This window comes from Streptomyces sp. NPDC005925 (genome assembly GCF_040638805.1).
GTDB lineage: Bacteria > Actinomycetota > Actinomycetes > Streptomycetales > Streptomycetaceae > Streptomyces.
This window is the reverse complement of sequence record NZ_JBEXVL010000003.1, coordinates 115,343-172,896: the sequence shown is the minus strand read 5'-3', so window position 1 is coordinate 172,896 and position 57,554 is coordinate 115,343. Positions and strand designations below refer to the sequence as shown.

Here is a 57,554-nt window from a genome sequence, read left to right as displayed (position 1 = left end):
TCTTCGGCGTGGACGAGGTCAAGCGCTACATCGACCAGCTGGCGCTCTACAAGATCAACAAGCTGCATCTGCACCTCAGCGACGACCAGGGCTGGCGTATCGCCGTCGACTCCTGGCCGAACCTGGCGGCGCACGGCGGCTCGACCGAGGTCGGCGGCGGGCCCGGCGGCCACTACACCAAGGACCAGTACAAGGAGATCGTCCGGTACGCCTCCTCCCGGTTCCTGGAGGTCGTCCCGGAGATAGACATGCCGGGGCACACCAACGCGGCGCTCGCCTCGTACGCCGAACTGAACTGCGACGGCGTGGCGCCCCCGCTCTACACCGGCACCCGGGTCGGCTTCAGCTCGCTGTGCGTCGGCAAGGACGTCACGTACGACTTCGTGGACGACGTGGTGCGCGAGATCGCCGCGCTCACGCCCGGCAAGTACCTCCACATCGGCGGCGACGAGGCGCACTCCACGTCGCACGACGACTACGTGGCGTTCATGGACCGGGTGCAGCCGGTCGTCGCCAAGTACGGCAAGACGGTCATCGGCTGGCACCAGCTGACCGGCGCCCACCCGGCCGAGGGCGCCATCGCCCAGTACTGGGGTGTGGACGCCAGCAGCGCCGCCGAGAAGGCACGGGTGGCCGCGGCCGCGCGGAACGGCACGGGGCTGATCCTCTCCCCGGCCGACCGGGTCTACCTCGACATGAAGTACGACGCGAACACCCCGCTCGGCCTGTCCTGGGCGGGCTACGTCGAGGTGCAGCGGTCCTACGACTGGGACCCGGGCGCCTATCTGCCGGGCGCCCCCGCCTCGGCGATCCGCGGTGTCGAGGCGCCGCTGTGGACGGAGACCATCCAGAACTCCGGCCACATCGACTTCATGGCCTTCCCCCGGCTGCCCGGCGTCGCCGAACTGGGCTGGTCCCCGGCCGCCACGCACGACTGGGGGGACTACCGGGAGCGGCTGGCGGCGCAGGGGCCGCGGTGGGACGCGCTGGGCATCGGCTTCTACCGGTCGCCGCAGGTGCCCTGGCCGGCGGCCTGACGCCCGTGACACGGTGACGTGCTGACGTGCTGACGTGCCGGCGGGCGCCCCGGAGGACCGTCTCCGGGGCGCCCGCCCGTCCGTGCGGGCGGTCACAGCCCCGCGACGGGGTTCTGCAGCGTGCCGGCGATCCGGAGTGCGCCGGACGGGTCCGCGAGGTCCACCATCTGCTGGTTGTCGCGCAGCTGGAGGCGGTTGAGGCAGGAGCGGGGGAACTCCTCGGCGAACAGGTCGAACCGCCGGAACTTCTCCGCGAGCTCCGGCACCGACGCCTGGTACGCGCGTATGACCTCCGCGACCGTGCGCCAGAAGCCGTCCTCCTCCAGCACGCCCTCGCTCGCGAGGTTCGTGGCGAGGAAGCGGAAGAAGCAGTCGAAGACGTCGGTGAAGACCGACAGGAGCTTCAGGTCGTCGGGGACCTCCACGCGGATGCGGGCGACCTCGGGCGGCAGTACCGCGTCCGGGTCCATGACCGCGATCTCCTCGGCGATGTCCTTGTAGACCGCGCGCCGGACGACGCCGTCCTCGAGGACGAGGATGACGTTCTCGCCGTGCGGCATGTACACGAGGTCGTAGGCGTAGAAGCTGTGCAGCAGCGGGGTGAAGTAGGCGCGCAGGTAGTGCCGCAGCCAGTCCGTGGGCGTCAGGCCGGAGCGCTCGATCAGGGCGGCCGCGAAGGACGCGCCCTCGTGGTCGACGTGCAGCAGGGAGGCCATGGTGGCGAGCGTCTCGCCGTCCCGCAGTGACGGCACCGGGCTCTCCCGCCACAGGGCGGCGAGCATCTTGCGGTACGGGGAGTAGCGGTCGGTGGCCTGCTCGTACTCCAGGTGCCGGTAGCCGACGGCGGCCCGCTCCCGGATGATCGTCAGGCCCGTCGACTTCAGCACCGGGTCGCTCTCGACGAGCTGGGCGAGCCAGTCGTTGATGGCCGGGGTGGCCTCCATGTAGGCGGCCGACAGTCCGCGCATGAAGCCCATGTTGATGACGGACAGGGCCGTCTTCACGTAGTGCTTCCCGGGGTGCGAGGTGTTGAAGAAGGTCCGGATGGACTGCTGGGCCAGGTACTCGTCCTCGCCCTCGCCGAGGCACACCAGGTGCCCGCGGGCCACCTCGGCGGCGAAGGTGACGGTCAGCTTGTTCCACCACTGCCAGGGGTGGACCGGGATGAACAGGTAGTCGGCGGGGTCGAGGCCCCTGTCGCGCAGCAGGCCGTGGAAGCGCTCCGCGGTCGTCTCGCCGAGCTCCTGCCGTACGAACGGCTCGTACTCGATGCCGGCGCCCGCCGTGAACGCGGCGCGGGAGCGGTGCGCGGCCAGCCACACCAGCCGGACCGGGCTCGCGGTCTCGGGCGCGTACGACAGGTACTCGTGGATGCCGAAGCCGAGCCGGCCGTTGTTCGCGACGAAGCAGGGGTGGCCCTCGGTCATGCCCGTCTCGATGGCCTGGAAGTCGCTTCTCGCCAGTTCGGCGGACGTGACCTGCGGTTTTGTGAGCTTGTAGCAGGTGCTGGAGAGAGTGGAGGAGATCTCCTCCAGGTAGACGGGCAGGATGGCGTCGCTCAGGCCGAGGGCGTCCTTGAACTCGATGAGGAAGTCCGCGGTGGCGAGGGGGAGTGCGGCACCGCCTCGGTGGCGGGTGATCGATCCGGCGTCGACCTGCCAGTGGTCGAGGGCGCGGCGGACGGCGGTGAAGCGGTACTCGGTCGCGCCGTCGTCGCTGCGGACCGTGTACGTGCCGGCCCCCGTCTCCTCGGGGGTGATCAGTCGTTCGTGCGCGAACTCGGCGAGGGCCTTGCGGATCAGCAGGCGGTTGGCGCGGGCCCAGCTCTCGGGGGAGAGGTGGGCGACGGCGTCGGCGAGGCTCATGCGGTCACTCCCGTGGCGGCGGCGAACTGGTCCCGGGTGCAGAAGCTCAGCAGCGCCTTCTTCTCCGGCTTCTGGATCTCCCGCTCGGGCACGAACCCGACGGCGGCGTTCAGGGCGTGTACGGCCTGGTTGGCGACGTCCGGTTCGACGACCACGCGGGCCGTGGCCGGGCTCTCGAAGAGGCGGGCCATGACGGCGGTGATGACGGACCGGGTGAAGCCGTGCACGGGCCTGTCGGCCGGGGGAGTGAGGAAGTGCATGCCGACGTCTCCGGGCCGCGCCTCGTACAGGCCGGCCAGTTCGCGGTGGGCGGGGTCGTAGCGCTCCATGAGGAAGACCGGTGCGCCGTCGTGGAGGCCGAGTTCGGCGTGGTGGTGCTCGTCGGCGTCGATCTCGGCGTAGGCACGCTCGACGTCCTTCAGGCTCGCGTCCCGCATCATCCAGAACGCGGCCTTCGGGTGGGTGACCCAGCCGTGCAGCAGCCCGGCGTCCTTCCGGGGGTCGACGGGGCGGAACGTGAACGTCATACGGCGAACTCCTGGAACGCGATCGTCTTCTCCACCGGGTAGTGCTCGACGCCGAGCAGCTCCCGGATGATGCAGCTGTTCCGGTAGGCGCCCATGCCCAGGTCGGGGCTGGTGACGCTGTGCGTGTGGACACCGGCGTTCTGGAGGAAGATCCCCCGGCCGGTGACGTCGACGGCGTAGTTGCGGGCGACGTCGAAGTTGCCGTGCGCGTCGTGGACCAGCCGGTCTCCGACGGGCTTGAGGAACTCCGGCTCGACGTACCGGTAGCCGGTGGCGAGGATCAGCCCGTCGGAGGTCAGCCGGAAGTCCTTCTCCTGCTCCTCCTGGCGGAAGGTCAGCTCGTAGGTGCCGTCCCGGTGACGGGCGCCGGTGAGGGCCGAATTGGTGAGCAGGCGGGTGGGGACGGGACCGGCGAGGTTCTTCTGGTAGAGCAGGTCGAAGATCTCGTTGATCAGGTCGCCGTCGATGCCCTTGAACAGGCCCTTCTGCTGGGCCGTGAGCCGGTAGCGGGTCCGCTCCGGCAGCGCGCGGAAGTAGTCGATGTACTCCGGGGAGGTCATCTCCAGCGTGAGTTTGGTGTACTCCAGCGGGAAGAAGCGCGGGGAGCGCGTGACCCAGTTCAGCCGGTAGCCGTGGACGTCGATCTCACTGAGCAGGTCGTAGTAGATCTCGGCGGCGGACTGGCCGCTGCCGACGAGCGTGATCGACTCCTTCTTCTGGAGCTCCGCCTTGTGCTGCACATAGCGCGAGTTGTGGATGAAGTCCCCGGCCAGGCCCCGGCAGGCCGCCGGGACGTACGGCGGGGTGCCGGTGCCGAGGACCAGGTGCCGGGCGCGGTACGTCTCGTCGTCCCGGGTGCGTACGACGTACAGCGCGTCCGTCTCGTCGTACGTGACCTCGGTGACCGTGCTGCCGAAGCGGATACTGGTCAGCTTGTTCGCGGCCCAGCGGCAGTAGTCGTCGTACTCGACGCGCAGTGGGTAGAAGTTCTCCCGGATGTAGAACGAGTAGAGCCGCCCCCTCTCCTTCAGATAGTTCAGGAAGGAGTACGGCGAGGTCGGGTCGGCGAGGGTGACCAGGTCCGACAGGAACGGTGTCTGGAGGTGGGCGCCGTCCAGGAACATGCCCGCGTGCCACGCGAAGTCGGGCTTCGACTCCAGGAACACGCCGTCGAGTTCGGCGATGGGCTCGGTGAGGCAGGCCAGGCCGAGGTTGAAGGGGCCCAGGCCGATTCCGACGAAGTCGTAGGTCGTGGCGGTGGACGCGGCGGCTTCAGGAAGCGCGGTCAAGGGACTCTCCCAGGTACTGCTCGGCGTGGCCGGCGATCAGGTCGAGGACGGCGGCGATGTCGGACGCCGTCGTCTCGGGGTTGAGCAGGGTGAACTTCAGGTAGTGGCGGCCGGCGACCTTGGTGCCGGCGACCACCGCGTCGCCGGAGGCGAACAGGGCCTTGCGGGCGTAAAGGTTGGCGCGGTCGGCCTCGGCCGGGTCGGTGTTCGCTGCGGGGAGGTGGCGGAAGACGAGGGTGGACAGCGCGGGCTCGACCGCGACGTCGAAGCGCGGGTCGGCCGCGAGCATCCGCCAGCCCTCCCGGGCCAGGTCCACGACCTCGTCGAAGAGCTGTCCGATGCCGTCGGCGCCCATCACGCGCAGCGTCATCCACAGCTTGAGCGCGTCGAAGCGGCGGGTGGTCTGGAGGGACTTGTCGACCTGGTTGGGGATTCGTTCCTGCAGCATGCGGCGCGGGTTGAGGTACTCCGCGTGGTAGGTGGCGTGCCGCAGGGTGGCGGCGTCGCGGACCAGTACGGCCGACGAACTCACCGGCTGGAAGAAGGACTTGTGGTAGTCGACGGTCACCGAGTCGGCGTGCTCGATGCCGGTCAGGCGGTCCCGGTGCTTCAGGGAGGTGAGCAGCCCGCAGCCGTACGCCGCGTCGACGTGCAGCCAGGTGCCGAACCGTTCGCACAGCGCGGCGATCTCGGGCAGCGGGTCGATGGAGCCGAAGTCGGTGGTGCCGGCGGTGGCGACGACCGCCATCGGGACGAGGCCGTCGGCGACGCAGCGCTCCAGTTCGTGGGCGAGTGCCACCGTCCGCATCCGCTTGTCCTGGTCGACGGGGACGACGACCACGGCGTCGGGACCGAGGCCCAGCAGCTTCGCCGACTTCTTCACGCTGAAGTGACTGGCCTCGGAGGCGAAGACGCGCAGCCTGCCGAGGTCGCGGGACTTGGCCTCCTCGCGGGCCAGCAGCAGTGCCTGGAGGTTGGACTGCGTGCCGCCGGAGGTGAACACGCCGTCGGCGGCGGGGCCCAGGCCGATGCGCGCGGTCGTCCAGTCGATCAGCTTGCGCTCGATGAGGGTGCCGCCGGCCGACTGGTCCCAGGTGTCCAGTGAGGAGTTGACGGCGGACAGGACGGCCTCGCCGAGCACGGCCGGTATGACGACCGGGCAGTTGAGGTGGGCCAGGTAGCGGGGGTGGTGGAAGTAGACCGCGTCCCGGAGGTAGACCTCCTCCAGTTCGTCCAGCGCGGCGGTGGTGTCGTGCAGCGGCCGGTCGAGGTCGATCCCGTCGATGCGGGGGGCGAGGGTGTCGACCGTGATGCCGGTGAACGGCCGGTCGGTGGTGGCGAGTCTGGCGGCCACCCGCTCGACGCCTTCGGTCACGGAGCGGCGGTAGTGCTCCGCGGTGGTGTCGTTGAGCAGGTGCGAGCGCATGGAAGAGTCCTCCGGTGGGGACGGTCCGTGAGGGACGGGAGAGTCAGAACCGCGGCTGTGAGTTAGGTTAGCCTAACCTAAACGTTCGTGGTATCCCGGCGCCGCCGTGACCACCTCACACCCGGTTCGGACCGGCGGTCGTCACCGCCGGACGGCGGCGCCCGCCGCCCGCACGGGAGTTGGTCCCCGACGGACGGGGCGACCGCTCGGACCCGGGCGTGGGTCAGTCCTCCCGCTCGCGCAGCTGCTCCTCGGTGAGCCCCTGGCGCCAGTAGCCCACGAACGTGACCCGGCGACGGTCGACGCCCCGCTCGCGCACGAAGTGCCGGCGCAGCTCCTTCACGCGACCGGACTCGCCGGCGAGCCACACGTACGGCCGCCCGGCGGGCGGCAGCGGGGCGGCGCGCAACGCGGACAGGGCCAGGGGGAGGCCCCGTTCGCCGGTCCCTCCACGGGGCTCGGCGCGCACCAGCCAGGTGATCTCCGCGTCGGCCCCGGTCGTGACGTCCTGGATGTCACCGGCGTGCGGCACCTCCAGCCACACCCGGGCGCGGGTGCCGGCCGGCAGTGACTCCAGGCCGGCCAGCGCCGCCGGTACGGCCGTCTCGTCGCCCCACATCACCACCAGGTCGGTGTCCCGGGGCGGGCGGAACCTGATCGCCCGGTTGTCCGCGACGGCCGGGCCGAGCAGCAGCACCCGGTCACCGGCGGCGGCCCGCGCGGCCCACCGGGCGGCGGGACCGGCCAGCGCCGACGTGCCCGGCCCGACGCCGTGCAGCACGAAGTCGATGTCGATCTCGCTGGTCTGACCGTCGGCGTCCGTGCGCAGCGCCCGCAGCGTGTAGGAGCGCATCACCGCCCGTACGTCCTCGGGGAGGTCGCGCCAGCCCCGCCACCAGTCCTCGCCGAGCTCGACCGGCACCGCCGGTTCGCGCTGGCCGGGGTGCGGCAGGAACAGCGACAGGGACTGGTCGCGTCCGTCGGAGCGGAACGCGTGCAGATCGGCCCCGGCGAAGGTGACCCGGACCAGGGACGGACCGAGCCGCTCCGTCCGTACGACCTGGAGAGAGAAGAAACGGAACGGGGCGGCTACGGCGGTGGGCATGGGTGCTCCTGGGTCCGTCGTCGGTCTGGGGCCTGTCGTCCGGACCGGTCCGGCCGTGAGGTGCTGCGCCTCCTGGCCGGACCGGGTGGCGTCAGGCGGTCTTCTTCGCCTTCTCGATGGCCTCGGCGAGGTTTTCCAGCAGCGGCACGCACTTGTCGTACGACAGGATCGGTTCCGGGGAGCGCGGGATGACCTGGCCGGCCCTGACGGCGGGCAGCTTCTTCCAGGTGCCCTCGGTGATGTCGGCGGGCTGGATGGCCGAGGAGCGGTCGTCCATCATGATGATGTCGGCCGGGTACGTGTCGGCGTTCTCCCAGCTCAGGCTCTCGAACCAGCCGCCGCCCTCGGCCTTGGCCTTCTCCGGCGGCTCCACGAGGTTCACGCCGAGCGCCTTGAAGTACTCCAGGTCCAGGGAGAGGTTGGTGCCGGAGACGTAGAACAGGTCCTGGCTCGCGGAGCCCGCCATCACCGTGATGCCGGGGTGGGCCTTCGCCGCGGCGCGCAGCCGGGCGGCGGCCCTGTCGAAGCGTTCCTTCGCCGCGGTGATCCTGCTCGACCTCACGTCCGCGCCGAGGGACTTCGCGAGCTCCAGCATGCGGCCGAGGGCCACGTCGAGCTTGCGGTCGTAGGCGGAGACGGCCACGCTCGGGGCCAGCTTGGCGATCGTGCCCCGGGACTCCTCCGGCACGTACCAGAGGGTGCCGTCGGCGTCGAAGGTGGTGGTGATGAGGACGTCCGGGTCGAGGGCGGCGTACTTCTCCACGTTGAAGGAGCCCCAGACGTTGCCGAGGACCGTCACCTCGGAGATGTCCATGTCGCCGGCCTGCACGTCCGGCTTGCCGTCGGAGGTCCTGGTCGGGCCGAAGACGCCCTTGACCCGGATGCCGTAGTCGTACAGGGCGGCGCCGACGCCGGTGAAGGCGACGATGTTCGCGGGCACCGTGTCGAGTTCGACGGTCCTCTCGCGGTCGTCCGTGAACTTCCAGGGCCCGGACCCGGCCGCCGTCGTCCCGTCGCCGGAGCCACCGTTTTTCGCGTCTTCGTCACCGCAGGCGGCGAGCACGGCCCCGAGTCCGAGGGCGCCACCGGCGGCCAGGATGCCGCGGCGGGTGGGGTGTGGGGCTCTGGCGTGGGACATGATGGCGGCTGCTTTCGAGCGGGGCGGAACGCCCGTCGGACACGTTGAAGGTAGGTTAGCCTAACCTCACATGATGTCCAGTGGGGAGTGTGCCGCGGTGCGCCCGGGCGTGACCTCGTGACGTGGCGGACCCGCCCCGCGAGGGCTCCTCGCCCCGCGCCGCGGGCCAGGGGCCCGGGGGTGTGACTCCGGTGCTCCGCAGGCGGGCCGGGACGGCGTACGGCCGGCCCGCGCCCCGAGGCGCCGGCCGGCCGTTGCCGGGGTGTCGCGGGGTCAGCTCGTCAGGCCCAGTTCCCGCGCGATCAGCATGCGCTGGACCTCGCTCGTGCCCTCGCCGATCTCGAGGATCTTCGAGTCGCGCCACATGCGGGCCACCGGGTACTCGTTCATGAAGCCGTAGCCGCCGTGGATCTGGGTCGCCTCACGGGCGTTGTCGACGGCGACCGTGGAGGAGTAGAGCTTGGCCATGGCCGCCTCCTTCTTGAAGGGCTCCCCGGCGACCAGACGGCACGCCGCGTCCCGCCAGGCCAGCCGGGAGGTGTGGGCCTTCATCTCCATGTCGGCGATCTTGAACTGGATCGCCTGGTTGGTGCCGATCGCCCGGCCGAAGGCATGCCGCTCCTTCGCGTACTTCACCGACTCGTCCACGCAACCCTGCGCCAGGCCCGTGCCCAGCGCGGCGATGGCGATGCGGCCCTCGTCCAGGATGCGCAGGAACTGCGCGTAGCCGCGGCCCTCCTCGCCCAGCAGGTTGGCGGCCGGGACGCGGACGTCGGAGAAGGACAGCTCACGCGTGTCCGAGGCGTTCCAGCCGACCTTCGAGTAGGGCGCGGCGACCGTGAAGCCCGGGGTGCCCGACGGGACGATGATGGCCGAGATCCGCGGCCTGCCGTCCGGCTTGCGGCCCGTGACCGCCGTGACCGTGACCAGGCCGGTGATGTCGGTGCCCGAGTTGGTGATGAAGCACTTCGTGCCGTTGATGACCCACTCGTTCGTCGTCTCGTCCAGCCGGGCCGTCGTACGCGTCGCGCCCGCGTCCGAGCCGCCGTCCGGCTCCGTCAGGCCGAACGCGCCCAGGATCTCGCCGGAGCACAGCCGCGGCAGCCACTCGCGCTTCTGCTCCTCGGTGCCGAACAGGTGCAGCGGCATCGCGCCCAGGGAGACGCCGGCCTCCAGGGTGATGGCCACCGACGAGTCCACCCGGGCGAGCTCCTCCAGGGCCACGCCCAGCGCGAAGTAGTCACCGCCCATGCCGCCGTACTCCTCGGGGAACGGCAGGCCGAACAGGCCCATGCGGCCCATCTCCCGCACGATCTCGTACGGGAACTCGTGCCGCTCGTAGAAGTCGCCGATCTTCGGCGCCACGACGTCGTGTGCGAACGCCTCGACCGTGCGGCGGAGTTCTTCCAGTTCGGGGGAGAGCTTGTGGTCCATCGGTCTTCACTGCTCCTGGTGGGAGAGGGCACGGACTGTGCGGGACGGGCTGGGTCGGCCCACGCGGGCGGCCATCCAGGCGCTCGTGGCGACGAGACGGCCGAGGTCGACACCGGTGTCGATGCCGAGGCCCCGCAGCATCCACACGAGGTCCTCGGTGGCGAGATTGCCGGTCGCCGACTTGGCGTACGGGCAGCCGCCCAGGCCGCCCGCCGAGGCGTCGACGGTCGTGACACCGTGCTGGAGCGCCGCGAGGGTGTTGGCGAGCGCCTGGCCGTAGGTGTCGTGGAAGTGCACGCCGAGGACGTCGGTGGGGACCTCCGCCTCGGTCAGCGCGGTGAGGAGCGCGGTGACGTGGCCCGGGGTGGCCACGCCGATCGTGTCGCCGAGGCTCAGCTCGTCGCAGCCCATGCCGAGCAGCGTCCGGCAGACCCGCACGACCTGCGGGACGGGCACCGGGCCCTCCCACGGGTCGCCGAAGCACATCGACAGATAGCCGCGGACGTGCAGGCCCTCCGCCTTGGCGCGGGCGAGCACCGGCTCGAACATGGCGATCGCCTCGTCCACCGTGCGGTTCAGATTGGCCCGCGCGAAGGACTCGGTGGCGCTGGCGAACACCGCGACCCGGCGGGCGCCGAGGGCCAGCGCCCGGTCCAGGCCGCGCTCGTTGGGCACCAGCACCGGCAGGTCCACGGGCAGGTCGGCGACGAGCGGGTACAGCCGCTCCGCGTCCGACAGCTGGGGCACCCACTTGGGGTGGACGAAGCTGGTCGCCTCGACCGTGGTCAGCCCGGCGTCGGCGAGGCGGCGGATGAACTCCGCCTTGACCTCGGTCGGGACGGTCTCCTTCTCGTTCTGCAGGCCGTCGCGCGGGCCCACCTCGTGGATCCGGACGCGTGCGGGCAGACCGTCCGCCCGCACGGTCATCGGCAGGCCGAGGTCGGGCGTGCTCATGGCGTCTCCTCCGGTACCGGTGCGGCGTCCTGCGCCAGTGCGGCGTCGTCCGCCGGTGTGATCACCGCGAGCACCTGGTCCATGGCGACCGTCGTGCCCGGCGTGACGTCCAGCTCGGCGACCGTGCCCGCGTGCGGGGCGGAGATGACGTGCTCCATCTTCATCGCCTCCACCACCAGCAGGCTCTGACCGGCCGCCACCTCGTCGCCGACGGCGACCTTCACGACCGTGACCGTGCCCGGCATCGGCGCCGTGAGGGAGTCGGCGCCGCCGTGCGCGGCCCGGGTCAGGGACGCGGCGACCGGATCGTGGTCGCGCACCTGCCAGGCGTCGCCCTCGCGGCCCAGCCAGTCGCCGGCGCGGTGGAAGGTGTGCCGGACGCCGTCCAGCGTGACGGACACCCGGTCGTCGGTGACGGTGTGCGTGCCGCGCGGGGTGTGCGTGACCGGCTCCCCGGAAGCGGGCCGCAGCGGGAAGGACACCGGTTTGGTCTGTCCGCCCAGCCGCCAGCCGCCGGGCACCGAGAACGGGTCCGTCCAGCCGTCGCCGCGCGGGCGCAGCGCGTCCAGCCGGATCGCCGCCGCGGCCTCGTAGACCTCGTCGGGGACGTCCCCGCCGACGAGCGTGTCCACCTCCCGCTCCACCAGGCCCGTGTCCAGCTCGCCCGCCACGACCGCCGGATGCGCCAGCAGCCGCCGCAGGAACCCGGCGTTGGTCTGCACGCCCAGCGTGACCGTCTCGGCGAGGGCCGCCCGCAGCCTGCGCAGCGCGGTCGCGCGGTCGGGGCCGTACGCGATGACCTTGGACAGCATCGGGTCGTACAGGCTGCCGACCTCCGTGCCCTCGCTGAGGCCCGAGTCGGTGCGGACGCCGTCGCCCTGCGGCTCGCGCAGCCGCAGCACCGTGCCGCCGGAGGGGAGGAAGCCGCGCGCCGGGTCCTCGGCGCAGATGCGGGCCTCCACCGCGTGCCCGGTGAGGCGGACGTCGTCCTGCCCGAAGGCCAGCCGCTCGCCCGCCGCGACCCGCAGCTGCCACTCCACCAGGTCCAGGCCCGTGACGAGCTCGGTGACCGGGTGCTCCACCTGCAGGCGGGTGTTCATCTCCATGAAGTAGTACGACGACGGGTCGCCGCCCGGCACGATGAACTCGACCGTGCCCGCGCCCCGGTAGCCGCAGGAGCGGGCCGCCTGGACGGCCGCCTCGCCCATCGCGGCGCGTGTCGCCTCGTCGAGGAGCACGCTGGGCGCCTCTTCGATGATCTTCTGGTGGCGGCGCTGGAGGGAGCACTCGCGCTCGCCCAGGTGCACCACGGTGCCGTGGCCGTCGGCCAGGACCTGGATCTCGATGTGCCGGGGCCGGTCGACCCACCGCTCCACCAGGAGCGTGTCGTCGCCGAAGGAGGCGCGGGCCTCGCGGCGCGCGGCGGCGATCTCGTCCGCCAGCAGCGCCTTGTCCCGCACCAGCCGCATGCCCTTGCCGCCGCCGCCGGCCGAGGGCTTCAGCAGTACGGGCATGCCGATCTCGCGGGCCGCGTCCGCCAGTTCGCCGTCACTGAGCCCGCTGCCGCTGGAGCCCGGCACGACCGGCACCCCGGCCGCCTTCACGGTCTCCTTGGCGCGGATCTTGTCGCCCATGAGGGAGATGGCGTCGGCGGGCGGCCCGATGAACACCAGGCCCGCCTCGGCGCACGCGCGCGCGAAGCCGGCGTTCTCCGCGAGGAAGCCGTACCCCGGGTGCACCGCCCGGGCGCCCGTGCGGGCCGCCGCCTCCAGCAGCCGCTCGACGGACAGATAGCTCTCGGCGGCGGGCGCGGGCCCGATCCGTACGGCCGTGTCGGCCTCGCGGACGTGCCGGGCGTCGGCGTCCGCGTCGGAGTACACCGCCACGGAGCGCACGCCCAGGGCGCGCAGCGTACGGATGACCCGGACGGCGATCTCGCCGCGGTTGGCCACCAGGACTGTTTCGAACATCTCGTCAGCTCCCCGTCACATCCGGAAGACGCCGAACTGGGGGTCACCCAGCGGCGCGTTCCCACAGGCCGTCAGTGCCAGGCCCAGGACCTGACGCGTGTCCATCGGATCGATCACGCCGTCGTCCCACAGGCGGGCCGTCGCGTAATAGGCGTTGCCCTGCCGCTCGTACTGCGCGCGGACCGGCGCCTTGAAGGCCTCTTCCTCCTCCGCGGGCCAGTCCTCCCCGCGACCCTCCAGCTGGTCCCGCTTGACCGTCGCGAGGACCGAGGCGGCCTGCTCGCCGCCCATCACCGAGATCTTCGCGTTGGGCCACATCCACATGAAACGGGGCGAGTACGCCCGGCCGCACATCGAGTAGTTGCCCGCGCCGTACGATCCGCCGACCACGACCGTCAGCTTCGGCACGCGCGTGCACGCCACGGCCGTGACCATCTTGGCGCCGTGCTTGGCGATGCCGCCCGCCTCGTAGTCCTTGCCGACCATGAACCCGGAGATGTTCTGCAGGAACACCAGGGGGATGCCGCGCTGGTCGCACAGCTCGATGAAGTGGGCGCCCTTCTGGGCGGACTCGGAGAACAGGATGCCGTTGTTGGCGACGATGCCCACCGGGTGGCCGTGGATCCGGGCGAACCCGGTGATCAGGGTCTGCCCGAACTCCGACTTGAACTCGGCGAACCGCGAGCCGTCCACCACGCGCGCGATGATCTCCCGCACGTCGTAGGGCGTACGCGAGTCCACCGGCACCGCGCCGTACAGCCCGGCCGGGTCCACCTTCGGCTCGATCGCCGGGCGCACCTCCCAGGGCAGCGCCCCGCGCGCGGGCAGCGTGGAGACGATGGTGCGCACGATCCGCAGCGCGTGCGCGTCGTCCTCCGCGAGGTGGTCCGTCACGCCCGACACCCGCGCGTGCACCTCGCCGCCGCCCAGCTGCTCGGCGGTGACGACCTCGCCGGTGGCGGCCTTCACCAGCGGCGGGCCGCCCAGGAAGATCGTGCCCTGATTGCGGACGATCACCGCCTCGTCGCTCATCGCGGGCACATAGGCGCCGCCGGCCGTGCAGGAGCCGAGCACGGCCGCGATCTGCGGGATGCCGGCGCCGGACATGCGGGCCTGGTTGTAGAAGATCCGCCCGAAGTGCTCGCGGTCGGGGAACACCTCGTCCTGCATCGGCAGGAACGCGCCCCCGGAGTCCACCAGGTACACGCACGGCAGCCGGTTCTCCAGGGCCACCTCCTGCGCGCGCAGGTGCTTCTTGACCGTCATCGGGTAGTACGTACCGCCCTTGACCGTCGCGTCGTTCGCCACGACCACGCACTCGCGCCCCGCGACCCGGCCGATCCCGGCGATCACCCCGGCGGCCGGGGCCTGCCCGTCGTACAGCCCGTCGGCGGCCAGCGGCGCCAGCTCCAGGAACGGCGAGCCGGGGTCCAGCAGTGTGTCCACCCGGTCGCGCGGCAGCAGCTTGCCGCGCGCGGTGTGCCGGGCGCGGGCCCGCTCGCCGCCGCCCAGCCGCGCCGCGGCCAGCTTGGCGCGCAACTCCTCCACGAGGGCGCGGTGCGCCTCCTCGTTGGCCCGAAAGGCCTCCGACGCGGGGTCGGCCGCGCTGTGAAGCTCCGGTGCCTCGTGCATCCTTGCGGGTCCCCTCACCTTGTTAATGAGCGTTAACGCATTTCCTACAGGTTAACGAGCGCTAACCCGCCTGTCTAGAATTGTGGACATGGCCACGAGAACCGACGCCCCCACCCGACGCGAACAGATTCTCAAGGAGGCCGCCCGGCTGTTCGCCGAGCGCGGCTTCCACGGCGTCGGCGTGGACGAGATAGGCGCCGCGGTCGGCATTAGCGGACCGGGGCTGTACCGCCACTTCCCCGGCAAGGACGCGATGCTCGCCGAGTTGCTGGTCGGCATCAGCGGATCACTGCTGACGGGCGGCAAGCGGCGGGTGGCCGAGTCGGGGGACGATCCGCAGGCGCTCCTCGACTCGCTCATCGAGGGGCACATCGACTTCGCGCTCGACGACCGCCCGCTCATCACCCTGCACGACCGGGAGCTGGACCGCCTGCGGGACACCGACCGCAAGCTGGTCAGGCAGCTCCAGCGGCAGTACGTCGAGTTGTGGGTGGAGGTTGTCCGGGAGGTGTATCCCGGCCTGGCCGAACCGGCCGCGCGCTCGGCCGTCCACTCCGTCTTCGGGCTGCTGAACTCCACCCCCCACCTCGGCCGCTCGGGCACGCTGCCCGGCCGCGGCACCACGGCGGAGCTGCTGCACCGGATGGCGCGGGGCGCGTTCGCCGCGGCGGAGGGCGGCGACGGCGACGGCAGGGCGTGACGCGGGGCGGTGCGGGAGGCGCGTACGGCGACGGCCGCGGCGGGGCGTGACGCGCGAGGGAGCGGAGGGTTCGCGGCGACGGCCAGGGTGGGGGAGGCGCGGTGACGGCCGCGGCCGGGGTGACGCGGGAGCCGCGGGGCGCGGTCGCGCCGGCTCGGCGGGCGTGACCGCGGCCGGGGTGACGCGGGAGGTGCGGGGCGCTCGCGGCGACGGTCGGGTGCGGTGGCATCCCGGCTCCGCGGGCGTGACGAGGGTTACGCCGGTCCCGCCCGTCCCGGTCTGGACGACCTTGACTACCCGCCGGTACCTTGAGGTCTGAGCAAGCGCTTAGACATGGCCGAGTCACGTGGAGGTGGGCGCGGTGCGCCGTACGGTGTTCAACGAGGATCACGAGGCGTTCCGGGAGACCCTCCGCGCCTTCATCCAGGCCGAGGTCGTCCCGGTCTACGACGAGTGGTTGCAGGCCGGCCAGGCGCCGCGCGAGTTCTACCACCAGCTCGGCGAGCTGGGCGTCTTCGGCATCAACGTGCCCGAGGAGTTCGGCGGCGCCGGCATGGACAGCCACAAGTTCGAGGCCGTCCTCTACGAGGAGACCGCCCGCGCGGGCGTCCAGTTCGGCGGTTCCGGTGTGCACGTGCTGCTCGCCCTGCCGTACATCAAGATGCTGGCCACGGACGAGCAGAAGAAGCGCTACCTGCCGAAGTTCACCACCGGCGAGGAGATGTGGGCCATCGCGATGACCGAGCCGGGCACCGGCTCCGACCTCGCGGGCATGAAGACCACCGCCAAGCTCTCCGAGGACGGCACGCACTACGTCCTCAACGGCGCCAAGACCTTCATCACCGGCGGCGTCCACGCCGACAGGGTCATCGTCTGCGCCCGCACCTCCGCGCCGACCGCCGAGGACCGCCGCCACGGCATCTCCCTCCTCGCCGTCGACACCACGTCCGAGGGCTACTCCGTCGGCCGCAAGCTGGACAAGCTGGGCCTGCGCACCTCCGACACGGCCGAGCTGGCCTTCGTCGACGTGAAGGTGCCCGTCGAGGACCTCCTCGGCGAGGAGAACAAGGGCTTCTCCTACCTGGGCCACAACCTGGCCTCCGAGCGCTGGGGCATCGCCGTCGGCGCCTACGCGCAGGCCAAGGCCGCCGTCCGGTTCGCCAAGCAGTACGTGCAGGAGCGCACCGTCTTCGGCAAGCCCGTCGCGCACTTCCAGAACACCAAGTTCGAGCTGGCCGCCTGCCAGGCCGAGGTGGACGCCGCCGAGGCCGTGGCCGACCGCGCCACCGAGGCCCTCGACGCCGGTGAGCTGACCCCGGCCGAGGCCGCCTCCGCCAAGCTGTTCTGCACCGAGGTCGCGCACCGCGTCATCGACCGCTGCCTCCAGCTGCACGGCGGCTACGGCTACATGAACGAGTACCCGATCGCCCGCCTGTACGCGGACAACCGCGTCAACCGCATCTACGGCGGCACCAGCGAGATCATGAAGACGATCATCGCCAAGGACATGGGCCTGTAAGAGGCCGTGAGGCACGGCCCGTAGTGGCCGGTGAGGCAAGGCCCGCGAACACGGTGAACCAGGCACTCCAGGACCTGCTCGATCTGCTCGACCTCGAGCGGATCGAGCAGGACATCTTCCGCGGCCGGTCCCGGTCCGCCGTCGTCCCGCGCGTCTTCGGCGGCCAGGTCGCGGCCCAGGCCCTGGTCGCCGCGGGCCGCACGGTCCCGGCCGACCGGCTCCCGCACTCCCTGCACGCGTACTTCCTGCGCCCCGGGGACCCCGGCGCGCCCATCGTCTACAACGTCGACCGCCTCCGCGACGGCCGGTCCTTCACCACCCGCCGGGTCGTCGCCGTCCAGCACGGCAAGCCGGTCTTCGGCCTGTCGGCGTCCTTCCAGACGTACGAGGAAGGGCTCGACCACCAGGCGCCGATGCCGTCCGCGCCCGACCCGGAGACGCTGCCCACCTCCGAGGAGCGGCTGCGCGGCTATCCGCACCTCGACCCGGTCGTCGTGGAACGCTTCATCGAGGCACGCGCGGCGGTCGACCTGCGGTACGTGGACGATCCGCCGTACGGCCGGTTCGGCGAGGGGCGCGAACCGCACTCGCAGGTGTGGTTCCGCACCAACGGCAAACTCGCGGACGACCCGCTGCTGCACGTCGTCCTCGCCACGTACGTCTCCGACATGACGCTGCTGGACTCGGTGCTGCTCGCGCACGGCCGCGGCGGCTGGGCCGTCGGCGACGTGGTCGGGGCCTCGCTGGACCACGCCATGTGGTTCCACCGCCCGTTCCGCGCCGACGAATGGCTGCTGTACGACCAGGAGTCGCCGTCGGCGCACGGCGGGCGCGGCCTCGGCCAGGCCCGGATCCACACGCAGGACGGCAGGCTCGCCATCTCGGTGATCCAGGAAGGCGTGGTGCGCGTCCCCCGCGAAGACTGAGGGCCACGGCGGGGGAACCGCGGCCGGGCGGCGGCGACAGCGTCGTCGCGGGTGCGTCCGGACCCGGGGCCGTGTGGGGCGGCGGAGTGGGGAAGTGCGGAGTGGGGAACGGCGGAGCCGGCGGCTCGACGGTCCGTTCGTGAACGCCCCGGCCGTCACGGGCCCGGCCCGTGACAGGGCCCGTCGCCCTGGCGTTGGATGGCGGCATGAACGCCACACCCGGTGCGACCGGTACGACCGTCGCCGTCGAGAGCTGGAACCCGCGCGGGGCCCGTATCCGCGGTGCCTTCCTGGACGCGCTGCCGCGGGTCGTCGACCTGCTCGCCGAACCGGCCGTCGCCGCCGCGTGGGACGGCCCCAGCGCCCTGAAGGACTTCGGCGTCCGCGGCCTGGCCGGGCACACCTTCTGGCAGGAGCTGGCCCTGCCCGGACTGCTCGCCGACCCGCCGCCGGAGCAGCCGGTGATCCCGCTGCGCGCGTACTACCTGGACCGGGTGATCTGGCTGGACGCCGGCGCCGACGGCGACGTCTCCGTCCGCATCCGCGCCGGCGGCGAGGCGACGGCCGCCGACGGGCACGCGGCGCTGCTCGCGCGGGTACGGGACGCGGCCGGACGGCTCGCCGCCGACATCCCCGCCCTGCCCGCCGAACGGCCCGTACGCATCCCGTCCTGGGGCGACTGGTCGCTCGTACTGGACGACTTCCTGCTCACCCGGCTGCTCGAACTCGTCGTCCACGCCGACGACCTCGCGGTGAGCGTCGGGCTGCCGGCACCGGAGTTCCCCGAGCACGTCACCGCCCCGGCGATCGAACTGCTGGCCCGGCTCGCCGTACGCCGGCACGGCCCCGCCGGCGTCATCCGGGGCCTCGCCCGCGTGGAACGGGCCCCGGAGTCCATCGCCGGCATCTGAACGCCGGCATCCGGAGCCGGTCAGGTGGTGAGGCCCGCCTCGGACAGCAGGTACGCCGTCATGGGGTCGTAGTGGCGCGGGCTCGCCACGTGGTCGTCCAGGGGGACCGTCACCTGGACGGTCCCCTCGGACTCGGCGAGGAACAGCGCCGGGTCGTTGGAGTCCGCGTAGCCCACGGAGTCCACGCCGTGCTGCCCGGCGCAGCCCGCCCAGCCGTGGTCGGCGACCACCAGGTCCGGAAGCGGGCGGCCCTCGCGCTCCAGGCCGGTCAGGATGGCCTTCATCGGCTCACCGGAGTGGGTGTGCCACAGCGTGGCGCCGTGCTCCAGCACCGCCACGTCGGCGAACTGCATCACGTACCCCTCGTCCGTGCTCAGCCCGTCCGGGATCACCACGATCTCGCAGCCCGCGGCGCGCAGCGCGGCGGCCGTGGCGCGGTGCACGTCGAGCAGCCCGCCCGGGTGGCCCGTCGCGAACAGCACGCGCTGCCCGCTGTCCGCCGCCTTGCGCAGCCGGCCCGCCATGCGCTCGAGCCCGGCCACGGTCAGCTCGGGGTCGATGGTGTCCTGCCCGAACCGGTGCTCGGGGTCGTCGTCGACACCGGCCCGCTCCGCCATCACCGCGAGCACGTCCTGCTCGTCGCTCCAGCGGTCGCCGAGCTCCAGGCCGAGCCAGTAGTGACGGTTGCCGTTGGCGAGTTCCCGGTAGTGCGAGAGGTTGTTCTCGCGCGGCGTGGCGACGTCGCCCGCGATACGGGTCCTGACGAGGTGTCCGAGGAGTTCGGCGCGGCTGGGTGTCCCGGGTATCGGCATGGCTCCATTGTGAGGCAGGCGACTGACACGCGACCCCGGTGTCCCGACCGCTGGGACACGGGTGACGTGTTTCCGGCCGGTCCCGTCGCACGGGCCGAGTGGCGCGCCGACCGGTGGCGTCCGGCGCTCGCCCCGACGGTCACGTCCGGCGGTCGCGTCCGGGCCGCGTCCGGCGGTCACGTCAGGCACTCGTCCCGACGGTCGCGCCCGGTGGTCGCGCCCGGGTCGCGTCCGGCGGTCACATTCGGCGCAGGGCGAACCACAGTTCCATGCGTACGTCCGGATCGTCCAGGTCCGCCGCCAGCAGCGCGGCGCAGCGGGCGACGCGCTGGCGCACCGTGTTGCGGTGCACGGACAGGGCGACCGCGGTGCGGTCCCAGCTGCCGTGCAGGGACAGCCAGGTACGCAGCGTCTCGGGGAGCGCGGGCACGGCGGTGATCGGCGCGAGCAGGGCGCGCGCGTGTGCCTCGGCCTCTTCCGGCGGGACCAGCGCGGCGAGGCCGGCCGCGCGGTCGTCGCCGTGCCGGGCCAGTGCCGTGCGGGTCGCGCGGGCCCGGCCCAGGGCGCGGGCCGCCTGGGCGTCGGCGGCGGGCAGCTCGTGCGGGCCGACGGGGGCGCTGACGCCCAGCGTCCAGCCGGGCTGGGGTCCCGGGCCCGTCCCGGAGCCGGTTTCGGAGCCTGTTCCCGGTGGGGGTTCCGGCTCCGGGCCGGCCGGCAGTACGACGCGTACGGTGTCCCCGGCCAGGTCGACCAGGGGGGAACCGAGAGCTGCGCCCAGCGCGGCGGCGGCGAGGGCGTCGGGGACGGCCGGGGTGTCGCGGGCGCCGGGGCGGGTGGCGGGGCGGGCGTGGACGACGCGCCAGCGTTCGTCGGGCCCGGCGAATGGGCCGCCCGGACCGCCGGGACTGCCCGGCACACCCGGCACGCCCAGAGCTCCCGGCCGTTCGCCGTGCCCGGCGTTCCGGCCGCCCGGACCGCCCGGACCGCCCGGACCGCCCGGACCGCCCGGACCGCCCGGACCGCCCGGACCGCCCGGACCGCTCGGACCGCTCGGACTGCTCGGACTGCTCGGACTGCTCGGACCGCCCGGACCGACCGGACCGGCCGAACCGTCTGCACTGCCCGGACCACCCGTACTGCCCGGACCACCCGTACTGCCCGGACCACGCCCACCGTCCGGACCACTGGCACGGCGCGGGACGCCCGGGCCGCCCGGTCCGAGGAGTGGGGTCACGTCCTCGGGCCGGGCGCCCAGCAGTAGCCGTACGAGCGCGGCGGAGCGGGCCGCTCCGGTGCCGCTGCGCTGCTCGCCGGTCAGCAGCGACAGCAGGACGGCGGCGACGGAGGCGAGGGTGTGGTCCCCGGCCTCCCGGTGCGGTGCGACGACGCCGAGGACGAAGCCGTGCCCGGCGCCGAGGGAGTAGGCGGAGAGGTGGCCGTCGGGGGTGGTGTCGGTGGCGGAGGAAGGAGCGGGGGAGGGTGCCGGGGCCGTACCGGTCGTGGCCGCGCCCGGCGGTGCGGGACGGACCACCTCGGCCAGTGCCGCCAGCGCCCGCCGGGTCCGCTCGTCCGCCGGGCGGCCCGCCGCCGCGATCTCGGTGCCCCCGGGGCCGTACAGCACGGCCCGGCCGCCCAGGTGACGGGACAGCCGGTGCAGGACCGACGGCACCGGGTCCGGGCGGGACGCCGCTGCCGCCAGGCTCTGCTGGGCCTCCGTGACGCGCCGCAGGTCGGCCAGCCGGACCTGCGCCATCAGCTGCCAGACCGCGCGGGCCACGCCCGAGAACGTGGTCCGCCGCGGTACCTCCAGCAGCGGGAGCCCGTGCCGCTCGCAGGCCGCGGCCAGCGCGGGCGGCACCGTGTCGTGCACCGGCGCCAGACCGAACCCGAGAGCCGCGCCGCCCGCCGCGACGATCCGGGAGACGTAGCCGTCGAAGTAGCCGGCCGGGGCCGGGGCCGGGACGTGCACGCCCGCCGTCAGCAGCAGTTCGCCGCCCAGCAGGTACGGGTACGGGTCGGCCATCTCCGAGGTGTGCGCCCAGTGGATGACGATGCCGGGGTCGTCCGGCCCGGCGATCGAGCGCAGCCCGAGGTCCTCGCGGGCCAGCAGGGCGGAGAGGGCCACGGGGGGTGTGGGCGGTACAGCGGGCGGCGCCGCTCCACCGCGCGCGGTGTTCATTTCCTCCACCTCGCTTGCTCCGGGTGGAGGAAACGTACACTTCGCAGTCGCTTACCGGCCACCTAGGGTCGGTCCGACCGCACGACACGCCCCGAGAAGTGCGCGATGCGCGAAGGAGGCCCCCCATGGCCGTCGACTACATCGTGATCGTCGTCTATCTGGCCGGCATGCTGGCCATGGGCTGGTGGGGCATGCGCCGTGCCCGGTCCAAGAGCGATTTCCTGGTGGCGGGCCGCCGGCTCGGCCCGGTCATGTACTCCGGGACCATGGCCGCCATCGTGCTCGGCGGCGCGTCCACCATCGGCGGTGTGGGCCTCGGCTACCAGTACGGACTGTCCGGCGCCTGGATGGTCTTCACCATCGGCCTCGGCCTGCTGGCCCTGTCGGTCTTCTTCTCGGCCCGCATCGCCCGCCTCAGGGTCTACACCGTCTCCGAGATGCTCGACCTGCGGTACGGCGGCCGGGCGGGCGTCATCTCCGGTGTCGTCATGTGGGCGTACACGCTGATGCTCGCGGTCACGTCGACCATCGCGTACGCCACGATCTTCGACGTCCTCTTCGACATGAACCGCACCCTCGCGATCGTCCTCGGCGGCTCGATCGTCGTCGCGTACTCGACGCTCGGCGGCATGTGGTCGATCACGCTGACCGACATGGTGCAGTTCGTCGTCAAGACGATCGGCGTGCTGCTCCTGCTCCTGCCGATCGCGGTCGTCAAGGCCGGCGGCTTCGGCGAGATGCGGGCCCGGCTGCCCGCCGGGTACTTCGACCCGCTGGGCATCGGCGGCGAGACGATCTTCACGTACGTCCTGATCTACACGTTCGGCATGCTCATCGGGCAGGACATCTGGCAGCGCGTCTTCACGGCGGGCGGCGACCGGACGGCGAAGTGGGGCGGCACCGTCGCCGGTACGTACTGCCTCGCCTACGCCGTCGCGGGCGCCGTCATCGGCACGGCCGCCAAGGTGCTGTACCCGGACCTGGCCAACGCCGACGACGCCTTCGCGACCATCGTCAAGGACGAACTGCCCATGGGTGTGCGGGGCCTGGTGCTGGCCGCGGCCCTCGCCGCCGTGATGTCGACCTCCTCGGGCGCGCTGATCGCCTGCGCGACCGTCGCCAACAACGACATCTGGGCGCGGCTGCGGGGCATCGTGGGGCCGGGCGGCGAGGAACACGACGAGGTGAGGGGAAACCGCGCCTTCATCCTCCTCATGGGCCTGGCCGTGATCGGCACGGCGATCGCCCTCAACAACGTCGTCGAGGCGCTGACCGTGGCGTACAACCTGCTCGTCGGCGGGCTCCTCGTGCCGATCCTCGGCGGGCTGCTGTGGAAGCGGGGCACCGTGCAGGGCGCGCTGGCCTCCGTCGTCGCGGGCGGTACGGCGGTGATCGCCCTGATGGTGACGTACGGCATCCTCGCCAACGAGCCGGTCTACTACGGCCTGCTCGCCTCCCTCGCCGCGTACGTCGTCGTCTCCCTGGCGACCCGGCCGACCGACGAGGCGGTACTCACCGCGTGGCGGGAACGTCTCGCCGGACGCGCCCCCGAAACCGCCCCCGGGTCCACGGCCGAAACCGCCCCCGAGTCCGCCCCCGAACCTGCGTCCGGTCCCGCCCCGGCCGGGCAGTGAAGTCGGACGACAAGCGGTAAATAACAGTACATATACGTTACATGCGTGTGAAAACCTAGAAAGAAGGCATTCCCGAATGAGCAGCGATCAGACGCCGCAGACGCCGCGCGGCCCGGTGGACTCCTCCCGCGTCCCGCGGTACGCCGGACCCGCGACCTTCGCCCGGCTCCCCCGCCTGGACGAGGTGGGCCGCGCCGACGTCGCCGTGGTGGGCGTGCCCTTCGACTCGGGTGTCTCGTACCGGCCGGGCGCCCGCTTCGGCGGCAATGCGATCCGTGAGGCGTCCCGGCTGCTGCGCCCCTACAACCCGGCGCAGGACGCCTCCCCGTTCGCCCTCGCGCAGGTCGCGGACGGCGGCGACATCGCCGTGAACCCGTTCGACATCCACGAGGCCGTCGACACGGTGGAAGCCGCGGCGGACGACCTGCTCGGCACCGGCGCCCGGCTGATGACCCTGGGCGGCGACCACACCATCGCGCTGCCGCTGCTGCGCTCGGTGGCGAAGAAGCACGGCCCGGTCGCCCTGCTCCACTTCGACGCGCACCTCGACACGTGGGACACGTACTTCGGCGCGGAGTACACGCACGGGACGCCGTTCCGGCGGGCGGTGGAGGAGGGCATCCTCGACACGTCGGCCCTCTCCCACGTCGGCACGCGCGGCCCGCTGTACGGCAAGCGGGACCTCACGGACGACGAGAAGATGGGCTTCGGCATCGTGACGTCGGCCGACGTGATGCGGCGCGGCGTGGACGAGGTCGCCGACCAGCTGCGGCAGCGCGTCGGCGACCGCCCGCTGTACATCTCCATCGACATCGACTGCCTCGACCCGGCCCACGCGCCGGGTACCGGCACGCCCGAGGCGGGCGGCATGACCTCCCGCGAACTGCTGGAGATCCTGCGCGGCCTGGCCTCCTGCAACCTGGTGTCGGCGGACGTCGTCGAGGTCGCGCCCGCGTACGACCACGCCGAGATCACGTCGGTGGCGGCCTCCCACACGGCGTACGAGCTGACGACGATCATGTCCCGCCGGATCGCGGCGGCTCGGGAGGGCGCGGACGCGACGTCCGGGAAGGGCGCGGAAGCGAAGTGACGCACGATCACGACCTGGAGCCGCGCCCGACGCCCGCTCAGACGGAGGCCGCTCTGAACCCTCCCCCCGGCCGCAACGGCGGGGACCTGGTCGTGGAGACGCTGGCCGGGCTCGGCGCGAACACGGTGTTCGGGCTGCCCGGCCAGCACGCCCTCGGCATGTTCGACGCGCTGCGCCGCTCGGACCTGCGGTACATCGGCCTGCGCGTGGAGAACAACGCGGGCTTCGCGGCCGACGCGTACGGCCGCGTCACGGGCGAGGCGGCCCCGCTCCTCCTGTCGACGGGCCCGGGTGCGCTGACGTCCCTGGCGGCGCTCCAGGAGGCGGCGGCCGCCTCGGCCCCCGTCCTGGCGATCGGCAGCCAGATCCCGACGGCCGGGCTCGGCGGCGGCCGGCACGGCTACCTGCACGAACTCCCCGACCAGGCGGCGTCGTTCCGGGGCGTGGTCAAGTCCGTCCACACGGTCCGTACGCAGTCGCAGATCCCGTCGGCGATCGCGGCGGCTTGGCGCTCGGCACTGACGGCACCGCACGGACCGGTATGGGTGGAGATCCCGCAGGACGTACTCCTGGCCAAGACGTCGCTCCCGGTGGTCACGGCGATGGACGCGGCACCGGAGGACCTGCCCCCGCGCCCGGAACTGACCGCGCTGGCGGCCCACCTGCTCTCCACGGCGTCCCGCCCGGCGATCATCGCGGGCGGGGGAGTGGTGCGGGCGGACGCCTCGGGCAAGCTGCGGCGGCTCGCGGAGCGGCTGAGGGCGCCGGTGGTGACGACGCCGGGCGGCAAGGGGGCGTTCCCCTGGACGCACGAACTGTCGCTGCAGTCCTGGCTGGAGGACCGTCACACGACCCGCTTCCTGGAGGACGCGGACGTCCTGCTGGTGGTCGGCTCGGGCCTGGGGGAACTGTCCTCGAACTACCACACGTTCAGGCCGCGCGGCCGGATCGTCCAGATCGAGGCGGACCTCGGCAAGCTGGAGTCGAATCACCCGGCGCTGGGCATCCACGCGGACGCGCGGCCGGCCCTGCAGGCGTTGCTGGAGACGGTGACGGAACGGCAGGACGAGGGGGTGGGTGCGAGGGTCCGGTCGGTGCTCGGCAAGGTGGCCGAGCGGCTGGCGAGCCAGGACCTGACCCTGGAACAGCAGCTCCTGGCGTCGATCCGCAGGGCACTGCCCGCCACGTCCCCGTCCTTCTGGGACATGACGATCCTGGCGTACTGGGCGTGGTCGGCCTTCGACGCCAAGGGCCCCAACCTGCTGCACTCGGCCCAGGGCGCGGGCGGCCTCGGCTACGGCTTCCCGGCGGCACTGGGCGCGGCGGTCGCCGACCGGACCCGCCCGGTGCTGGCGGTCTCCGGCGACGGCGGGGCGCTGTACTCGATCGCCGAGCTGGCGACGGCACGGCAGTACGACCTGAACGTCACCTGGCTCATCGTCGACGACGGCGGCTACGGCATCCTGCGCGAGTACATGACGGACACCTTCGGCGAGACGACGGCGACGGAACTGACCCGCCCGGACTTCGTGGCGCTGGCCGAGTCGTTCGGGGTGCCGGGGATGCGGACGACCCCGGAGGGCCTGGAGGGGGACCTCGCGAGGGCGCTGGCGCAACCGGGGCCGTCGGTGGTCGTCCTCCCCGCGGTGCTGCGGATGTTCGCGCCGACGCACCTGGACTGAGGACGACGGAGGCGGGGTCCGCGGACGTCACACGTCACAGGGGGAGGCGAGGCTCACGCCCGGCCGGGCGCCGGGCCACGAAGACGAATTCCCGGCCCGGGCGGTCGGGTGCGTCGCGTACGTCTTCCAGGACGTATCCGTGTGTGGCCAAGTCCGCTTCCACCTCGTGCCGTTCGCGGAAGCGCAGCGTCGAGTCCGACGTGAGGGTCCGGCCGTCGGCGGCGAACACGTAGGTCCAGCGGAAGCTCACCAGCGGGCCGTCCACCCCGGTCAGCCGGACCCAGCTCTCGACCGGGCCGACCCCCGGGATCTCCGTCACGCGGTGAGAGGCCTCGCGGTTCCATTCCTCCCAGGCGCGGCGTGCCGGGTTCCGGGTCTCGAAGACCAGCCGGCCGTCCGGTCGCAACGCGGCGCGGGCCGTGGCCAGGGTCGTCGACCATTCCCGGGCGCCGGCGATCTCCTGGGCGACGTTCGCCGTCATGGTCACCAGGTCGACCCGCAGCGGCGGGACCGCGGTCGCGTCGCCGCGGATCCAGCCCACCCGTTCGGCACCCGGCTTGGACCGTGCCACGTCGAGGGAGGCCGCCGCCGGATCGACGCCCACGACCTCCCTCCCGCGTTCGGCCAGCAGGAGCGCGAACACGCCCGTGCCGCAGCCGATGTCCAGCACGCGCCGCGCCCCGAACTCCTCGGCCATCCGGACGTAGGCGTCGAGATCGGCGCGGTCGGGTTCGAGTGCGTCGTAGAGCGCGGCGAGCCGGGGGTGCCGGAAAAGTTCGTCGGGCATGCGCCAGAACCTATGCCGGGCCGGCCGTGGAAGACCATGAGGTTTCCCGGCCGGCCCGGCAGGGCGGTTGTGCGACTACCAGATCGACTCGACCCACTCCGGGTGGTCGATGAACGGGTTGCGGTTGTGCTGGAACTGGTCGTAGATGACCTGGTTGCGGCGCTGCTCGAAGGAGTCGGGCGGGTCCTCGGCGCTCCACTGCTTCAGGACCGGCAGCCGTCCGATGTACGGGGCCGAGCCGTTCGTGACCGAGTCGTTGGGCTCCAGGTCGGGCCAGCCGTCGTCGCCCTCGTAGCGGACGGCCATGTAGAGGATCATGCGGGCCACGTCGCCCTTGACGGCGTCACGGGGCTCGAAGGAGTCCGAGTCGGTGAGGCTGCCGCCGGAGTTGGTGAAGCTGCTGCCGCCGTTGTCGAAGTCCTTGTTGCCGCGAATGCTGTTGACCTGGACGTCCTCGGGACGCAGGTGGTGCAGGTCGGTGCCCGGTCCGGTGGCGGTGCCGAAGTCGCCGTGGGACTTGGCCCAGACGTGCTCGCGGTTCCAGTCGCCCTGGTCGCCGCCGTTCAGCGACTTGCTGCGGGAGATGCCCGAGTACAGCAGCTTGACGTTGTTGCTGTTGTTCGGGTCCTGGTCGGTGACCTTGAGGGCCGTCCAGACACCGTCGTACGACACCTTGGTCTGGTTGTCGATGATGTCGTGCAGCGCGGTCTTCAGCGCCGAGCCGGTCTTGCCGATCGCGGCGGCGTAGTACGTGTCGTCGTACGCGCTCGTCGCGGACGGGGCGTTGTCCGGGGCCGTGGCTCCGGCCGGTGAGGCGGTCAGCGCGGGGACGGTGACGCCGGCCAGGACGACGGATGTGGCGAGGGCGAGCGTCTTCCAGCGGCGGCGTATGGGTGTCACGGCCATGTGGGGAGTCCGATCTACGCGGGTTGATTGAGCGGTCGACCTCGCGAGCGTGACATGGACATGTATGCCGTGGGGTGAAGGGGGCGTGACGAGGGTGTGGCGGTAGGGGGGAGGTAGGGCGGTTCGGGCGGGAGTCGACACGGGTCGTCGCTGCCCCGGACGCATCCGGTCCCGCTTCCGGCGTCCGTTGCGCCGGTCCGACGTGCCCGGCCGGGTGATGGTCCGGCCGCCCGTCGACGGCATCGCCGCAATGGACCTCTTTCATCCCGTGTCGTACGGGTGAAAGAGGTCCATTCGCCTGAGACGGAATACCGTCGTCAACTCACCGGGAGGAATGAGATCCCGATGGCGTGACCAAGGCACTCCGTGCGCGGCGGTGCGCGGAACTAACCGTTCCAGTTGCCGCTGTTGAATTCGATGTGCTGGCCGTCGATGTCGGCCCAGTTCTCGGAGTACGCCCAGTACGTGTAGCCGGAGCCCATGGAGATGCAGCGGACGGTGGCCATTACCTGGGTGGCGTTGAAGGCGGTCTTCAGATCATAGGTGCCGCAGGTCGACACGTAGCCGAAGGAGTCCCGCTGACGCACCGTGAGCTTTACGCCCAATTGCCAGGCCTGGTGGTCGCAGAACGTCGAGGACGACGCCTGGATGAAGCCCCAGCCGTCCGGTGAGATCGTGTAACTGCCCCAGCAGTTGGCGGCCTCGGCGCGCTGTGTCCGGGCCTGCGCCGACCCCGCTGTCATCGTCACGCCGGTCAGCGCCAGAGCCGAGGCCGCCAGCATCGCGCCGATCCTGCGAGAGATCTTGTTCGCACCTGCTCGTCCACCGTTCATATTCCACCCTTTGGTGTGAAAACTGAATACGGATACCGCAGTGCTGTACACCGCACATCCCTTGATGGAACGACGGCCGGGACGAATTCTGGAGGCGGACTCGCTACGTGTCAATGAGGGCCTTTTTTATTCTGTTTTGTGGCAGGAAGGTGAGCCGGTCGGGACGAGTGACGGGGAAAGGGCTTCCTTCCACTTGCCCCGCGGGCCCCGCCGGCCCCACCGGACCCCGCACCGCAGACCCGTAGATTCCGCCCCCGCCCCACGCCATCAGGCGAATGCGGAACGACTCGGGAACTCGCGAACCGCCCTCTCGTAGGCGGCCGTCTCGCCAGGAACGGTCCGACCGCGGGTCCGCCCGAGCAACGGCGCGACACCGCGAGTTCAACATCGGCGGCGTATCTTTTGAGCCCCCCGAAGTGCTCTTTTGGACAATTCTATGGTCATGTGATAGTCGATCAGGAGCGCGCTCAATGCTTATCGAGCAGGGCTCTTCGTGTGCATTGCATGAGCTCTCTGCTCGATTCCACTTCCATGATCACATTCGATACGTGGTGGGTTGATCACAAGGCGCGGTCACGTCGGGCGATCTTGGCGGAGCGAATCTCTGTCCTGCTACACCGGCCCAAGGGCCTGGAAAGGAATACGGCCCGACACTCGAAGGAAAATCGATCATGGCTGGTTCCAGTCACTGCCGCCTCTGCGGAGAGCCCATGAGTGTTCCGGTGGGCCAGAAAGCACCAGTTCACAAGGCGCGAGGGCACAAGGAACAATGCCCTGGGTCCCGTCAAGGAACTGTCCGTTTCTGAACCGATGGGGAAGCGCCCCCACCCTGAGTCCGGTGGGGGTTGCCGAGTCCCATGGGCTGCGCTGGCCGAAGATGCGGGGATGGGCGGACGGGGCGGTATAGCCTTCGGTGCGAAGGCCACCCATGTACCTTGCCAACGGGATGCAACCATGTCGTTTGACGCGATCTTCAATCAGCCCGAGATCATTGCGGACCTGAATAATCTTGAGTTCGAGGTCACCACGTACCCCGCTACCGCAACTCGCACGGGCTCTGCCTGGGTTGTGAGCGTTCACGATCTCCCCGACGGTCGAACGGTGCAGACAGAAGGAAGTACCTACCGTGAGGCGGAAGACAAAATCCAGGAACTCGTACCCGAACACCTGGGCGTAGACCGCACCGGTTTGACCGTTTCCGTGGAGCCGGCCGATCTTGAGGCGAAGGCCGCGCTTCGCGCGCTGACGGGCGCTCGTATCGCCCGGGCGGAAGCGGAGCAGGCCGAGCGGGACGCCGCCCGCGAGGCGGCTCGCCTGTTCCTCAAGCAGGGATGGCCCGCCGAGGACATCGGGACGGTGCTGCGGTTGCCGGTGAGCCGCGTGTCCGACCTTGTGACCAGTCTCTGACCACGGCCCTGGCGATCCGTGCCGTGAGTCGCTGCGCGTGCCGTGCGGAGCCCGCTGCTCAACCCGACGCGTCAGCCGCACCGTCCGAGCCATCCACACCCTCTTCGCCCGCGACCGCGCAGGACGGAAGGCTCATGGCGACGAAGCCGTCCTGCGGCTTGGCTATGCCCGGAAATCGCGTTTGATCGATGTCACGAACTGCCCCCATGCGTGTGGAGAGAGCAGCAGCGCCGGGCCCTGGGGGGTCTTCGAGTCGCGCACCGGCACCCCGGACGCGTAGCCGTCCATGACTTCCAGACAACTGCCGGCTTCCGCATTGCTGTAGGACGACTTGCGCCAGGAGCTAAGTATCAAGGTGTCCGGAATGGTCGGCTCAGTCATGGTGTCCGTAGTCCTTCGCTGTCGCCTTGAGCAGGGCCAATGACGCGTGCATTGGGTGGGCTTCGCTCAGTGCGAGAGCGTAGCGAAGCTCCAACTTGCGGACCACGGACGGGGAATCATGCAGCTTCCCCAGGTGGTCCCCCTCGCTGTACGCCACCGGCGGCTGATCCTCGAAGCACATCAGGCTGAGCATGTTTTGCATGAGCGGGTGGTGGCCCACCTCGAACGGCAGTACATGGACGCGGATACGCCCGCTCTCGGCGAGGCCGACGACGTGCATGATCTGCTCCGCCATCACGTCTGCGCCGCTCACGGGACGTCGCAGGAGCATCTCGTCCAGCAGCGCCCACACTACGGGCGTCGTCGGGTCCGAAAGGATCTTCGCGCGCTCAAGGCGTGTGACAACGCGCCTGTCACATTCCTCCGCGCTCACGGGAGGGAAAACGGAGCCCAGAACCGCCCGTGCGTACCTTTCGGTCTGCAGGATGCCCGGGAAGTAGGCAAGCGCGAACTCCCGGATCATCACCGCCTGTTGCTCCAGGACGCGCACCGCTTCGAAGTAGTCAGCGCTCGCGACATCCTTCTGCGGCAGAAAACTGCTCAACACGTCCCCCGTGTTCAGCGCCGCGTCCAGTCTCCTCGCGTCCTCTTTCGACGGGATGCGGCGGCCCGCCTCGATGTGGGCGATGTGCGAACGCGTCATCACCGCCATGTCGGCCAACTCCTGCTGCGTCAGCCCCGCTGCCTCGCGCCGTTGCTTGAGCCAGTCACCGTAAGTGGTGGCCATGGACAACTCCTTGTGACAAATGCCTGGTCACGCCCGACCCTCTGGCGAGCCTAGCCCGCGTCGTCTCACTCTGTGAGTGGATCGCTACAGAACGCGAGACATATCGCGAGCCATGACGTGAGACGCACGTGAGACCCCCGCGACCGCGCGACCGGTCCGGGGGCATGGCCATCAACAAGTCCTGGGAAGTCGACGACATGGGTCACCGTATTGCCCGATTCTTCGAGCCGCTGCTACGGCTCCTGCTGCCGGGGACCGGGCACCGGCGTCGCACCGCCACCGCGCGGGGTGGCGCCCACCGCCGCCGTCCCGTCCTCGCACCCTCACGCCCCCACCCGCACCCGCGTCCCGGCCACGAGCCCCCGCGCGGGGAGGACGGCCTCGTCGTGCGGCCCCACCTGCTGTCCCACGAACGACGCGAGGCGCCCCGGCGGCAGCACCCCGCCCGGTACCAGCCCCCGCCCGGCCGCCGTGCCCTGTTCTTCGCCCCCCACGGCGTCGAAGTCCACCCCCACCTCCTCCGCACCCCCACCAAGGTCCCCGCATGATCACCGCATCGCACGACACCCCTCGCCTGCTCCCCTGGACGGCGGCCGACGGCAGGCCCTGCTACCTCGTCGGCGACGGGCACGGGCACGTCTCCCGTGTCGCCGACAGCATCGAGTCCGTCCAGCTGGGCATGGCCGGCGACCTCCTCGATCACGCCGCCGACATGCTGGCCGACCAGCGCGCCACCGCCGTACAGCTCCGTTTCCTCGCCGCCCGGCTGGCCGAGTCCCTGCGTGACGTCCGCCGCGTCGCCGAGAGCCGTGGCGCCCGCCTGCCCTCACCGCCGTACGACCCCGACGACCCCGTCGACGACGCCCACCACGACGACCCCGACGTTCTCTGAGCGCCCCGCGTCAGCACTGCGGGATGAAATCCGCCCCCACCCGCGTTGGTGCCTTCCGGAAGATCAGGCCGAAAACCAGGCGAAGATCGGGAACTCCGGAGGGCACCGCGTGACACCGCAACGGGGATGGGCACGGCGACTGGCGGGATACGCCTGGCGGTATCGCAAGGACGTCGTGCTGGCCCTCGGGTCGTCGCTGGCCGGGATGGCCGTCATGGCGTTCGTCCCGCTGATCACGAAGGTGATCATCGACGACGTCATCGGTGACGACCGCCGCCCCATGGGTCCCTGGGCCGGTGCCCTGATCGGCGCCGCCCTCGCCGTCTACGTCCTCACCTACATCCGGCGCTACTACGGCGGCCGGCTCGCGCTCGACGTCCAGCACGACCTGCGGACGGAGATGTACGGGACGATCATGCGGCTGGACGGGCGGCGGCAGGACGAGCTGTCCACCGGGCAGGTCGTCGGGCGGGCCACCAGCGATCTCCAGCTGATCCAGAGCCTGCTGTTCATGCTCCCGATGACCATCGGGAACTTCATGCTCTTCCTGATCTCCCTGGTCGTCATGGCCTGGCTGTCCGTGCCGCTCACCCTCGTCGCGCTGGCCGTCGCCCCCGCCATCTGGGTCATCGCCAAACGCAGCCGGACCCGGCTGCACCCCGCCACCTGGTACGCGCAGGCGCAGGCCGCCGCCGTCGCGGGCGTGGTCGACGGCTCCGTCAGCGGCGTACGCGTCGTGAAGGGGTTCGGGCAGGAGGACCAGGAGACTGGGAAGCTGCGGGAGGTCGGACGCCGGCTGTTCGCCGGGCGGCTGCGCACCATCCGGCTGAACAGCCGGTACACCCCCGCGCTGCAGGCCGTGCCGGCCCTCGGGCAGGTCGCCATGCTCGCCCTCGGCGGCTGGCTCGCGGTGCGCGGGCACATCACGCTCGGTACGTTCGTCGCGTTCTCCACGTACCTCGCGCAGCTCGTCGGTCCGGTCCGGATGCTCGCCATGGTCCTCACCGTCGGCCAGCAGGCCCGCGCCGGCACCGAGCGCGTCCTGGAGCTCATCGACACCGAGCCCTCCCTGACCGACGGGGCGAAGGATCTCCCGTCCGACGCTCCCGCCACCGTCGAGTTCGACTCCGTCTCCTTCGGGTACGACCCCGCGCGGCCCGTCCTCGACGGACTGTCCTTCACCATCCGGCCCGGCGAGACCCTCGCCGTCGTCGGGTCCTCCGGGTCCGGCAAGTCCACCGTCTCGCTGCTGCTTCCCCGCTTCTACGACGTGACGCGCGGCGCCGTCCTGATCGGCGGGCACGACGTGCGCGAGCTGACCCTCGACTCGCTGCGCGCCGCCATCGGGCTCGTACCGGAAGATTCGTTCCTCTTCTCCGACACCGTCCGCAGCAACATCGCCTACGGCCGGCCCGACGCCACCGACGACGAGATCGAGACCGCCGCTCGCGCCGCCCAGGCGCACGGGTTCATCGCCGAACTGCCCGACGGGTACGACACGACCGTCGGCGAACACGGCCTCACGCTGTCCGGCGGGCAGCGGCAGCGCATCGCGCTCGCCCGCGCCATCCTCAGCGACCCCCGGCTGCTCGTCCTGGACGACGCCACCTCCGCCGTGGACGCCCGCGTGGAGCACGAGATCCACGAGGCCCTCACGCACGTCATGCGGGGCCGTACGACGCTGCTCATCGCGCACCGCCGCTCCACCCTCAACCTCGCCGACCGCATCGCCGTCCTCGACGGCGGCCGGCTCGCCGACATCGGCACCCACGACCAGCTCCAGGAGCGGTGCGCGCTGTACCGGCGCCTGCTCACCGACCCCGACGAACTCGGCGGCGTCTCGCCCGGCCACACCCCGGCGCCGTCCGTGCCGCCCGAGGACACCTCCGTACGGGACGAGCTGGACGCCGGGTTCGACGCCGAGCGGGGGATCACGCCCCGGCTGTGGGCGGGGGAGCGCGAGCCGCGCGACCCGGCGATGGACGGCTCCCCGGCCACCCCGGAACTCCTCGCGCAGGTCGAGGCGCTGCCCCCGGCGAACGACGTACCGGACGTCGACGAGGACCACGCGCTCCGGGCGGAGGAGTCGTACGGGCTGCGCCGCCTGCTGCGCGGCTTCGGGCTGCCGCTGCTGGTCAGCCTCGGGCTGGTCGCCGTCGACGCGGGCATGGGCCTGCTGCTGCCCGTCCTGATCCGGCTCGGCATCGACGAAGGAGTGTCCGAGCTGGCGCTCGGCGCGGTCTGGTCGGCCTCGCTGCTCGCGCTCGCCGCCGTCGTCGCCCAGTGGGTCGCGCAGACCGGCGAGATCCGGATGACGGGCCGCACCGGCGAACGCGTCCTGTACGCGCTGCGCCTGAAGATCTTCGCCCAGCTCCAGCGCCTCGGCCTCGACTACTACGAGCGTGAGCTGACCGGACGGATCATGACGCGGATGACCACCGACGTCGATGCCCTGTCGACGTTCCTGCAGACGGGGCTGGTGACGGCCTTCGTCTCCGTCGTCACCTTCTTCGGCATCATGGGCGCCCTGCTCGTCCTCGACGTGCAGCTCGCGCTCGTCGTGTTCGCCACGCTGCCGCCGCTGATCGTCGGCACGTTCTTCTTCCGCCGGGCGAGCGTGAAGGCGTACGAACTGGCCCGGGAGCGGGTCTCCATCGTGAACGCCGACCTCCAGGAGTCGGTGTCCGGGCTGCTGATCGTGCAGGCCTTCCGGCGGGAGAAGGACGGCGGCGCGCGGTTCGCCGGGCGCAGCGACAGCTACCGGCAGGCCCGCGTCCACGGACAGCGGCTGATCTCGGTGTACTTCCCGTTCGTGCAGTTCCTGTCGTCCGCCGCCGCTGCCGCCGTGCTGATCGTCGGCGGCACGCGCATCGACGACGGCACGCTCACCACCGGCGCGCTCGTCGCCTACCTGCTCTACATCGACCTGTACTTCGCGCCCGTGCAGCAGCTCTCCCAGGTCTTCGACGGCTACCAGCAGGCGACCGTCTCCCTCGGCCGCATCCAGGAACTGCTGCGCGAGCCGACCTCCACCCGGGCCCCCGACGAGCCCCGCGAGGTCCGCTCGCTGCGCGGCGAGATCGCCTTCGAGGACGTGACGTTCGCCTACGGCGACGACGAGGAGGCGCTCAGCGGCGTCGACCTGCGCGTCCCCGCCGGGCAGACCGTCGCCTTCGTCGGCGAGACCGGCGCGGGCAAGTCGACGCTGGTCAAGCTCGTGGCCCGGTTCTACGACCCGACCGGCGGGCGCGTCACCGTCGACGGCACCGATCTGCGCGCCCTGGACCTGACCTCCTACCGGCACCGGCTCGGCGTCGTCCCGCAGGAGGCGTACCTCTTCCCGGGCACCGTCCGCGACGCCATCGCCTACGGCAGACCCGACGCCACCGACGCCGAGGTGGAGGCCGCCGCCCGCGCGGTCGGCGCGCACGAGATGATCGCGGGCCTGGAGGGCGGCTATCTGCACGAGGTCGCCGAGCGCGGACGCAACCTGTCCGCCGGGCAGCGCCAGCTCATCGCGCTGGCCCGCGCCGAACTCGTCGACCCCGACATCCTGCTCCTCGACGAGGCGACGGCGGCGCTGGACCTGGCCACCGAGGCCCAGGTCAACCAGGCCACCGACCGGATCGCGGGCCGCCGTACGACGCTCGTCGTCGCCCACCGGCTGACCACGGCCGCCCGCGCCGACCGCGTCGTCGTGGTGGACCGGGGGCGGGTCGCCGAGGACGGCACGCACGACGAACTCCTCGCGCGCGGCGGACGCTACGCCGAGCTGTGGCGGACCTTCGTCGGCCAGTCCGCCGGGCCCGAGGAACCCGTCGGCGCGTCCCGCTGACGGCCGTGCAACCATCCCTCCTGGGCGCCGCGTCCGTACACCCGTATGCCACGTCGCGGTGCTGGAAGCGGTGACGGCGGCGACAGTGCGGGAGGGGCCACGGTGGGCGGTCGAGCGGGGGGTACGTCGGGCGCGGGGGCGGGCGGGGAGGCCGGCCCGGACGGGGCGATACGCAGGCGGTTCGCGCTGGGCGCGGCGGTCCTGACGGCGGCCGGGCTGCTGGCGGTGGCCGCGCCCGGCGCCGCGCAGGCCGCCGACCACTGTTCCGGCCGCAAGGTGCGCACGCTGCCGTTCTCCACGGGCCGGGTCGTCCTCTACAAGCGCGACGGCTACGTCTGCGCCGTCACCGTCCCCGAGGAGCCCGGCACGAAGCGGGACATGATGGTCAGCGTGCGGGCACGTGGCGGGCGTCCCGTGGTGGACGAGGGCAGTTTCGCGTACCACGCGGGCCCGGTCACCGTGTACGCCGGTCAGCGCTGCGTCTGGGTGAAGGCGAAGGTGGGGGAGGGCTCGGTCAGCTCGGGCTGGGTCCTCTGCTGAACTGCCGTGCCCTGTAAGGGAGTTGGGTGCCCGGTCGATTGTCAGTGGCCGGCTCTAGGCTGCCGCCATGGAAGCAACACCACTGGGAGAAGTCCCGGGCGGGGGCACCCCTGGCCCCGGCCCCGCCGCCGCCGGAGTGAGCGCCGCCAAGGTGACCGTCACGTGGTCGGAGGACGTGGCGGACGCCGTCGCCGGGGCTCTGCGGGGCAGCCGCTCCGTGACCGCGCTGCGGATCGAGCCGGAGGTTCCCGACGACCCGGAGGACGGGTTCTGGGACGACGAGTCGGGCTTCGACGAGGACGGCAACCTCCTCCCGCTGCCGCCGCACGAGGCCGGCGCCCTCGCCGACCTCGACCTCGGCGGGCTGCGCGAGCTGGACCTCTCGTACTTCCGTATCGGCGACCCGGGTGCGACGAGCCTCGCCGCGGCGGCCTCGGCCGGGCTGATCGAGACGCTCGACCTGCGCTACTGCGGCATCGGCGACGAGGGCGCGGCAGTTCTGGCCGCCTCCGCGAACTTCGCCGGCGTCCGGCGGCTGCGGCTCCAGCACAACCGGCTCACCGGCGAGGGCGTACGCGCGCTGGCGCGTCTCGCGCGGATCGAGGAGCTCGACCTCAGGTACAACCGGATCGGGGAGGAGGGCGCCCGGGCCCTGGCCGAGGCCGCGTTCGCCGGTTCCCTCAAGCGCCTCCTGCTGCACCGTCAGGACGTCACCGACGCCGGCGTACGCATCCTGGCGTCCGCTCCTCGGTTCCCGACCGTCCTGCGCAGCTTCTGGAGGAGCGTATGAGCACCAGCACCAGCACCAGCACCAGCACCGGCGTCGGCACCGGTGTCGGCATCGGACTCCGCGACCGTTTCTTCGCTCTGTCGGCCGGCCGGGAAGGCTCCGAGGTCTCCGGGGCCTCCGAGGCGGAGGTGGCTCGCTACCGAGCCGAGGTCGACGCGACCGACACCGGGCCGGCCGCCGTGATCGACGGACTGTCGGTGTCCTGGCATCCGACGGCCCGGTTCAAGGCGGTGCGCTTCCTCGACGCCGAGCGCGTCGACGAGACGGTGCGCGACCTGTTCGCCCGGCCCAGCGCGGACGCGCCGCACCTGGCCGCCGTGTTCGTGGACCCGCGCGAGCTGTCGTTCCGCACCTTCGAGAACATCGTGCCGCTGGACCGGCTGTTCGAGGACGGGGACGGCGGCGGGAGCCGGGGCGAGGACGAGGGCGCCCGGCCCGCCCTCACGCTCGGCGAGCCCGTCCGGCTCGCCGAGGGGGCCTACACCGCCCCTCTGCAGGCGCCGGACACCGACCGCGCCCGCCTCCTGGCCCTGGACGAGCTGAACCTCTACGTGCCGCCGCTCAACTCCGGCTCCCGCGGCGGCGAGCGCTTCATCTTCCACTCGGCGCTGCTGGCCGACGCCCTCACCAAGGCGGTGTCGAAGGCGTTGCCCCCGGAGATGATCGACGGGTTCTCGCACGTCAACCCGGTGTTCCGCTGCAACCGCTTCGAGCCGGGCGACGCCAACTTCCACCACCACCGGGACACGCCCTACTACGACGCGGCCCGCGGCCATGTCTCCCGCTACACCCTGCTGCTCTACCTCACGGGCGGCTCGGGCGAGGGCGAGCCCGTCCTCGACCTGACCGGCGGCACCGCCCTCACCGACATCGACGCCTTCACCTGCGTCGTCTTCGACCAGCGCTACGAGCACGAGGGCGCGCCCTACCGCGACGGCCGCAAGGTCTTCCTGCGCTCCGAGCTCATCCACCACCTGCCCGAGTCGGAGACCGCGCACGACCCCAGCATCGGCGCGCTGTTCAGCAAGGCCTGCTACCTGACGGGCGAGAGCGTCTTCGCCCCCGAACTGGCCCGGTACGCCGACACCTACTACGACCGGGTCGCCGCCGCGCACTGGAACGGCCTCCCGGCCACCGCCACCGGCACCTCCCCCTCGGCACCCGCGGCCCCCGTCGCCCCGCTCACCCCCTTCGTCCACAAGCGGTTCCGCGGGGTGGACTTCGTCGCCAACGGCTACGACTTCTGGTTCGCCAGGCGCGACGGTCTCACGCTCACCGAGTGCGCCGCGCTCACCCTGCTCGACTACTTCAACTGCAAGCTCGGCGACTCGGCCTTCCGGGACGTGTGCGAGTCGACGGTCGTCGAGGCGGCGGGCACGGACTGGATACCGGGCTTCCTCGCCGGGCGGCGCGACGGGGACACCGGTCGCCCGGGGGAGGCCGTGGCCGCCTTCGACAAGTCCGTCCTCTTCCCCGACCCGGAGGAGCCGAACGACGCCTGCTGCCCCTTCCACTCCTGGGGCTTCGACGCCACCCGCTTCCAGGAAATCATCGACCTCAACGCGGCGGCGCAGACCTTCGCCAAGGCGCACATCATGCCCGCGCCGATCCTCATGCTCGGCCAGGACGTGGTCCTCGACCCGGAGAAGTTCGTGGTCCGGGGCAACCAGATCCACGTACTGGGCAAGGAGTCCCTCACCCCGGTCAACTTCGCGGCCTGCTGGAACAGCGGCGGCTACCCCAACAACTACATCGACGTCCTGGCCACCGTCGGCACGGCGCACTTCCTCGTCCCGCCGATCCTCTTCTCCGAGACGGACCACTGCTACCACCTGCGGTTCGACTTCTTCCGCAACAGCTGGACGGTGCAGCACGAGCAGTCGAAGGTGCCCGTGCCCAGGATTCGCGGCATCGACGAGATGGACTTCGACCCGGACGACTGGGAGACGCGCCCCGAAGCGGCCGTGGCCTACCCGTGGATGTCCGCGGTCGATCCCTCCCTGGTCAAGGCACCCGCCGGGACACGCGGGTCCACCCCCTGGTGGACCGACGGAAGCGACCTCGACGAGGAACTCATCGGCTATATGGAGGAGATCGAGGAGGAGTACGAGGAGGACCAGGGGACGGAGCAGGAGAGGGCGCACGAGGCGTAGGCAGGGAACGCGAAACGCACACCCCCCTGGTGCGCACCGGAGCCGCTCCGATAGCTTCCGGCGCACATCTGTTCTCACCAGGGAGGGTGCATGCGCAAGGCGCTCAGATCGCTGCTGGCGCTCACCATGCTCATCGGCACCGTGGGCACGGCCGGGGCGGCAACCGCCGCCGAGCCGGAAGCCACCGGCGCCACCAGCACCACCGGTACGGCCGCGTCGGCCGACATCAAGGACCGGCTGCTGTCCATACCGGGCATGAGTCTCATCGAGGAGAAGCCGTACACCGGTTACCGCTTCTTCGTCCTCAACTACACCCAGCCGGTCGACCACCGGAACCCGGCGAAGGGCACCTTCCAGCAGCGCATCACCGTGCTGCACAAGGACGTCTCACGCCCCACGGTCTTCTACACCGGCGGCTACAACGTCTCCACGACCCCCGGCCGCCGTGAGCCCACGCAGATCGTGGACGGCAACCAGGTCTCCATGGAGTACCGCTACTTCACCCCGTCCCGGCCCGCACCGGCCGACTGGTCCAAGCTGGACATCTGGCAGGCCGCCAGCGACCAGCACCGCATCTTCCGGGCGCTCAAGCCGGTCTACGACGAGAAGTGGATCTCGACGGGCGGCTCCAAGGGCGGCATGACCGCCACGTACTACGAGCGCTTCTACCCGCGCGACATGGACGGTGTCGTCGCCTACGTCGCCCCGAACGACGTCGTGAACAAGGAGGACTCGGCCTACGACAGGTTCTTCACCCGCGTCGGCACCGAGGAGTGCCGCGACCGGCTGAACGGGGTGCAGCGCGAGGCGCTGGTGCGCCGCGAACCGCTGGAGAAGAAGTACGAGGCGTACGCCGCCGAGAACGGCTACACCTTCGACACCATCGGCAGCCTGGACCGCGCCTACGAGGCGGTCGTCCTGGACTACGTGTGGGGCTTCTGGCAGTACAGCACCCTCGCGGACTGCGCGGACATCCCGGCCGACGCGGAGAACGCCACCGACGACGAGATCTGGACCTCGGTCGACACGATCTCCGGCTTCTCCGCCTACGCGGACCAGGGCCTGGCCGCGTACACCCCGTACTACTACCAGGCGGGCACGCAGCTCGGCGCGCCGACGATCCGGTTCCCGCACATCGAGGAGAAGTACATCCGCTACGGCTACCAGCCGCCGCGGAACTTCGTGCCCCGTGACATCCCGATGACGTTCGAGCCGTCGGCGATGCGGGACGTGGACAACTGGGTGCGCCGCAACGCGCGCCACATGCTGTTCGTGTACGGCGAGAACGACCCGTGGGGCGCCGAGCGGTTCCGCCCCGGCCACGGGGCGCGCGACGCGTACGTGTTCACCGCGCCCGGCATGAACCACGGCGCGAACGTCGCCGGGCTCGTGGAGGGGCAGAAGGCGTTCGCCACGGCCCGCATCCTGGATTGGGCGGGCGTCGCGTCCCCGGCCGTGCAGGCCGACCCGGCGGCGGCGAAGCCGCTCGCGAAGTACGACGCCCGGCTCGACAAGCGCGACCTGCGGCGGGAGGCCCCGCTGCGCCCGTAGGGCGCCGGACCCGGGCCGACGCGGAAGGCCGTGGACGCCGGGCAACCGCCCGCGCGTCCACGGCCTTCGCCGTGACACCGACCAGCCGCGTCACCGGCCTACCGCGTCAGTGTGCGTTCCCGCACCACCAAGTCACGACTTGTACGTCAGCCCGTGCCCGACCGGGTACAGCACCTGCGCCGGGTCGTCCGCCCGCTGCACCGGCACCGGCAGCTTGCCGGTCGGGGCGACCCGTCCGGCGATGACCCGGGCCGCCGCGCGTACCTCCACGTCGGTCCAGCAGTAGGCCGCCAGGACGGCCGGCACGTCCGGCAGGTGGGCCACGTCGTACGGGTTGCGGACGGCGACCGCCACGACCGGCTTCCCGGTGGCCCGCAGTTGCTGCACCAGCGCCTTCTGGGTGCTGCTCGCGGTGACGTTGTACGTCGCGACCACGACGGCGTCGGCGTCCTGCGCCGCGGCGACCGCCTTGGCGATGGTCGCGGACGAGGGGGCCGTGCCGGTGGACAGGGCGGTCGCGGTGAAGCCCTGCTCGGTGAGCGCGGCGGCCAGCACACCGGTCGGCGGTCCGCCGGTGCCCGACGGCGAGGCCGGGTCGGCGCCCACCACCAGCAGCCTCCCGTGCCCGGCGGGCGCGAGCGGCAGCAGCCCGCCCTCGTTGACCAGCAGCGTCGTCGTCCGTTCGGCGATCCGGTCGGCGGCGACGAGGTGCGAGCGGATGCCGACGGCGCGGTCCACACCGGCCGGGTTGACGTACGGCGCGCCGAACAGGCCGAGCTTCGCCTTCAGCCGCAGCACCCGCAGGATCGACTCGTCGAGCCGCTCCTCGGTCAGCTCACCCGTGCGCACGGCCGTCAGCACGGCGTTCCACGCGATGTCCAGGTTCGGCGGGTTGAGGAGCTGGTCGACGCCCGCCTTGAGCGCGAGCACCGGCACCCGGTCGTCGCCGTACTTGCTGCGTACTCCCTGCATGCCGAGGGAGTCGGTGACCACGACACCGTCGTAGCCGAGTTCCTCGCGGAGGATGCCGGTGAGGATGGGGCGGGACAGGGTGGCCGGGTCGCCGGAGTCGTCCAGCGCCGGGACCATGATGTGCGCGGTCATGATCGAGTCGATGCCGGCCGCGATGGCCGCGCGGAACGGCTCCGCGTCCAGCGTCTCCCACTGCTCACGGCTGTGCGTGATGACCGGGAAGCCGTAGTGGCTGTCGGTCGCCGTGTCGCCGTGCCCGGGGAAGTGCTTGGCGGTGGCGGAGACGCCGGACCGCTGGAACCCGGTGACCTCGGCGGCGACCAGGTCGGCCACGGCCTCGGGGTCGGAGCCGAAGGACCGCACGCCGATGACCGGGTTGGCCGGGTTGACGTTCACGTCGGCGACGGGGGCGTAGTCCTGGCGGATGCCCATGGCGTGCAGTTCGCGGCCCGCGATACGTCCGAGGGTGCGCGCGTCGGACACCGAGCCGCCCGCGCCCATGGCCATCGCGCCCGGGAACAGCGTGGCGGGTTTGCCCACGCGGGCGACCGCGCCGTGCTCCTGGTCGGTGGAGACCAGCACGGGCAGGCCGCGCGGCAGCTCCAGGGACGCCTTCTGGATGCCGTTCGACAGGGCGGCGATCTGGTGCGGATCACGGGTGTTGTGCGCCCAGGCGAAGTAGATGATGCCGCCGACCCGGTACTTGGCGAGCAGTTCGGCCGCGGTGCGGACGCCGATCTCGCTGAGGTTGGCGTCGATGTCGGCCTGGTCGGGTTCGGTGGCGGAGTGGCCGTAGACCCGCATCACGAAGAGCTGGCCGACCTTCTCCTCCAGCGTCATGCGGGAGATGAGGCCGCGGAGCTTGCTGTCGCCGGGCGGCGGCGCGGCCTGCGCGGTGCCACCGATGGTGAGGGCCGCGGTGACGCCCGCGGTGGCGGCCAGAACGGTACGTCTGGAGGGCCGTGAGGTACTTCCTGAGCTGTCCGTGGTGCTGTGGCGCACGTGCGCTCCTTCCGGAGGTGATCCGCCGAGGATCCTGAAGGAAACTTCCGAGGAATCAGCAATATCCGGGAAGTTTCTGCCAGTCAAGGGAGTGCACAGTGGCGGGAATCAGCGCTTGGGCAGGAAATCAGGCCCCGAATCGGACCTTGTGCGGCATTCGGGGCCGCAATCGGACCGTGCGCGGGGGACCGGGCCTCACGTCGCGCAGCGGCCCGCGCACCGCGCCCGTTCCGCCCGGCCCACGCCTCACACAGGCCCGGACTGTCTCCCCTACGCCGACTCGTTGAGCAGCCGGGCCAGATGGGTGCGGCCCGCGCCGAGCAGGTCCGCGAGCGGGGCCGCCGCCTCGTACCACCGCTTCTCGTACTCCCAGCACAGCCAGCCGTCCCAGCCGTGCCGCGACAGCACCTCCACGCACTCGGCCAGCGGCAGCACGCCCTCGCCGAGCGGCAGCGGAGTCGTGTCGTCGGGGGACGCGATGTCCTTGACCTGGACGTAGCCGAGGTGCGGGGAGAGCGCCGCGTACGTGTCCGTGGGCTGCTCGCCGCCCAGCCAGGTGTGCATCACGTCCCACAGCGCGCCGGCCTGCAGGTGCCCGACCAGGCCGAGGACGCGGATCGCGTCGGCGCCCGTGCGGTGCGAGTCGTGCGTCTCCAGCAGGATGCGCACGCCCCGGTCGGTGGCGTGTTCGGCGGCCGTGCCCAGCCGCCGGGCCGCCCTCGCGTCGGCCTCCTCCGCGGGGCTGTCACCGCCGCCGGGGAAGACCCGGACGTACGGGGCGCCCAGGTCGCCGGCCAGGTCGACCAGGGAACGCAGTTCGGTGATGACCGGCTCGTCGTCGCCCGGCGCGGCCACCTTCGGATATCCCGCGAGGCCCAGGATCTCCACGCCGGCCGCCGCGAACTCGGCGGCGACGGCCGACCGTTCCGCCGGGCCCAGGCCCGGGTGCACCGGTTCCTCGGGATGGGCGCGCAGTTCCACGCCGTGGTAGCCGTGCTCCGTGGCCAGACGCAGGACGCCGGGCAGGGGCAGGCCGGGGACGCCGAGGGTGGAGAACGCCAGCTTCATGTCCACGGACCCTACCCGGCGCCGCCCCCGTCATCCCCGCTTCGCCCGCCGGGTGTTGCGCACAGCTCCAGTCGCCAGTCCTGGCCGACGAGATCCCTGCCGAAGGAGTGGTGGGGCCGCTCGGCGACGAGCGTGAAGCCGTGCCGCAGGTAGATGCGGCGGGCGGCGGACAGGACGTCGTTGGTCCACAGGACGACCGCCTCGTCGCCGTTCTCCCGCGCGAAGCCGGTCACCGCGCGCACCAGCCGGTCGCCGATGCCGAGACCGCGCGCCGAGGGCTCCACCAGGAGCAGCCGCAGGCGCGCGGTGTCCGGTCCGGCGGCCCCGTGTGCGGCTGCCCCGTGTCCGGTGGCGTCGCGTACGCACATCACGCAGCCCACGGGACGCCCGTCCAGCTCGGCGATCCACACCCGCTCCCGGCGCGGGTCGTGGCCGGTGGCGAAGTCGGCGACGATCTTCGCGACCAGCGCCTCGTACTCGGCGTTCCAGCCGTACTCGGCGGCGTACAGCGCGGCGTTGCGCTGCACGATCCAGCCCAGGTCACCGGGGCCGGGGGCGCGCAGGACGACGTCCTCGGGGGCCGGGCGCCGGCCGCCGGACAGCAGCGTCCGGACCGTGCCGAGCGCGTCGGCGAGCCTCGTGCGGTCGGCGGCGGGCACCCGGTCGAGCAGCTTGCCCACCGCCGCGTCGGACCGCTCGGCCAGCAGGACGCCGGTTTCCCGGCCCCGGTCGGTGAGCGTGACGCTGGTGCGCCGCGGGTCGCGCGGCGAGGGGGCCCGCTCGATCAGGCCGTCGCGCTCGAACCTGTTGAGGATGCGGCTCAGGTACCCGGCGTCCAGGGAGAGTTCCGTACGCAGGTCGGCCGCGTCCGTGCGCGCGCGGTGCGCGAGCTCGTAGAGGACGCGGGACTCGGTGAGGGTGTACGGGGCGTACAGGTGGCGGCCGTAGTCGAGGGCGCCGATGACGTTCGTGTAGAAGCGGTTGAAGGCGCGTACGTCCTGGACGGTCATGGCCGGCCCTCCGTTTCGGCTCCCGGGGCCACTGGACACGCCGGCAGGACCCGGCAGAACCCGGAAGGGGGCGTCTCCGGCGTCCGTGGTTTCTCTGACTGAGTCAGAGATTTCGTGGTCCCGAGCGTAATCCGGCGGGCGCCCGCCCGTCCATGGTCCCGGCCCGCCCGTCCGACTGCCCGGCGCCGGCCCGCCGCGGGCCCCCGTCAGCCACGCGGCGCCGCCCGGTACACGCACACCTGCGCGCCGGTCGGTGCCTGCGTCGCGGACACCAGCTCGAAGGCGTGCGTGCCGCCGTCGTCCGGGAAGATCGTCTTGCCGCCGCCGAGCACCACCGGCATCACGATGAGCCGCAGCTCGTCAACCAGGCCCGCCGCGATCAGTGCCCGCGCGAGCGTAGGGCTGCCCATGACCAGCAGGGTGCCGCCCTCCGCCTCGCGCAGTGTCCCGAGGTGCGGGACCGCCCCGGCCGCGGCGATCAGCCGCGTGTTGTTCCAGGTCAGGTCGGGCTCGCCGAGCGTGCCGGAGACGACGTACTTGCGGATGGCGTTCATCCGGTCCGCGAACGGGTCACCGGCCCGCTCCGGCCACGCCTGCGCCATCGTCGACCAGGTGCGCCGCCCGAACAGCAGCGCGTCCGCCTCGTCCAGCGCCGCGTCGAACGCGCCGCCGACCACCTCCGGGTCGAAGTACGCGTGCGACCACCCGCCGTGCGCGAACCCCCCGTCGGTGTCCTCCTGCGGCCCGCCGGGTGCCTGAACGACGCCGTCGAGGCTGATGAACTCACTGATGACGATGCGCATGGCGCGTGCTCCTGTTCGCTGGTGTCGCCGATCGAGCGGTACGGCAGAGAAGACCGGGCGCCCACCCGGAAATCATCGGCGCACCGCCGGCCCTTTCCGCGAACGTCGACAGGCGTGTCCCACCGCCACAGCCGCGCGGTCCCGGTCATCGCCCCGGCGCGGCGGCCCGGCCCGACGGCGGCGTCGTGAAGAGCGAGGCGGCACGCTCGCCGCCGGCCGCCGGCACGGACCCGGGCGGGCCGGGAGCCGCGGGGCCTCAGCCGCGGGGCGCGCCCGTGGACCCCCGCACCACCAGCTCCCCCCGCACCGTCGCGACGTTCCCGGCCGGGGCCTCCTCGCGGCCCATGGCGATGCGGCCCGCGCGGGCACCGGCGTCGGCCAGTGGCAGACGCACCGTCGTCAGCGCCGGCACCGCGTCGACAGCGCACGGCAGGTCGTCGAAGCCGGCCACGGACACGTCGTCCGGGACGCGCCGCCCCGACTCGCGCAGGGCCGCGTACGCGCCCAGGGCGACCGTGTCGTTGGCCGCGACCACGGCCGTCAACGAGGCGTCGCGGCGCAGCAGTTCCAGGGTGGCCTCGTAGCCGGACCGGCGGTCGTAGCCGCCGTGCACGGTCCGGCGCGGGTCCTCCGCCATGCCGTGCGCGGCGAGCGCGGCGCGGTGGCCCTCCAGCCGGTGGCGCGTGGTCGTACGCTCCTCGGGGCCCGCGATGTAGCCGAGCCGCCGGTGCCCGAGCCCGATGAGATGCTCGGTCAGTTCCCGCGCCCCGCCCCGGTTGTCGAAGGGCAGCGCGACGGCCGGGGTGTCCGGCGCGGGCGGCCTGCCGCACAGCACGAGCCGTGTCCCGGCCTCCGCCAGCCGGCGCAGCTTCGCCGCCATGGCCGCCTGGTGCGCCGCGCCCTCCAGGGCCCCGCCGGTCAGCACGACGGCCGCCGCGCGCTGCCGCTGGAGCAGGGTGAGGTAGGTGAGCTCGCGCTCGGGCGAGCCGCCGGTGTTGCAGACGACGGCCAGCCGCTCGCCGCCCGCCCGGCCGCCCGGTCCGCCGATCTCGGCCTGGATGGCGCTCGCCATGATGCCGAAGAAGGGGTCCGCGATGTCGTTGACCAGGATGCCGACCAGGTCGGAGGTGGCGGCGGCGAGCGCGCTGGCGGGCCCGTTGAGGACGTAGTCCAGCTCGTCCACGGCCTTCAGCACCCGCTCGCGGGTGGCGGCCGCCACCGGATAGTTCCCGTTCAGCACGCGCGACACCGTCGCGGGGGAGACCTTCGCGCGGGCCGCGACGTCCGCCAGGGTCACCGTCATGTCCTCGTCCTCCGCATCGAGCGTTCGTGGTCGGCCGCTGCGGCCGGAGACCGGGAGCCGCGAGCCGGGGGCCGGACGACTCGTCCGCCCGTCCGGCCCGTCCGCAGGCGCGCCCTCCGAGGCGGTCTTGTCCCGACCACCGTTCGGAGCTAGCTTCTCTACACATAGAAAGCGCTTGCTGTACCGCTCGTCAGTGAAACCGGCAATCCGCCCGCCCGTCGGCGGACAGTCGCCGCGCGGGGCACGGGCCACGGTGAAACGGTGGCGCCCGGATCCCCGAACCGTGGCCCCTACGAAGGGAAAGACGTGACACGCAAGACGGTGCGTATCGCCATGAACGGCGTGACCGGGCGCATGGGCCACCGCCAGCACCTGGTCCGCTCCATCCTGGCCCTCAGAGAACAGGGCGGCCTCGACCTCGGCGACGGCACCGTGCTGTGGCCCGAGCCGATCCTGGTGGGACGCCGCGAGCACGCGCTCAGGGCCCTCGCCCGGCGGCACGGCCTCGACCACGTCTCGACCGACCTGGACGCGGTCCTCGCCGACGAGACGGTCGACCTCTACTTCGACGCGCAGGTCACCTCCGCCCGCGAGGAGGCCCTGCGCAAGGCGATCGCCGCCGGCAAGCACGTCTACACCGAGAAGCCCACCGCCACCGGCCTGGACGGCGCCCTCGCCCTCGCCCGGCTCGCGCGCGACGCCGGCGTCAGGCACGGCGTCGTCCAGGACAAGATCTTCCTCCCCGGCCTGCGCAAGCTGAAGCGGCTGATCGACGGGGGCTTCTTCGGCCGCGTCCTGTCCGTGCGCGGCGAGTTCGGCTACTGGGTCTTCGAGGGCGACTGGCAGGAGGCCCAGCGCCCCTCCTGGAACTACCGCGCGGAGGACGGCGGCGGCATCGTCGCCGACATGTTCCCGCACTGGGAGTACGTCCTGCGCGAACTGTTCGGCCGCGTGAGGTCCGTCCAGGCCCTGGCCACCACCCACATCCCGCGGCGCCGGGACGAGGACGGCCTGCCCTACCGGGCCACCGCCGACGACGCCGCCTACGGCATCTTCGAACTCGACGGCGGCGCGATCGCCCAGATCAACTCTTCCTGGGCCGTACGCGTCCACCGCGACGAACTGGTCGAGTTCCAGGTCGACGGCACGGAGGGCTCCGCGGTCGCCGGCCTGCGCCACTGCCGGGCCCAGCACCGCTCGGCGACCCCCAAACCCGTCTGGAACCCGGACCTCCCCGCGACCGACGCCTTCCGCGACCAGTGGCAGGAGGTCCCCGACAACCAGGACTTCGGCAACGGCTTCAAGACCCAGTGGGAACTGTTCCTCCAGCACGTCTACGCCGACGCCCCCTACCGCTGGGACCTCCTGGCCGGCGCCCGCGGCGTCCAGCTCGCCGAGCTGGGCCTGAAGTCCTCGGCCGAGGGCCGCCGCATCGACGTACCGGAGATCGCGCTGTGACCATCCGACTGCCGGACGCCGACGGCACCCTGAGGACCTACGAACCCCGCGCCGAACCCCTGGCCCTCACCCCGGGCGGCGGTCTCACGTCCCGTACGGTCTTCGCGGCGGCCCACGTGGTCGCCGACCCGTACGCCGACGTGACCCCCGACGGGCCCGCCGCCGTCGACTGGGACACCACCCTCGCCTTCCGCCGCCACCTGTGGTCCCACGGCCTCGGAGTCGCCGAGGCCATGGACACCGCGCAGCGCGGCATGGGCCTGGACTGGGCCGGCGCCGCCGAACTGATCCGCCGCAGCGCCGCCGAGGCGCGGGCGGACGGAGGCCGGATCGCCTGCGGAGTGGGCACCGACCAACTCACCGCCCCGGCGCCCACGCTCGCAGAGGTCCGCGCCGCGTACGAGGAACAGCTCGCACTGGTGGAGGAGTGCGGCGCACGGGCCGTCCTGATGGCGTCCCGCGCCCTCGCCGCCACGGCCACCACCCCCGACGACTACCTGGACGTCTACGGCCACCTGCTGCGCCAGGCCGCCGAACCCGTGATCCTGCACTGGCTGGGCCCCGTGTTCGACCCGGCGCTGCACGGCTACTGGGGGGCGTCCGACCTGGACGCGGCGACGAACGTGCTGCTGGAGGTCGTCGCCGCACACCCCTCCAAGGTCGACGGGGTGAAGATCTCCCTCCTGGACGCGGGCCGGGAGATCGCCCTGCGCCGAAGACTGCCGGACGGCGTCCGCTGCTACACGGGCGACGACTTCCACTACCCCGAGCTGATCGCCGGCGACGACCAGGGCTTCAGTCACGCCCTGCTCGGCGTCTTCGACCCGCTGGGCCCCCTGGCCGCGCAGGCGGTACGCGCCCTGGACACGGCCGGCACCGCGGACGCACGGGACGCGGGCGGCACGGCCGGCTTCCGCGCCCTGCTGGACCCCACGGTGGAGTTGTCCCGCCACCTCTTCCAGGCCCCCACCCGCTTCTACAAGACGGGCGTGGTGTTCCTGGCCTGGCTCGCGGGCCACCAGGACCACTTCACGATGATCGGCGGCCTCCAGTCGGCCCGCTCCCTGCCCCATCTCACCCGCGCCTACGAACTCGCCGACGGCCTGGGCCTGTTCCCCGACCCGGAGCGGGCCGAGGACCGGACGAAGGACCTGCTGGCGCTGTACGGGGTGACGCAGTGACGGAAGCCGGGACCGACGACCCTCTGTCGCGCTTCTCGATCAACCAGATGACGGTGAAGCAGCTGTCCCTGCCCGAACTGACCGGTGCCTGCGCCCGGCTGGGCATCGGCCAGGTGGGCCTGTGGCGCGAACCGGTCCGGTCGTACGGGCTGAGGGCCACGGCGCGGCTGGTGCGGGAGACCGGCCTGACGGTGACGACGCTGTGCCGGGGCGGCTTCCTCACGGCGGTCGACCCGGCGGAACGGGCGCGTGCCCTGGACGACAACCGCCGCGCCGTGGACGAGGCGGTCACGCTGGGCACGGACACGCTGGTCCTGGTCTCGGGAGGGCTGCCCGACGGCTCGAAGGACCTGCGCGGCGCCCGGGAGCGCGTCGCCGACGCGCTGGCGGAGCTGGGCCCGTACGCCGAGCGGCACGGCGTACGGCTGGCGATCGAACCGCTGCACCCGATGTTCGCCGCGGACCGCTGCGTGGTGTCCACCCTGGCCCAGGCCCTTGACCTGGCCGAACGCTTCCCGGCACGACAGGTGGGCGTCGCGGTCGACACGTACCACGTCTGGTGGGACGACCGGGCCCCGCAGCAGATCGCCCGCGCGGGCGCCACCGGCCGCATCCACGCCTTCCAGCTCGCCGACTGGACGACTCCCCTCCCCGAGGGCGTCCTCAACGGCCGCGGCCAGATCGGCGACGGCGCGATCGACATGCGCGAATGGAAGACGTACGTGGACGCGGCCGGCTACACGGGCCCCATCGAGGTGGAACTCTTCAACGACGCCCTGTGGGCGCGGGACGGGCGGGAGGTACTGGCGGAAACGGCGGCGCGTTTCGCCGCCCACGCGGCGGACTGACCGTTCCGGTCCCGGGCGGGTGCCCGGGCGGAGGCGGCCGACGCGAGGGAGGGCCGCCCCGGTCGCCGTCGCGACGGCGACCGGGGCGGCGCGCGGCTGACGTCCCTTCACGGCCCCGTACGTGTCTTCCCGAGGCCGGGGCGTCAGTGGCGTCAACGGCGTCAGCGGTGTCGGCGGTGTCGGCGGTGGAGGTGGGAGAGGCCGGGGGCGGGGCGGTGGTCCCGGCCGCCCCCGGCAGGAGGTGCGCCGGTCCGGGTCAGGCGGTGGCCAGGCGCACCTGCGCCGACCTGGTCCCGGAGTAGCTGAAGGAGAACTGCTCCCGCGTCCCGGAGCCGCAGGCCTGCCTGGCGTTGTACTGGCCGTTTCCGGCGTTGACGCGGACCACGGCGCACCTGCCGTCCCAGCGGGTGTCCTGGAGCCAGCCGGCCACCGTGACGCGGTTGCCGGAGCAGCGCAGCGTCCAGTGCGCCTCCGCTCCGGGGACGAGCGGCGAGGCCTCCGACGGGCACGTGGCCGCGTTCGCCGTGCCGGCGGCGCCGAGCGCGAGACCACCGGCGAGTACGACGGCCGAGAGGGCGGAGGTGAGAGTCTTGCGGACAGCGGACATGAGCGACCCCTTCGAGGCGGAGTGAGGTGAGCGGGAGCGGAACGGAGCCCCGTTCGCGGCATCAGGATGACCCCGGGGGCAGCCGGGCAGGAGGCGATGCCGACGGCCTGTCCAGGCACCTTCATGCGGCATCCCGGCGCACCGCGCGAAACACCGCTGACCTGCTGCTATGCCGCCCGCACCACCCATGCCCACCGCTCATGCCGCCCGGACCGGCGCCCATGCCGCCCATGCCGCCCGCGCCGGTGCCTACGCTGCCTCCGACGCCGACGAGGTCAGGTACGGCTCGACGGGCCGCGGGTACGCCGGGGCGCCCACGGGCGGCTGCTGGTTCACGAGCAGGGCCCGCCAGGTCTCCGGACCCGCCCTGCCCGTCACGGGCAGGCAGTACGTGCGCTGGAAGAACCGCAGGTCCTCGGCGGTGACCGAGGTGAAGGTCCCGGACACCGGGGTGCCGCCCTGGCCGACGTTGTCGAGCAGTTCCTGCAGGGCCAGGACTTGACGGCCCCGGGAGCCGGGCCCGACCGTCGGCACCAGCTCGGGCCAGGTGTCCTTGTCCACCTCGCCGTCGGGCGCCAGGTCCTGCTCGCGCTGGAATTTCACGACGGCGTCACGGGTCTCCCCGGTGAAGTAGCCGTCCTCCGCGACCGGGTAGCCGTACCAGTTCAGCAAGTGCTGAAGCGCACGGGCGCGGGTGTACTGGTCGGCCACGCCCATCCGCAGCAGCGGCCATGCGTACGGCGCCCCACTCGTCGGGGAGGCACCGGCGGTTCCCCCGGCCGGTCCCGCACTCGCTCCCGCGGCCGTGCCCACGCCCCCTTCCACGGTCGTCACCTCCCGGTCGGGAACGAGCAGCACGTGTACGGCGGCTCCCGCGGTGAAGGCCACCACCACGGCCGTCGTCATCAGCGCCGGCAACGCCCACTCCAGGCGGGGCCGGCCCGGCACGTGCTCCCCGCCCGCGACGGTCTCCGCCGCGCCGGTGTCCTCGGCCGCCAGGGTGTCGGTACCGGGTGCCGGCCGGCTGTGTGCCGGGCCGCGCTGACGGCCGGTCTGCGCCAGCGCGGCCCGGCATAACGCGCGGGCCTGCGGCAGCTCTTCCGCCGGTGCCCGCAACTGCGCGTGCAGGGCGTCCACCACGCGCAGGGGCGCGTTGGCCGGGTGCTGCGGATTCAGATACCGCGACAGCGTTGTCTGGTCGACCCCCAGCCTCGCGGCCAGCGCCTGCTGCGTCGGCCGGCCGCCGGGCGTCACCGCGGCCTCCACCCACCAGCGCCGCAGCAGCCGCGCCAGTTGCACGCCCGGCCGCAGGCTCTGCCGCTCCCGCTGTTCATCCCGCTCCCGGTGGTCCCTGTCCCGGTCGCGGTCCCTTCGTTCCTGCCTCATGTCCGTGTCTCCCCCTCAGCCGTGCGGACCCGCCGGGCTGCCACACCGCTGTGTGCGCACAGGACGGCACGACGGCGGTCCAGCCGCGTCGCACAGACGGTATGGACGCACGGGCGGATGCCTCGCGCCAGGCGGGGCGATGGCCCGAGCCGCGCGGCGAAGCAGCCCCCGTACCCCCACGGGTCCGCCCCGAAAACATTGCTTGAACCAGCATTCACCCAGAAGGCTGCCCGCCCCGGCCCACCCGGCATGCGGCGCTCACCCGGAAAGAGGACACGGTGTCCGGCCGGGGCCGGAACACGATGAAAATATTTCTGTGCACGCCCGTGCAACCTTTCCCGCGCATCGGGGGTCGTACATGGCGTCAGGACGCCTGACGGGGGAGATCCGGGGGGATCCAGGCGGTTCTGCGGGAGGGGAAAGCTAAGGGGGTCCGGTCGTCCTTCGACCGGACCCTCATAGCTTCACCCGGCACCCGGCTCCGCCCCGGCGCAGGCAACCTCCGCGACCTCCTCCGCCGTGGGGAACGACTCCTGAGCCCCCGCCTTCGTCACGGCGGCCGCCCCGACACGCACCGCGTACGCCGCCGCCTCCGCAAGGGACTCGCCCGCCCCGAGCCGCCGGGCCAGCGCGGCCGTGAACGCGTCACCGGCCCCGGTGGTGTCGACGGCTCTCACGGGCACGGCCGGCACCAGGGCCGTACCGCCGCCGCAGTCCGCCACGAGCGCCCCCCGCGAGCCGAGCGTCACCACGACCGAGCGCGGCCCCTTGGCGAGCAGGACGCGCGCCCACTCCTCGGCCGAGTCCCCGACCACGGCGTCGCCCAGGATCACCTTGGCCTCGTGCTCGTTCAGGACGAGCGGATCGCAGGCGGCGAGGACCTCGGCGGGCAGCGGCCGGGGCGGCGACGGATTGAGGACGAACCGGCTGCCGGGTGCGAGCGACCGCACCACCGCCACGACCGTCTCCAGCGGAATCTCCAACTGCGTCGATACGACACGGGAGGCGTGGAAGAGACTCGCGGCGGCGCGTACGTCGTCCGGGGTGAGCCGGCCGTTGGCGCCGGGCGAGACGACGATGCTGTTGTCCCCGGACGGGTCCACGGTGATGAGCGCGACACCGGTGGGAGCCCCGCCGACGAGAACCCCCACCGTGTCGACCCCGGCGGCCCGCTGCGAGTCCAGCAGCAGCCTGCCGTACGCGTCGTCACCGACCCGCGCGAGCAGCGCCGTGCGGGCACCGAGGCGGGCTGCGGCGACGGCCTGGTTGGCGCCCTTGCCGCCGGGGTGGACGGCCAGGTCGGAGCCGAGCACGGTCTCCCCCGCTGCCGGGCGCCGCTCGACGCCGATCACGAGATCGGCGTTGGCCGACCCCACGACCAGGAGGTCGTAGTCGTACATGGGAAGACTCCCTGCGTGTCAGTGGCCCCGGCGGGCCGTACGTCGTCCTCGGTGGTGTCGTCTGCGCCCGCCCCGGGCCGGGAGGACGGGTGGCCCCGCTCTGCCCTGCCCTGTTCCGCGTTCCGCGGCGCGGGACGACCGGTGCTCGTCGGCGCGGTGGGTGTGGCGACGGGGCTCGCGCTCGACGGACGCGACGGTACTGGAGTCGGGTGCGTGGCGTCGGCGGCGCCGGCTCATGGCCGGCCGCGGGCGCGGCAACCACACGGACCCGGAGTCCGAACGGGCGTGGCGCGGCGGAAAAGTGCCGTATGGGCGGTGCGCCCGGGGCGTTCTACTGACCGGCGTGGCCGGTCCATCCGGGGGTTGGCCGCAGGCCGACGCGCTGCCCATGCTGAGGGCACGGTCCATTTGCGCGGAGGGAGACCGGATGTCCACTCAGCACCGGCACCAACGGGTCGGAGTGTTAGGTGCGGGCGGTGAGGGCCTGGCCCTCGCCGCCCACCTGGCCGCACGCGGCGAGTCGGTGCACTTGTGCACCCGGGACCCCGGAAGAATCGCGGGCATCGCCCGCAACCGCTCGATCCGCGCCCGCGGGGCATGGGAAGGCGACCTGCCGCTCGTCGCGGTCGGCAGCGACCCAGGCGAACTGGCCCGGCACTGCCCGGTGATCTTCGTCGCCACGGTGACCACCGCGTACCCGGTCGTCGCGGCCCGGCTCGCCCCGTACCTGGGCTCCGGACACACCGTGGTGCTCTTCTCCGGCAAACTCTGCGGCAGCATCGAGTTCGCCCACGTCCTCGAACGGCACGGCGCCGCCGAGGTCGATGTGGTGGAGACCGACGCCCTGTTCGCCGCTCGGCCCTGGGAGGACCACGGGGTCACCGTCCACGGCGTGAAACGGTGGAACCTCTTCGCGGGCACACGCAGCGCCGTCACCAAGCGGCACACCGACCGGGTCCAGGCCCTCTTCCCCGGCCTGCAGCCCGGACGGAACGTCGTCCAGCGCGGGCTCACCGACTTCGGCGCCGTCGCCCACCCCTCCATCACGCTCGCCAACGTCAGCCGGATCGACCGCGGCGAGAAGCTGCTGTTCTACCGCGAGGGGCTCTCGGAGCGGACCGTGGTCCTGCTGGAGCGGGCCGCAGCGGAATTCCAGCAGGTCGGCGAGGCATACGACGCGCCCGTGCCGTCCGTCGCCGAACTCCTGGACATGTACTACGGCTGCGAGGGCGAGACCGCGCTCGACGCCATGCGCACCGTCGCCCCCTACCGCACGATCACCGCGCCGACCTCCCTCGACCACCGCTTCCTGCAGGAGGACGTGTCCTCGACGCTGGTGCCGATGACGGAACTCGCCCGCAAAGCCGGCTGTCCCACGCCCATGACGGACGCGTTGATCGACTTCGCCTCGACGCTCTCCCGCAGGGACTACCGCCGCAGCGGACGCACCCTCGCCAAAATCGGCTGGGACCGGCTGACGCACACGCAGATCCGCGACGTCCTCAACCACTGACGGAAGGGGCGCGCAGAGGGGAGCGCCTCGCGCCCGCCGGGTGCGTCCGGCGGATCGGCCGATGCACCGCACGCGTCGGCCGCCGGTGACGGCACGGGGGCCGTTGGGGACCGTCGGACGCCGGCCTCGTCCCGCACCGGTTCCAGTGGACGGGTCCGCGAAGCCGGACGCGGGCTGTCACCCCCCACCGGTACCGTTCCGACCATGCCCAGCCAGCCCCCACCCACTGCGGGAGAACGCCGACTCGCGGTACTCGAAGGCGTCCTCGAACGCATTACCTACGCCAACGAGGACAACGGCTACACGGTCGCCCGCGTCGACACCGGCAGAGGCGCCGGCGATCTGCTGACCGTCGTCGGCGCGCTGCTCGGCGCCCAGGTGGGGGAGTCCCTGCGGATGGAGGGCAGCTGGGGCTCGCACCCCCAGTACGGGAAGCAGTTCCACGTCGAGAACTACACCACCGTCCTCCCGGCCACGGTCCAGGGCATCCGCCGTTACCTCGGATCGGGCCTGGTCAAGGGCATCGGACCGATCTTCGCCGACCGCATCACCCAGCACTTCGGCACGGACACGCTGCGGGTCATCGAGGAAGAGCCCAAGCGCCTGGTCGAGGTTCCCGGGCTCGGCCCGAAGCGTACGAAGAAGATCGCCGAGGCCTGGGAGGAGCAGAAGGCGATCAAGGAAGTCATGCTCTTCCTCCAGACCGTCGACGTCTCCACGTCCATCGCGGTCCGCATCTACAAGAAGTACGGCGACGAGTCGATCTCCGTCGTGAAGGAACAGCCCTACCGCCTCGCCGCCGACGTGTGGGGCATCGGATTCCTCACCGCCGACAAGATCGCCCAGTCCGTGGGCATCCCGCACGACAGCCCGGAGCGCGTGAAGGCGGGGCTCCAGTACGCCCTCTCCCAGGCCACCGACCAGGGCAACTGCTACCTCCCCGAGGAGCAACTGATCAGGGACGCGGTGAAACTCCTCCAGGTCGACACCGGCCTGGTCATCGACTGCCTCGCCGAACTCGCCGCACCCCCCGAGGACGGCTTCGACCCCGGCGTCGTACGCGAGAAAATCCCCGCCCCGGACGGCGGCACCGGGGACGCGGACGGTGAAACCGTCACCGCCATCTACCTCGTCCCCTTCCACCGCGCCGAAATCTCCCTCTCCTCCCAGCTGTTGCGCCTGCTGCGCACCGGCCAGGACCGCATGCCCGGCTTCCGGGACGTGACCTGGGACAAGGCGCTGAGCTGGCTGAAGGGCCGTACGGGCGTCGAGCTCGCCGCCGAGCAGGAGGCCGCCGTCAGGCTGGCGCTGACGGAGAAGGTCGCCGTCCTGACCGGAGGTCCCGGCTGCGGCAAGTCCTTCACGGTCCGTTCCATCGTGGAGCTGGCCCGCGCGAAGAAGGCCAAGGTCGTCCTCGCCGCCCCCACCGGCCGTGCCGCCAAACGCCTCGCCGAACTGACCGGTGCCGAGGCCTCCACCGTGCACCGCCTGCTGGAGCTGAAGCCCGGCGGGGACGCGGCGTACGACAGGGACCGTCCGCTCGACGCCGACCTCGTCGTCGTGGACGAGGCGTCCATGCTGGACCTGCTCCTCGCGAACAAGCTGGTCAAGGCCGTACCGCCGGGCGCGCACCTGCTCTTCGTCGGCGACGTCGACCAGCTGCCCAGCGTGGGCGCGGGGGAGGTGCTGCGGGATCTGCTGGCCGACGGCGGTCCGATCCCCGCCGTGCGCCTCACGCGGGTGTTCCGGCAGGCCCAGCAGTCCGGCGTGGTCACCAACGCGCACCGCATCAACGCCGGGCAGCACCCGCTGACGGACGGCATGAAGGACTTCTTCCTCTTCGTCGAGGACGACACCGAGGAGGCCGGACGGCTCACCGTCGACGTCGCGGCCCGTCGCATTCCGGCCAAGTTCGGACTCGACCCGCGCCGCGACATCCAGGTGCTCGCGCCGATGCACCGGGGCCCGGCGGGCGCGGGCGCGCTCAACGGTCTGCTTCAGCAGGCCATCACGCCCGGGCGGCCCGGCGTACCCGAGAAGCGGTTCGGCGGCCGGGTCTTCCGTGTGGGCGACAAAGTCACCCAGATCCGTAACAATTACGAGAAGGGGAAGAACGGTGTCTTCAACGGCACTGTGGGCACGGTGACTTCGCTCGACGAGGTCGACCAGCGTCTGACGGTGCTGACGGACGAGGACGAGGAGGTGCCGTACGACTTCGACGAGCTGGACGAACTCGCGCACGCCTACGCGGTGACCATCCACCGTTCACAGGGCAGCGAATACCCGGCCGTGGTCATCCCGGTCACCACGG

At 72.2% G+C, this 57,554-nt stretch carries 46 protein-coding genes (2 of these 46 running past the window's edge); 21 read left to right on the top strand and 25 right to left on the bottom strand.

Translation table 11 applies throughout. The annotated features are described in order from the left end of the window. Positions 1 to 1,037 carry the 3' portion of a beta-N-acetylhexosaminidase gene (locus ABZ354_RS06000; RefSeq protein ID WP_358653421.1) on the top strand. It extends 535 nt beyond the left edge of the window, so the window shows 1,037 of its 1,572 coding nt (coding positions 536-1,572); the start codon falls outside the window, past its left edge; it ends in the stop codon at positions 1,035 to 1,037. A gap of 92 nt (positions 1,038 to 1,129) precedes the next feature. Here the strand turns inward: ABZ354_RS06000 and ABZ354_RS05995 are convergent, their stop codons facing one another. From ABZ354_RS05995 to ABZ354_RS05950, 10 genes are all read right to left on the bottom strand, one after another. Further along, a complete protein-coding gene (locus ABZ354_RS05995; protein WP_358653419.1) occupies positions 1,130 to 2,902 on the bottom strand; it encodes an IucA/IucC family siderophore biosynthesis protein in 1,773 nt (590 codons plus the stop codon). Continuing rightward, entirely contained in the window at positions 2,899 to 3,429 is a 531-nt protein-coding gene (locus ABZ354_RS05990) for a GNAT family N-acetyltransferase (protein ID WP_358653417.1), read from the bottom strand. The genes ABZ354_RS05995 and ABZ354_RS05990 overlap by 4 nt, the downstream gene beginning before the upstream one ends. Next, positions 3,426 to 4,718 (bottom strand): SidA/IucD/PvdA family monooxygenase, encoded by a 1,293-nt coding sequence (locus ABZ354_RS05985; protein ID WP_358653415.1) that lies wholly within the window; start codon positions 4,716 to 4,718, stop codon positions 3,426 to 3,428. Before ABZ354_RS05985 ends, ABZ354_RS05990 begins: the two co-directional genes overlap by 4 nt. Further along, the gene (desA, locus tag ABZ354_RS05980) at positions 4,702 to 6,144 is read right to left on the bottom strand and encodes a lysine decarboxylase DesA (protein WP_358653413.1); all 1,443 of its coding nucleotides are present in this window, start codon (positions 6,142 to 6,144) and stop codon (positions 4,702 to 4,704) included. The genes ABZ354_RS05985 and desA overlap by 17 nt, the downstream gene beginning before the upstream one ends. A gap of 223 nt (positions 6,145 to 6,367) precedes the next feature. After that, positions 6,368 to 7,249, bottom strand: coding sequence for a siderophore-interacting protein (locus tag ABZ354_RS05975; protein WP_358653411.1), 882 nt, complete (start codon positions 7,247 to 7,249; stop codon positions 6,368 to 6,370). Between the two features lie 91 nt (positions 7,250 to 7,340). Next, positions 7,341 to 8,387: an ABC transporter substrate-binding protein gene (locus ABZ354_RS05970; protein ID WP_358653409.1), complete on the bottom strand. Its 1,047-nt coding sequence runs from the start codon at positions 8,385 to 8,387 to the stop codon at positions 7,341 to 7,343. 273 nt (positions 8,388 to 8,660) lie between these two features. Then, positions 8,661 to 9,821: an acyl-CoA dehydrogenase family protein gene (locus tag ABZ354_RS05965; protein WP_358653407.1), complete on the bottom strand. Its 1,161-nt coding sequence runs from the start codon at positions 9,819 to 9,821 to the stop codon at positions 8,661 to 8,663. 6 nt (positions 9,822 to 9,827) lie between these two features. After that, positions 9,828 to 10,775, bottom strand: a complete 948-nt coding sequence (locus ABZ354_RS05960) for a hydroxymethylglutaryl-CoA lyase (protein ID WP_358653405.1) — start codon at positions 10,773 to 10,775, stop codon at positions 9,828 to 9,830. Then, positions 10,772 to 12,745 (bottom strand): acetyl-CoA carboxylase biotin carboxylase subunit, encoded by a 1,974-nt coding sequence (locus tag ABZ354_RS05955; protein ID WP_358653403.1) that lies wholly within the window; start codon positions 12,743 to 12,745, stop codon positions 10,772 to 10,774. The genes ABZ354_RS05960 and ABZ354_RS05955 overlap by 4 nt, the downstream gene beginning before the upstream one ends. Positions 12,746 to 12,760: 15 nt before the next feature. Further along, on the bottom strand, positions 12,761 to 14,377 hold the full coding sequence (locus ABZ354_RS05950) for a carboxyl transferase domain-containing protein (RefSeq protein ID WP_358653401.1): 1,617 nt from the start codon (positions 14,375 to 14,377) through the stop codon (positions 12,761 to 12,763). Positions 14,378 to 14,465: 88 nt separating this feature from the next. On the opposite strand from ABZ354_RS05950, the gene ABZ354_RS05945 reads away from it, so the two are divergent. From ABZ354_RS05945 to ABZ354_RS05930, 4 genes are all read left to right on the top strand, one after another. Beyond that, complete coding sequence (locus ABZ354_RS05945) at positions 14,466 to 15,077, top strand: TetR/AcrR family transcriptional regulator (RefSeq protein ID WP_358653399.1); 612 nt, start codon at positions 14,466 to 14,468, stop codon at positions 15,075 to 15,077. 361 nt (positions 15,078 to 15,438) lie between these two features. Further along, a complete protein-coding gene (locus ABZ354_RS05940) occupies positions 15,439 to 16,596 on the top strand; it encodes an acyl-CoA dehydrogenase family protein (protein WP_358653397.1) in 1,158 nt (385 codons plus the stop codon). Positions 16,597 to 16,649: 53 nt separating this feature from the next. After that, entirely contained in the window at positions 16,650 to 17,522 is an 873-nt protein-coding gene (locus ABZ354_RS05935; protein ID WP_358653395.1) for an acyl-CoA thioesterase II, read from the top strand. 206 nt (positions 17,523 to 17,728) lie between these two features. Further along, positions 17,729 to 18,433 carry a maleylpyruvate isomerase N-terminal domain-containing protein gene (locus ABZ354_RS05930; protein ID WP_358653393.1) on the top strand — a complete coding sequence of 235 codons (705 nt, stop codon included), beginning with the start codon at positions 17,729 to 17,731 and terminating at the stop codon, positions 18,431 to 18,433. Positions 18,434 to 18,453: 20 nt separating this feature from the next. Here ABZ354_RS05930 and ABZ354_RS05925 read toward each other — a convergent pair whose 3' ends face one another. Continuing rightward, entirely contained in the window at positions 18,454 to 19,245 is a 792-nt protein-coding gene (locus tag ABZ354_RS05925) for a phosphatase (RefSeq protein ID WP_358653391.1), read from the bottom strand. A gap of 238 nt (positions 19,246 to 19,483) precedes the next feature. Next, positions 19,484 to 21,424: a PucR family transcriptional regulator ligand-binding domain-containing protein gene (locus ABZ354_RS05920; RefSeq protein ID WP_358653389.1), complete on the bottom strand. Its 1,941-nt coding sequence runs from the start codon at positions 21,422 to 21,424 to the stop codon at positions 19,484 to 19,486. A 125-nt stretch (positions 21,425 to 21,549) separates the two neighbouring features. Here ABZ354_RS05920 and ABZ354_RS05915 point away from each other — a divergent pair, with 125 nt between their 5' ends. The 3 genes from ABZ354_RS05915 to ABZ354_RS05905 all read left to right on the top strand — a co-directional run bounded on the left by ABZ354_RS05915 (position 21,550) and on the right by ABZ354_RS05905 (position 25,830). Continuing rightward, a complete protein-coding gene (locus ABZ354_RS05915) occupies positions 21,550 to 23,058 on the top strand; it encodes a sodium:solute symporter (RefSeq protein ID WP_358653387.1) in 1,509 nt (502 codons plus the stop codon). 76 nt (positions 23,059 to 23,134) lie between these two features. Next, positions 23,135 to 24,148, top strand: coding sequence for an agmatinase (gene speB / locus ABZ354_RS05910; protein WP_358653385.1), 1,014 nt, complete (start codon positions 23,135 to 23,137; stop codon positions 24,146 to 24,148). After that, positions 24,145 to 25,830 (top strand): thiamine pyrophosphate-binding protein, encoded by a 1,686-nt coding sequence (locus ABZ354_RS05905; protein ID WP_358653383.1) that lies wholly within the window; start codon positions 24,145 to 24,147, stop codon positions 25,828 to 25,830. The genes speB and ABZ354_RS05905 overlap by 4 nt, the downstream gene beginning before the upstream one ends. Positions 25,831 to 25,864: 34 nt before the next feature. Here ABZ354_RS05905 and ABZ354_RS05900 read toward each other — a convergent pair whose 3' ends face one another. The 3 genes from ABZ354_RS05900 to ABZ354_RS05890 all read right to left on the bottom strand — a co-directional run bounded on the left by ABZ354_RS05900 (position 25,865) and on the right by ABZ354_RS05890 (position 28,356). Beyond that, entirely contained in the window at positions 25,865 to 26,617 is a 753-nt protein-coding gene (locus ABZ354_RS05900; RefSeq protein WP_358653381.1) for a class I SAM-dependent methyltransferase, read from the bottom strand. A gap of 75 nt (positions 26,618 to 26,692) precedes the next feature. Then, positions 26,693 to 27,523, bottom strand: coding sequence for an endonuclease (locus tag ABZ354_RS05895; protein WP_358653379.1), 831 nt, complete (start codon positions 27,521 to 27,523; stop codon positions 26,693 to 26,695). Between the two features lie 386 nt (positions 27,524 to 27,909). Beyond that, positions 27,910 to 28,356 (bottom strand): hypothetical protein, encoded by a 447-nt coding sequence (locus ABZ354_RS05890; RefSeq protein WP_358653377.1) that lies wholly within the window; start codon positions 28,354 to 28,356, stop codon positions 27,910 to 27,912. Between the two features lie 954 nt (positions 28,357 to 29,310). Here ABZ354_RS05890 and ABZ354_RS05885 point away from each other — a divergent pair. Next, positions 29,311 to 29,763: a hypothetical protein gene (locus tag ABZ354_RS05885; RefSeq protein WP_358653375.1), complete on the top strand. Its 453-nt coding sequence runs from the start codon at positions 29,311 to 29,313 to the stop codon at positions 29,761 to 29,763. Between the two features lie 162 nt (positions 29,764 to 29,925). Here the strand turns inward: ABZ354_RS05885 and ABZ354_RS05880 are convergent, their stop codons facing one another. Beyond that, positions 29,926 to 30,144, bottom strand: a complete 219-nt coding sequence (locus ABZ354_RS05880; protein WP_358653373.1) for a DUF397 domain-containing protein — start codon at positions 30,142 to 30,144, stop codon at positions 29,926 to 29,928. Then, positions 30,137 to 30,931, bottom strand: a complete 795-nt coding sequence (locus tag ABZ354_RS05875; protein ID WP_358653371.1) for a helix-turn-helix transcriptional regulator — start codon at positions 30,929 to 30,931, stop codon at positions 30,137 to 30,139. Before ABZ354_RS05875 ends, ABZ354_RS05880 begins: the two co-directional genes overlap by 8 nt. A gap of 164 nt (positions 30,932 to 31,095) precedes the next feature. Here ABZ354_RS05875 and ABZ354_RS05870 point away from each other — a divergent pair, with 164 nt between their 5' ends. The 7 genes from ABZ354_RS05870 (at position 31,096) to ABZ354_RS05840 (ending at position 40,692) form a co-directional block, all read left to right on the top strand. Further along, positions 31,096 to 31,479, top strand: a complete 384-nt coding sequence (locus tag ABZ354_RS05870; RefSeq protein ID WP_358653369.1) for a hypothetical protein — start codon at positions 31,096 to 31,098, stop codon at positions 31,477 to 31,479. After that, the gene (locus tag ABZ354_RS05865; protein WP_358653367.1) at positions 31,476 to 31,823 is read left to right on the top strand and encodes a hypothetical protein; all 348 of its coding nucleotides are present in this window, start codon (positions 31,476 to 31,478) and stop codon (positions 31,821 to 31,823) included. The genes ABZ354_RS05870 and ABZ354_RS05865 overlap by 4 nt, the downstream gene beginning before the upstream one ends. 109 nt (positions 31,824 to 31,932) lie before the next feature. Beyond that, on the top strand, positions 31,933 to 35,658 hold the full coding sequence (locus ABZ354_RS05860; RefSeq protein WP_358653365.1) for an ABC transporter ATP-binding protein: 3,726 nt from the start codon (positions 31,933 to 31,935) through the stop codon (positions 35,656 to 35,658). Between the two features lie 168 nt (positions 35,659 to 35,826). Next, on the top strand, positions 35,827 to 36,198 hold the full coding sequence (locus ABZ354_RS05855; RefSeq protein ID WP_358653744.1) for a hypothetical protein: 372 nt from the start codon (positions 35,827 to 35,829) through the stop codon (positions 36,196 to 36,198). 67 nt (positions 36,199 to 36,265) lie between these two features. Continuing rightward, positions 36,266 to 36,988 carry a hypothetical protein gene (locus tag ABZ354_RS05850; protein ID WP_358653363.1) on the top strand — a complete coding sequence of 241 codons (723 nt, stop codon included), beginning with the start codon at positions 36,266 to 36,268 and terminating at the stop codon, positions 36,986 to 36,988. Further along, entirely contained in the window at positions 36,985 to 39,141 is a 2,157-nt protein-coding gene (locus ABZ354_RS05845; RefSeq protein ID WP_358653361.1) for a hypothetical protein, read from the top strand. The genes ABZ354_RS05850 and ABZ354_RS05845 overlap by 4 nt, the downstream gene beginning before the upstream one ends. Positions 39,142 to 39,231: 90 nt before the next feature. Further along, entirely contained in the window at positions 39,232 to 40,692 is a 1,461-nt protein-coding gene (locus tag ABZ354_RS05840; RefSeq protein WP_358653359.1) for a S28 family serine protease, read from the top strand. A gap of 132 nt (positions 40,693 to 40,824) precedes the next feature. On the opposite strand, the gene ABZ354_RS05835 is transcribed toward ABZ354_RS05840, so the two are convergent. From ABZ354_RS05835 to ABZ354_RS05815, 5 genes are all read right to left on the bottom strand, one after another. Continuing rightward, complete coding sequence (locus ABZ354_RS05835) at positions 40,825 to 42,666, bottom strand: glycoside hydrolase family 3 protein (RefSeq protein WP_358653357.1); 1,842 nt, start codon at positions 42,664 to 42,666, stop codon at positions 40,825 to 40,827. Positions 42,667 to 42,936: 270 nt separating this feature from the next. Further along, positions 42,937 to 43,734, bottom strand: coding sequence for a sugar phosphate isomerase/epimerase family protein (locus tag ABZ354_RS05830; RefSeq protein WP_358653355.1), 798 nt, complete (start codon positions 43,732 to 43,734; stop codon positions 42,937 to 42,939). Positions 43,735 to 43,745: 11 nt separating this feature from the next. After that, positions 43,746 to 44,744: a bifunctional helix-turn-helix transcriptional regulator/GNAT family N-acetyltransferase gene (locus ABZ354_RS05825; RefSeq protein ID WP_358653353.1), complete on the bottom strand. Its 999-nt coding sequence runs from the start codon at positions 44,742 to 44,744 to the stop codon at positions 43,746 to 43,748. Between the two features lie 206 nt (positions 44,745 to 44,950). Then, on the bottom strand, positions 44,951 to 45,547 hold the full coding sequence (locus tag ABZ354_RS05820) for a dihydrofolate reductase family protein (protein ID WP_358653351.1): 597 nt from the start codon (positions 45,545 to 45,547) through the stop codon (positions 44,951 to 44,953). Between the two features lie 256 nt (positions 45,548 to 45,803). Further along, positions 45,804 to 46,850 carry a LacI family DNA-binding transcriptional regulator gene (locus ABZ354_RS05815; protein WP_358653349.1) on the bottom strand — a complete coding sequence of 349 codons (1,047 nt, stop codon included), beginning with the start codon at positions 46,848 to 46,850 and terminating at the stop codon, positions 45,804 to 45,806. A 306-nt stretch (positions 46,851 to 47,156) separates the two neighbouring features. Here ABZ354_RS05815 and ABZ354_RS05810 point away from each other — a divergent pair, with 306 nt between their 5' ends. The 3 genes from ABZ354_RS05810 to ABZ354_RS05800 are packed head-to-tail and all read left to right on the top strand — an operon-like array spanning position 47,157 to position 50,337. Next, positions 47,157 to 48,308 carry a Gfo/Idh/MocA family oxidoreductase gene (locus tag ABZ354_RS05810; RefSeq protein WP_358653347.1) on the top strand — a complete coding sequence of 384 codons (1,152 nt, stop codon included), beginning with the start codon at positions 47,157 to 47,159 and terminating at the stop codon, positions 48,306 to 48,308. After that, on the top strand, positions 48,305 to 49,489 hold the full coding sequence (locus ABZ354_RS05805; protein ID WP_358653345.1) for a dihydrodipicolinate synthase family protein: 1,185 nt from the start codon (positions 48,305 to 48,307) through the stop codon (positions 49,487 to 49,489). Before ABZ354_RS05810 ends, ABZ354_RS05805 begins: the two co-directional genes overlap by 4 nt. 47 nt (positions 49,490 to 49,536) lie before the next feature. After that, positions 49,537 to 50,337, top strand: a complete 801-nt coding sequence (locus tag ABZ354_RS05800; protein ID WP_358653742.1) for a sugar phosphate isomerase/epimerase family protein — start codon at positions 49,537 to 49,539, stop codon at positions 50,335 to 50,337. A 256-nt stretch (positions 50,338 to 50,593) separates the two neighbouring features. Here the strand turns inward: ABZ354_RS05800 and ABZ354_RS05795 are convergent, their stop codons facing one another. From ABZ354_RS05795 to ABZ354_RS05785, 3 genes are all read right to left on the bottom strand, one after another. Next, positions 50,594 to 50,944 (bottom strand): hypothetical protein, encoded by a 351-nt coding sequence (locus ABZ354_RS05795; RefSeq protein WP_358653344.1) that lies wholly within the window; start codon positions 50,942 to 50,944, stop codon positions 50,594 to 50,596. Between the two features lie 249 nt (positions 50,945 to 51,193). After that, a complete protein-coding gene (locus ABZ354_RS05790) occupies positions 51,194 to 52,330 on the bottom strand; it encodes a peptidoglycan-binding protein (RefSeq protein WP_358653342.1) in 1,137 nt (378 codons plus the stop codon). 464 nt (positions 52,331 to 52,794) lie between these two features. Then, positions 52,795 to 53,730: a ribokinase gene (locus tag ABZ354_RS05785; protein WP_358653340.1), complete on the bottom strand. Its 936-nt coding sequence runs from the start codon at positions 53,728 to 53,730 to the stop codon at positions 52,795 to 52,797. Between the two features lie 427 nt (positions 53,731 to 54,157). Between ABZ354_RS05785 and ABZ354_RS05780 the strand changes: the two genes are divergently transcribed. After that, positions 54,158 to 55,243: an NAD/NADP octopine/nopaline dehydrogenase family protein gene (locus tag ABZ354_RS05780; RefSeq protein WP_358653338.1), complete on the top strand. Its 1,086-nt coding sequence runs from the start codon at positions 54,158 to 54,160 to the stop codon at positions 55,241 to 55,243. Positions 55,244 to 55,447: 204 nt separating this feature from the next. Beyond that, positions 55,448 to 57,554 carry the 5' portion of an ATP-dependent RecD-like DNA helicase gene (locus ABZ354_RS05775; protein ID WP_358653336.1) on the top strand. It continues 164 nt past the right edge of the window, so 2,107 of the gene's 2,271 nt are visible here — the first part of the coding sequence; it begins with the start codon at positions 55,448 to 55,450; the stop codon falls past the right edge of the window.

What these genes read in the sequence shown, in the direction of transcription:
- ABZ354_RS05900 (WP_358653381.1), bottom strand. Translation starts at nt 26,617, where the DNA reads ATGCCCGACGAACTTTTCCGGCACCCCCGGCTCGCCGCGCTCTACGAC.
- ABZ354_RS05930 (WP_358653393.1), top strand. Translation starts at nt 17,729, where the DNA reads ATGAACGCCACACCCGGTGCGACCGGTACGACCGTCGCCGTCGAGAGC.
- ABZ354_RS05845 (WP_358653361.1), top strand. Translation starts at nt 36,985, where the DNA reads ATGAGCACCAGCACCAGCACCAGCACCAGCACCGGCGTCGGCACCGGT.
- ABZ354_RS05840 (WP_358653359.1), top strand. Translation starts at nt 39,232, where the DNA reads ATGCGCAAGGCGCTCAGATCGCTGCTGGCGCTCACCATGCTCATCGGC.
- ABZ354_RS05850 (WP_358653363.1), top strand. Translation starts at nt 36,266, where the DNA reads ATGGAAGCAACACCACTGGGAGAAGTCCCGGGCGGGGGCACCCCTGGC.
- ABZ354_RS05875 (WP_358653371.1), bottom strand. Translation starts at nt 30,931, where the DNA reads ATGGCCACCACTTACGGTGACTGGCTCAAGCAACGGCGCGAGGCAGCG.
- ABZ354_RS05950 (WP_358653401.1), bottom strand. Translation starts at nt 14,377, where the DNA reads ATGCACGAGGCACCGGAGCTTCACAGCGCGGCCGACCCCGCGTCGGAG.
- ABZ354_RS05795 (WP_358653344.1), bottom strand. Translation starts at nt 50,944, where the DNA reads ATGTCCGCTGTCCGCAAGACTCTCACCTCCGCCCTCTCGGCCGTCGTA.
- ABZ354_RS05945 (WP_358653399.1), top strand. Translation starts at nt 14,466, where the DNA reads ATGGCCACGAGAACCGACGCCCCCACCCGACGCGAACAGATTCTCAAG.
- ABZ354_RS05915 (WP_358653387.1), top strand. Translation starts at nt 21,550, where the DNA reads ATGGCCGTCGACTACATCGTGATCGTCGTCTATCTGGCCGGCATGCTG.
- ABZ354_RS05995 (WP_358653419.1), bottom strand. Translation starts at nt 2,902, where the DNA reads ATGAGCCTCGCCGACGCCGTCGCCCACCTCTCCCCCGAGAGCTGGGCC.
- ABZ354_RS05965 (WP_358653407.1), bottom strand. Translation starts at nt 9,821, where the DNA reads ATGGACCACAAGCTCTCCCCCGAACTGGAAGAACTCCGCCGCACGGTC.
- ABZ354_RS05970 (WP_358653409.1), bottom strand. Translation starts at nt 8,387, where the DNA reads ATGTCCCACGCCAGAGCCCCACACCCCACCCGCCGCGGCATCCTGGCC.
- ABZ354_RS05780 (WP_358653338.1), top strand. Translation starts at nt 54,158, where the DNA reads ATGTCCACTCAGCACCGGCACCAACGGGTCGGAGTGTTAGGTGCGGGC.
- ABZ354_RS05960 (WP_358653405.1), bottom strand. Translation starts at nt 10,775, where the DNA reads ATGAGCACGCCCGACCTCGGCCTGCCGATGACCGTGCGGGCGGACGGT.
- ABZ354_RS05925 (WP_358653391.1), bottom strand. Translation starts at nt 19,245, where the DNA reads ATGCCGATACCCGGGACACCCAGCCGCGCCGAACTCCTCGGACACCTC.
- ABZ354_RS05880 (WP_358653373.1), bottom strand. Translation starts at nt 30,144, where the DNA reads ATGACTGAGCCGACCATTCCGGACACCTTGATACTTAGCTCCTGGCGC.
- ABZ354_RS05870 (WP_358653369.1), top strand. Translation starts at nt 31,096, where the DNA reads ATGGCCATCAACAAGTCCTGGGAAGTCGACGACATGGGTCACCGTATT.
- ABZ354_RS05825 (WP_358653353.1), bottom strand. Translation starts at nt 44,744, where the DNA reads ATGACCGTCCAGGACGTACGCGCCTTCAACCGCTTCTACACGAACGTC.
- ABZ354_RS05785 (WP_358653340.1), bottom strand. Translation starts at nt 53,730, where the DNA reads ATGTACGACTACGACCTCCTGGTCGTGGGGTCGGCCAACGCCGATCTC.
- ABZ354_RS05790 (WP_358653342.1), bottom strand. Translation starts at nt 52,330, where the DNA reads ATGAGGCAGGAACGAAGGGACCGCGACCGGGACAGGGACCACCGGGAG.
- ABZ354_RS05885 (WP_358653375.1), top strand. Translation starts at nt 29,311, where the DNA reads ATGTCGTTTGACGCGATCTTCAATCAGCCCGAGATCATTGCGGACCTG.
- ABZ354_RS05820 (WP_358653351.1), bottom strand. Translation starts at nt 45,547, where the DNA reads ATGCGCATCGTCATCAGTGAGTTCATCAGCCTCGACGGCGTCGTTCAG.
- ABZ354_RS05890 (WP_358653377.1), bottom strand. Translation starts at nt 28,356, where the DNA reads ATGAACGGTGGACGAGCAGGTGCGAACAAGATCTCTCGCAGGATCGGC.
- ABZ354_RS05815 (WP_358653349.1), bottom strand. Translation starts at nt 46,850, where the DNA reads ATGACGGTGACCCTGGCGGACGTCGCGGCCCGCGCGAAGGTCTCCCCC.
- ABZ354_RS05800 (WP_358653742.1), top strand. Translation starts at nt 49,537, where the DNA reads ATGACGGTGAAGCAGCTGTCCCTGCCCGAACTGACCGGTGCCTGCGCC.
- ABZ354_RS05990 (WP_358653417.1), bottom strand. Translation starts at nt 3,429, where the DNA reads ATGACGTTCACGTTCCGCCCCGTCGACCCCCGGAAGGACGCCGGGCTG.
- ABZ354_RS05895 (WP_358653379.1), bottom strand. Translation starts at nt 27,523, where the DNA reads ATGGCCGTGACACCCATACGCCGCCGCTGGAAGACGCTCGCCCTCGCC.
- ABZ354_RS05920 (WP_358653389.1), bottom strand. Translation starts at nt 21,424, where the DNA reads ATGAACACCGCGCGCGGTGGAGCGGCGCCGCCCGCTGTACCGCCCACA.
- desA (WP_358653413.1), bottom strand. Translation starts at nt 6,144, where the DNA reads ATGCGCTCGCACCTGCTCAACGACACCACCGCGGAGCACTACCGCCGC.
- ABZ354_RS05865 (WP_358653367.1), top strand. Translation starts at nt 31,476, where the DNA reads ATGATCACCGCATCGCACGACACCCCTCGCCTGCTCCCCTGGACGGCG.
- ABZ354_RS05830 (WP_358653355.1), bottom strand. Translation starts at nt 43,734, where the DNA reads ATGAAGCTGGCGTTCTCCACCCTCGGCGTCCCCGGCCTGCCCCTGCCC.
- speB (WP_358653385.1), top strand. Translation starts at nt 23,135, where the DNA reads ATGAGCAGCGATCAGACGCCGCAGACGCCGCGCGGCCCGGTGGACTCC.
- ABZ354_RS05975 (WP_358653411.1), bottom strand. Translation starts at nt 7,249, where the DNA reads ATGCCCACCGCCGTAGCCGCCCCGTTCCGTTTCTTCTCTCTCCAGGTC.
- ABZ354_RS05955 (WP_358653403.1), bottom strand. Translation starts at nt 12,745, where the DNA reads ATGTTCGAAACAGTCCTGGTGGCCAACCGCGGCGAGATCGCCGTCCGG.